The organism is Pseudoxanthomonas spadix, assembly GCF_003703395.1.
Classification (GTDB): Bacteria; Pseudomonadota; Gammaproteobacteria; order Xanthomonadales; family Xanthomonadaceae; genus Pseudoxanthomonas_A; species Pseudoxanthomonas_A spadix.
Genome location: NZ_RDQN01000002.1, coordinates 1 through 56037, shown reverse-complemented (window position 1 = coordinate 56037; position 56037 = coordinate 1). Strand labels below are relative to the sequence as shown.

At 69.2% G+C, this 56037-nt stretch carries 48 protein-coding genes (1 of these 48 only partly in view); 19 read left to right on the top strand and 29 right to left on the bottom strand.

Annotated elements, in window-relative coordinates; translation table 11 throughout:
* A protein-coding gene (locus D9R12_RS02890; protein WP_122227831.1) for an acyltransferase family protein crosses the window boundary here: on the bottom strand, nt 1-851 show its 5' portion. Its footprint begins 265 nt before the window's first position; the window shows 851 of its 1116 coding nt (coding positions 1-851); the start codon lies at nt 849-851; its stop codon lies beyond the left edge, outside the window.
* A gap of 393 nt (nt 852-1244) precedes the next feature.
* Between D9R12_RS02890 and D9R12_RS02885 the strand changes: the two genes are divergently transcribed.
* Both D9R12_RS02885 and D9R12_RS02880 read left to right on the top strand, forming a co-directional pair.
* Nucleotides 1245-2720, top strand: coding sequence for a SulP family inorganic anion transporter (locus D9R12_RS02885; protein WP_122227829.1), 1476 nt, complete (start codon nt 1245-1247; stop codon nt 2718-2720).
* A 98-nt stretch (nt 2721-2818) separates the two neighbouring features.
* On the top strand, nt 2819-3376 hold the full coding sequence (locus D9R12_RS02880) for a flavin reductase (protein ID WP_210538917.1): 558 nt from the start codon (nt 2819-2821) through the stop codon (nt 3374-3376).
* A 70-nt stretch (nt 3377-3446) separates the two neighbouring features.
* Here D9R12_RS02880 and D9R12_RS02875 read toward each other — a convergent pair whose 3' ends face one another.
* Genes D9R12_RS02875 through D9R12_RS02860 form a run of 4 tightly spaced genes read right to left on the bottom strand, consistent with a single transcriptional unit; the run spans nt 3447 to nt 7540 of the window.
* Nucleotides 3447-4103 (bottom strand): DUF2894 domain-containing protein, encoded by a 657-nt coding sequence (locus D9R12_RS02875; protein WP_170159118.1) that lies wholly within the window; start codon nt 4101-4103, stop codon nt 3447-3449.
* Nucleotides 4093-4740, bottom strand: coding sequence for an OmpA family protein (locus D9R12_RS02870; protein WP_122227823.1), 648 nt, complete (start codon nt 4738-4740; stop codon nt 4093-4095). The genes D9R12_RS02875 and D9R12_RS02870 overlap by 11 nt, the downstream gene beginning before the upstream one ends.
* Nucleotides 4737-6830: a DUF802 domain-containing protein gene (locus tag D9R12_RS02865; RefSeq protein ID WP_122227820.1), complete on the bottom strand. Its 2094-nt coding sequence runs from the start codon at nt 6828-6830 to the stop codon at nt 4737-4739. Before D9R12_RS02865 ends, D9R12_RS02870 begins: the two co-directional genes overlap by 4 nt.
* Nucleotides 6827-7540, bottom strand: a complete 714-nt coding sequence (locus D9R12_RS02860) for a DUF3348 domain-containing protein (protein ID WP_122227817.1) — start codon at nt 7538-7540, stop codon at nt 6827-6829. The genes D9R12_RS02865 and D9R12_RS02860 overlap by 4 nt, the downstream gene beginning before the upstream one ends.
* Nucleotides 7541-7853: 313 nt before the next feature.
* Here D9R12_RS02860 and D9R12_RS02855 point away from each other — a divergent pair, with 313 nt between their 5' ends.
* Complete coding sequence (locus D9R12_RS02855) at nt 7854-9158, top strand: D-amino acid dehydrogenase (protein WP_122227814.1); 1305 nt, start codon at nt 7854-7856, stop codon at nt 9156-9158.
* Nucleotides 9137-10264: an alanine racemase gene (gene alr / locus D9R12_RS02850; RefSeq protein WP_122227810.1), complete on the top strand. Its 1128-nt coding sequence runs from the start codon at nt 9137-9139 to the stop codon at nt 10262-10264. Before D9R12_RS02855 ends, alr begins: the two co-directional genes overlap by 22 nt.
* A gap of 40 nt (nt 10265-10304) precedes the next feature.
* Here the strand turns inward: alr and D9R12_RS02845 are convergent, their stop codons facing one another.
* Nucleotides 10305-10520 carry a hypothetical protein gene (locus tag D9R12_RS02845; RefSeq protein ID WP_122227807.1) on the bottom strand — a complete coding sequence of 72 codons (216 nt, stop codon included), beginning with the start codon at nt 10518-10520 and terminating at the stop codon, nt 10305-10307.
* A 649-nt stretch (nt 10521-11169) separates the two neighbouring features.
* On the opposite strand from D9R12_RS02845, the gene D9R12_RS02840 reads away from it, so the two are divergent.
* The 3 genes from D9R12_RS02840 to D9R12_RS02830 all read left to right on the top strand — a co-directional run bounded on the left by D9R12_RS02840 (nt 11170) and on the right by D9R12_RS02830 (nt 16987).
* A complete protein-coding gene (locus D9R12_RS02840; protein WP_122227804.1) occupies nt 11170-12186 on the top strand; it encodes a LacI family DNA-binding transcriptional regulator in 1017 nt (338 codons plus the stop codon).
* A 105-nt stretch (nt 12187-12291) separates the two neighbouring features.
* Nucleotides 12292-15327 carry a TonB-dependent receptor gene (locus D9R12_RS02835; protein WP_122227801.1) on the top strand — a complete coding sequence of 1012 codons (3036 nt, stop codon included), beginning with the start codon at nt 12292-12294 and terminating at the stop codon, nt 15325-15327.
* Nucleotides 15328-15454: 127 nt separating this feature from the next.
* The gene (locus tag D9R12_RS02830; RefSeq protein ID WP_122227799.1) at nt 15455-16987 is read left to right on the top strand and encodes a tryptophan halogenase family protein; all 1533 of its coding nucleotides are present in this window, start codon (nt 15455-15457) and stop codon (nt 16985-16987) included.
* A 184-nt stretch (nt 16988-17171) separates the two neighbouring features.
* On the opposite strand, the gene D9R12_RS02825 is transcribed toward D9R12_RS02830, so the two are convergent.
* Both D9R12_RS02825 and D9R12_RS02820 read right to left on the bottom strand, forming a co-directional pair.
* On the bottom strand, nt 17172-18665 hold the full coding sequence (locus D9R12_RS02825) for a GGDEF domain-containing protein (RefSeq protein WP_170159117.1): 1494 nt from the start codon (nt 18663-18665) through the stop codon (nt 17172-17174).
* A 91-nt stretch (nt 18666-18756) separates the two neighbouring features.
* Nucleotides 18757-19128 (bottom strand): response regulator, encoded by a 372-nt coding sequence (locus D9R12_RS02820; RefSeq protein WP_014161568.1) that lies wholly within the window; start codon nt 19126-19128, stop codon nt 18757-18759.
* A gap of 102 nt (nt 19129-19230) precedes the next feature.
* Here D9R12_RS02820 and D9R12_RS02815 point away from each other — a divergent pair, with 102 nt between their 5' ends.
* A complete protein-coding gene (locus tag D9R12_RS02815) occupies nt 19231-20589 on the top strand; it encodes a two-component system sensor histidine kinase NtrB (RefSeq protein ID WP_014161567.1) in 1359 nt (452 codons plus the stop codon).
* Between the two features lie 76 nt (nt 20590-20665).
* On the opposite strand, the gene D9R12_RS02810 is transcribed toward D9R12_RS02815, so the two are convergent.
* The 14 genes from D9R12_RS02810 to D9R12_RS02745 form a co-directional block, all read right to left on the bottom strand.
* Nucleotides 20666-22057, bottom strand: coding sequence for a TolC family outer membrane protein (locus D9R12_RS02810; RefSeq protein ID WP_014161566.1), 1392 nt, complete (start codon nt 22055-22057; stop codon nt 20666-20668).
* Between the two features lie 30 nt (nt 22058-22087).
* Nucleotides 22088-22744, bottom strand: coding sequence for a protein-L-isoaspartate O-methyltransferase family protein (locus tag D9R12_RS02805; RefSeq protein WP_122227795.1), 657 nt, complete (start codon nt 22742-22744; stop codon nt 22088-22090).
* Nucleotides 22745-22908: 164 nt separating this feature from the next.
* Nucleotides 22909-23583, bottom strand: a complete 675-nt coding sequence (locus D9R12_RS02800; RefSeq protein WP_122227791.1) for a TetR/AcrR family transcriptional regulator — start codon at nt 23581-23583, stop codon at nt 22909-22911.
* Nucleotides 23584-23702: 119 nt separating this feature from the next.
* On the bottom strand, nt 23703-24911 hold the full coding sequence (gene leuB, locus D9R12_RS02795; RefSeq protein WP_122227788.1) for a 3-isopropylmalate dehydrogenase: 1209 nt from the start codon (nt 24909-24911) through the stop codon (nt 23703-23705).
* Nucleotides 24901-25521, bottom strand: coding sequence for a 3-isopropylmalate dehydratase small subunit (gene leuD / locus D9R12_RS02790; RefSeq protein ID WP_122227785.1), 621 nt, complete (start codon nt 25519-25521; stop codon nt 24901-24903). Before leuD ends, leuB begins: the two co-directional genes overlap by 11 nt.
* A complete protein-coding gene (locus D9R12_RS02785; RefSeq protein WP_014161561.1) occupies nt 25521-25712 on the bottom strand; it encodes a hypothetical protein in 192 nt (63 codons plus the stop codon). The genes leuD and D9R12_RS02785 overlap by 1 nt, the downstream gene beginning before the upstream one ends.
* A complete protein-coding gene (gene leuC, locus D9R12_RS02780) occupies nt 25712-27148 on the bottom strand; it encodes a 3-isopropylmalate dehydratase large subunit (protein ID WP_122227782.1) in 1437 nt (478 codons plus the stop codon). The genes D9R12_RS02785 and leuC overlap by 1 nt, the downstream gene beginning before the upstream one ends.
* A 117-nt stretch (nt 27149-27265) precedes the next feature.
* The gene (locus D9R12_RS02775) at nt 27266-28813 is read right to left on the bottom strand and encodes a 2-isopropylmalate synthase (RefSeq protein ID WP_122227779.1); all 1548 of its coding nucleotides are present in this window, start codon (nt 28811-28813) and stop codon (nt 27266-27268) included.
* A 512-nt stretch (nt 28814-29325) separates the two neighbouring features.
* Nucleotides 29326-29589: an ACT domain-containing protein gene (locus tag D9R12_RS02770; RefSeq protein WP_014161557.1), complete on the bottom strand. Its 264-nt coding sequence runs from the start codon at nt 29587-29589 to the stop codon at nt 29326-29328.
* Nucleotides 29573-31297 carry an acetolactate synthase 2 catalytic subunit gene (ilvG, locus tag D9R12_RS02765; RefSeq protein WP_122227775.1) on the bottom strand — a complete coding sequence of 575 codons (1725 nt, stop codon included), beginning with the start codon at nt 31295-31297 and terminating at the stop codon, nt 29573-29575. The genes D9R12_RS02770 and ilvG overlap by 17 nt, the downstream gene beginning before the upstream one ends.
* On the bottom strand, nt 31294-32304 hold the full coding sequence (gene ilvC / locus D9R12_RS02760; protein WP_122227772.1) for a ketol-acid reductoisomerase: 1011 nt from the start codon (nt 32302-32304) through the stop codon (nt 31294-31296). Before ilvC ends, ilvG begins: the two co-directional genes overlap by 4 nt.
* A 474-nt stretch (nt 32305-32778) precedes the next feature.
* Nucleotides 32779-33318, bottom strand: coding sequence for an inorganic diphosphatase (ppa, locus tag D9R12_RS02755; protein ID WP_014161553.1), 540 nt, complete (start codon nt 33316-33318; stop codon nt 32779-32781).
* A 230-nt stretch (nt 33319-33548) separates the two neighbouring features.
* The gene (locus D9R12_RS02750) at nt 33549-35591 is read right to left on the bottom strand and encodes a sodium-translocating pyrophosphatase (RefSeq protein WP_122227769.1); all 2043 of its coding nucleotides are present in this window, start codon (nt 35589-35591) and stop codon (nt 33549-33551) included.
* Between the two features lie 235 nt (nt 35592-35826).
* Nucleotides 35827-37008, bottom strand: coding sequence for a GumK N-terminal domain-containing glycosyltransferase (locus tag D9R12_RS02745; protein WP_147475041.1), 1182 nt, complete (start codon nt 37006-37008; stop codon nt 35827-35829).
* A 241-nt stretch (nt 37009-37249) separates the two neighbouring features.
* On the opposite strand from D9R12_RS02745, the gene D9R12_RS02740 reads away from it, so the two are divergent.
* A complete protein-coding gene (locus D9R12_RS02740; RefSeq protein ID WP_244671923.1) occupies nt 37250-37762 on the top strand; it encodes a hypothetical protein in 513 nt (170 codons plus the stop codon).
* A gap of 56 nt (nt 37763-37818) precedes the next feature.
* Here D9R12_RS02740 and D9R12_RS02735 read toward each other — a convergent pair whose 3' ends face one another.
* Nucleotides 37819-39075, bottom strand: coding sequence for a 6-phosphofructokinase (locus D9R12_RS02735; protein ID WP_122227762.1), 1257 nt, complete (start codon nt 39073-39075; stop codon nt 37819-37821).
* Between the two features lie 134 nt (nt 39076-39209).
* Here D9R12_RS02735 and D9R12_RS02730 point away from each other — a divergent pair, with 134 nt between their 5' ends.
* The 3 genes from D9R12_RS02730 to D9R12_RS02720 all read left to right on the top strand — a co-directional run bounded on the left by D9R12_RS02730 (nt 39210) and on the right by D9R12_RS02720 (nt 41880).
* The gene (locus D9R12_RS02730) at nt 39210-39782 is read left to right on the top strand and encodes an adenylate kinase (RefSeq protein WP_014161548.1); all 573 of its coding nucleotides are present in this window, start codon (nt 39210-39212) and stop codon (nt 39780-39782) included.
* 98 nt (nt 39783-39880) lie between these two features.
* On the top strand, nt 39881-41242 hold the full coding sequence (mpl, locus tag D9R12_RS02725; RefSeq protein ID WP_122227759.1) for a UDP-N-acetylmuramate:L-alanyl-gamma-D-glutamyl-meso-diaminopimelate ligase: 1362 nt from the start codon (nt 39881-39883) through the stop codon (nt 41240-41242).
* A 59-nt stretch (nt 41243-41301) separates the two neighbouring features.
* Complete coding sequence (locus D9R12_RS02720) at nt 41302-41880, top strand: LON peptidase substrate-binding domain-containing protein (protein WP_014161546.1); 579 nt, start codon at nt 41302-41304, stop codon at nt 41878-41880.
* A 113-nt stretch (nt 41881-41993) separates the two neighbouring features.
* Here the strand turns inward: D9R12_RS02720 and D9R12_RS02715 are convergent, their stop codons facing one another.
* Entirely contained in the window at nt 41994-44048 is a 2055-nt protein-coding gene (locus D9R12_RS02715) for a bifunctional DedA family/phosphatase PAP2 family protein (RefSeq protein ID WP_122227756.1), read from the bottom strand.
* Between the two features lie 90 nt (nt 44049-44138).
* On the opposite strand from D9R12_RS02715, the gene D9R12_RS02710 reads away from it, so the two are divergent.
* Complete coding sequence (locus D9R12_RS02710; protein ID WP_122227753.1) at nt 44139-44957, top strand: SDR family oxidoreductase; 819 nt, start codon at nt 44139-44141, stop codon at nt 44955-44957.
* Between the two features lie 275 nt (nt 44958-45232).
* Here the strand turns inward: D9R12_RS02710 and D9R12_RS02705 are convergent, their stop codons facing one another.
* Nucleotides 45233-46096, bottom strand: coding sequence for an ion transporter (locus D9R12_RS02705; RefSeq protein WP_014161543.1), 864 nt, complete (start codon nt 46094-46096; stop codon nt 45233-45235).
* A 198-nt stretch (nt 46097-46294) separates the two neighbouring features.
* Here D9R12_RS02705 and D9R12_RS02700 point away from each other — a divergent pair, with 198 nt between their 5' ends.
* The 5 genes from D9R12_RS02700 to D9R12_RS02680 all read left to right on the top strand — a co-directional run bounded on the left by D9R12_RS02700 (nt 46295) and on the right by D9R12_RS02680 (nt 51240).
* Nucleotides 46295-47521 carry an acetylornithine transaminase gene (locus D9R12_RS02700; protein ID WP_122227750.1) on the top strand — a complete coding sequence of 409 codons (1227 nt, stop codon included), beginning with the start codon at nt 46295-46297 and terminating at the stop codon, nt 47519-47521.
* Between the two features lie 187 nt (nt 47522-47708).
* Entirely contained in the window at nt 47709-47906 is a 198-nt protein-coding gene (locus D9R12_RS02695; protein WP_014161541.1) for a zinc-finger domain-containing protein, read from the top strand.
* Between the two features lie 13 nt (nt 47907-47919).
* Nucleotides 47920-49038, top strand: a complete 1119-nt coding sequence (locus D9R12_RS02690; protein ID WP_014161540.1) for a glycosyltransferase — start codon at nt 47920-47922, stop codon at nt 49036-49038.
* Nucleotides 49035-50357: an O-antigen ligase family protein gene (locus D9R12_RS02685; protein WP_122227747.1), complete on the top strand. Its 1323-nt coding sequence runs from the start codon at nt 49035-49037 to the stop codon at nt 50355-50357. Before D9R12_RS02690 ends, D9R12_RS02685 begins: the two co-directional genes overlap by 4 nt.
* Nucleotides 50341-51240, top strand: a complete 900-nt coding sequence (locus tag D9R12_RS02680; RefSeq protein WP_122227743.1) for a lysophospholipid acyltransferase family protein — start codon at nt 50341-50343, stop codon at nt 51238-51240. Before D9R12_RS02685 ends, D9R12_RS02680 begins: the two co-directional genes overlap by 17 nt.
* Nucleotides 51241-51324: 84 nt before the next feature.
* Here D9R12_RS02680 and lpxL read toward each other — a convergent pair whose 3' ends face one another.
* Nucleotides 51325-52275 (bottom strand): LpxL/LpxP family Kdo(2)-lipid IV(A) lauroyl/palmitoleoyl acyltransferase, encoded by a 951-nt coding sequence (lpxL, locus tag D9R12_RS02675; RefSeq protein WP_122227740.1) that lies wholly within the window; start codon nt 52273-52275, stop codon nt 51325-51327.
* 126 nt (nt 52276-52401) lie between these two features.
* Between lpxL and waaA the strand changes: the two genes are divergently transcribed.
* Nucleotides 52402-53715 (top strand): lipid IV(A) 3-deoxy-D-manno-octulosonic acid transferase, encoded by a 1314-nt coding sequence (gene waaA, locus D9R12_RS02670; RefSeq protein ID WP_122227738.1) that lies wholly within the window; start codon nt 52402-52404, stop codon nt 53713-53715.
* A gap of 3 nt (nt 53716-53718) precedes the next feature.
* On the opposite strand, the gene D9R12_RS02665 is transcribed toward waaA, so the two are convergent.
* The 3 genes from D9R12_RS02665 to rpiA are packed head-to-tail and all read right to left on the bottom strand — an operon-like array spanning nt 53719 to nt 55763.
* Nucleotides 53719-54564 carry a SirB1 family protein gene (locus D9R12_RS02665; protein WP_043290646.1) on the bottom strand — a complete coding sequence of 282 codons (846 nt, stop codon included), beginning with the start codon at nt 54562-54564 and terminating at the stop codon, nt 53719-53721.
* A 46-nt stretch (nt 54565-54610) separates the two neighbouring features.
* Nucleotides 54611-55066: a DUF192 domain-containing protein gene (locus D9R12_RS02660; protein WP_122227736.1), complete on the bottom strand. Its 456-nt coding sequence runs from the start codon at nt 55064-55066 to the stop codon at nt 54611-54613.
* Between the two features lie 43 nt (nt 55067-55109).
* Nucleotides 55110-55763, bottom strand: coding sequence for a ribose-5-phosphate isomerase RpiA (gene rpiA / locus D9R12_RS02655; RefSeq protein WP_122228757.1), 654 nt, complete (start codon nt 55761-55763; stop codon nt 55110-55112).
* Nucleotides 55764-56037 lie beyond the last annotated feature (274 nt).

The window sequence follows — 56037 nt, the reverse complement described above, 5'->3', positions numbered from 1 at the left end:
GCCATCAGCCAGCGCCCCACCCGCACATGGCCGCTCCACTCGGCCCGGATCATCGGCACCAGGGCCAAGGCCAGTGCCAGGCCGAACAGCGGTGAATAGACCCGGTCGAATTCCAGCGCCGCCGCGCCGGCCAAGCAGGTCAGCGCGCCGAGCCACAGCCATGCATTGCGGCCTCGCCCGTGCAGCGCCAGGTGCGCGGCGAACATGCCGAAGACGAACTCCAGGTTGATCGGGTTCAGCAGGATGGACGCAGGCGAAAGATCAAACGGCGTCTCGAAGGCCGGCTGGGTCAGCTGCCGCACCACGATCAGGCAGGCCCACAGGAACGCACACAGCAGCGGCCGTCCGGATCGCAGGAACAGCATTGCCAACGCGTAGAAGCACAGTTCGAAGGACAGGCTCCAGGCGACGCCGAGCGTGGAGTGCGGCCCGTTGGGCAGCAGGGTCAGCGTGCTCCACCAGGACCAGGGCACGCCCGCATTGCCGACTCCCGGCGCCAGCGTGTAGAACACCCCCAGCGCCACCGCCACCGGCAGGTACGGCAGGTAGATGCGGGTGACGCGGCTTTCCACATAGGTCCCCAGCCAGCCGCGTTTGCCGATGATGTCCTGGTTGATGTAGTAGATGATGAAGCCGGACAGTACGAAGAAGAAATCAACGCCCAGGTATCCCTTCGCAAGCACCGCCCGGAGTGGGCCGGGCACCTGCGCAACGAAGGTGTCGGTGGCCGGCAGGGTGTGGCTTGCCACCACGGCGAGTGCCGCGATGGCGCGTCCTGCTTGAAGGATGCGGATGGTGGATCGCGAGTGCGGCACGGCAGTTGCCGCGCGTGGGTGCGGTGAAACGTTCATGGCGTGAGCTCCTTGCGGGCACGGCAACCCCCGGCGAGGCCGGGCATGGGCACGATCGCGGGTTGCTATCAGGGTGGCGTGGCCAGTCCCATGTGCCTTGTCCTGTAAAAGAAAGACCGAATCGACGCAGGAAGCGATGCGTGCCTTGACGGCGTGTCCTGGTACCAACGCAGGTGTCCGGGAAAACCGGACGAAGCCGAATCCGGGCTGGGAAGGCGCTTGCTTCTCGGCTAAAATCCGAGCAAGCCGCCATCTTTGGTCTCTCCTTGGTCACTCTCCCACCCTGAACCTGCACCCTGGGCCGCATCGCGCGATGTGGTCAGGTTCTGTCCTTGCGTTTTTCTCTGTGATCGCGCCAGCCAGGTCGTGTGCTGGGCCCAGGAGTTCCTCCCTATGCAGTTCGATACGCCGCTACGTCAGCAGTGGCTCGGCAACGTGCGTGCCGACATCCTCTCAGGCGTTGTCGTGGCACTTGCCCTCATTCCTGAAGCCATCGCTTTTTCCCTCATCGCCGGCGTAGACCCGAAGGTCGGGCTGTACGCTTCCTTTTGCATCTGCATGGTCATTGCCTTTGCGGGCGGGCGCCCGGCGATGATCTCGGCGGCCACCGGTGCCATGGCGCTGCTGATGGTCGATCTGGTCCGCGACCACGGCCTCCAGTACCTGTTGGCGGCAACGCTTTTGACTGGCGTGCTCCAGATCTTCGCGGGCCTGCTGAAACTGGGCTCGCTCATGCGGTTCGTGTCCCGGTCAGTGATCACCGGCTTCGTGAACGCCTTGGCCATCCTGATCTTTCTCGCACAGCTGCCCGAACTGATCCATGTGCCTTGGGCGGTGTATCCGCTGTTCCTGGGGGCCCTGGCCATCATTTACGGCCTGCCACGGGTCACCAAGGTGGTTCCGGCGCCGTTGGTGGCCATTGCCGTCATCACCGCAATGGCCATGTGGCTGCGGATCGACGTGCCGACGGTGGGCGACAAGGGACAGCTTCCGGACAGCCTGCCGAGGTTCCTGTTTCCCGAGGTCCCGTTGACCTGGGACACCTTGCGCTTGCTCCTGCCGGTCTCGGCGACCCTGGCCGTGGTCGGACTGCTCGAGACTCTATTGACCACCCAGATCGTGGAAGACATGACGGACACCCCGAGCCAGCGCAACCGCGAATGCGCCGGCCAGGGGCTTGCAAACATCGCCTCGGGTCTGGTCGGTGGGATGGCAGGCTGCGCGATGATCGGGCAGTCGGTGATCAACGTGAAGTCCGGCGGGCGCGGGCGATTGTCCACCCTGGTCGCCGGCATGGTCCTGCTGCTGCTGGTCGTCTACGGCGCAGCGCTGGTCAGGCAGATTCCGATGGCGGCGCTGGTGGCGGTGATGGTCATGGTGTCGATCGGCACGTTCAGCTGGGCCTCGATCGCCAACCTGCGCGTTCACCCGAAGAGCTCTTCGGTGGTCATGATTGGCACGGTGGTGGTGACCGTGGCCAGCCATGACCTGGCCAAGGGCGTTCTGACCGGCGTGCTGCTCTCGGCGGTCTTCTTCACCAGAAAGGTGGGGCGCATGCTGCAGGTGGAGATCATCGAACGCGACGGCACCCGCTTTTACCTGGTCTCCGGACAGGTCTTCTTTGCCTCGGCCGCGCAGTTTTTCAGCGGCTTCGATTTCGCCCACGCACCAGGGCGGGTCGTGATCGACGTTTCCGCCGCTCACTTCTGGGACATCAGCGCGGTCGCTGCCCTGGACCGGGTGGTGCTCAAACTCAGGGCACATGGCAGTTCAGTGGAGGTTCGCGGGCTCAATGCCGCGAGCGCGACGATCGTCGACGCGCATGGCACCCATCAGGAAGGACGGATCGCCGCCTCGGGTGGTCACTGAGTCATCACCGGGTGGGGCTTTGCCCGCCGCATCAACTTGTCCGGCGCTGCGCTGCGCAGGCCGCGCTGCACAGCGGCCAGGGCAGGGCATGCCGCAGCTTGCGGCAAAAGTACCGGGAACCCGGCCCGCCACTGGACCTGCGTGGGCATCGCGGCGACCATAGACGCATCGACACCATCACCAACGAACAATTCCGCAACGCCATGTCGCGCCTGGCCGCAGCGGTGAATGTGATCACCACCGACGGCCCTGCCGGGCGGCATGGCATGACCGCCACGGCGGTATGCAGCGTCACCGACAGCCCGCCGACGCTGCTGGTGTGCATGAACCGGCGTTCTGGCTCGCATCAGCGCTTCCGCGACAACGGCGTGTTGTGCGTGAACGTGCTCGCAGGTCACCACCAGGCGCTGTCCAGGCGATTTGCGACCTCGACCGATGCGGCCACGCGCTTCGGCCACGATGCCTGGACCACCCTGGTGACCGGCGCGCCGGTGCTGGCCGATGCCAGCGCGGCACTGGATTGCCGCATCACCCAGGTCAGCGATGTGGGCACGCACAGCGTGTTCTTCTGCGAAGTGGTCGGCGCGTCGATGGCCGCCCAGGCCGGTGGCCTGGTGTGGTTCGACCGCAGCTATCACGTCCTGGGCGCAGGCTGAAACCCCAGGTGGGGCCCGGCGCCCGGCGGGGCCGGCGCCGACAAACACGTGCACGGGCTGACCGCGCCGGTCAGGGTGGCCTCTGCCTGCCCTTGCGCGGTGCACGGCGTGCGGGCTTGCGCGCGCGCGTGGCCGGCGGCGCGTCCTGCGTGGCCAGGATGCCCTGGTGCTGCAGCTGTTCCATCCACGCCAGCGCATCGACATAGGCCAGAAAGTGCTGCAGGTAGCCCGGTGCGGCCTGGGCCATCAGCTGGATCGCCCGGTGCACCAGCACGCTGGAGTGGAGCGGACCGGCCTGTTCGGGGACAGCGGCCGGCCACTGGCGCAGCTGGCTGTCGGTGCGCACCCTGGCCCAGATCCGGCGAAACTGCTCCAGTGCCGGCAGCACCGGGAACGCGGCTGGCTGCGAGGCGGTGGCGAGCGGGCCGGCCTTGGCCAGGCCGTGCCCGGCCAGTTGCTGCAGCAGGCCGCCCAGCGGCCAGTGCGCCGGGGTCTGCGGCCTGGCGCGGCGGTGCCCGCCGCGTTCGGTGGGCGTGGCTGCAGGTGACTGCGCAGCAAGGAGCGCGGCCAGGCGCGCCTCCAGCAGCGCGCGGGTCTGGCCGGCATGCGCATCGGTGCGCGTGGCCAGTGCGTCGATCACGTGCAATCCAATCGGCAGCGGCTGTCCGGCGTGCCGGGTGCGCCAGGCTGCCAGCAGCGCGCGTGCGCGCAGGACCTCATCGGGCATGCGTGGCACCGGACGGCTGCGGCCGTGGGATCGGCGCGATCTCCACGCGCCGGTTCCTGGCCCGGCCTGCGCCATCGGCATTGGAACTGACCGGCTGCTGGGAACCGAACGCGGCGGCGAACACCGACGGCGCCGGCACGCCCTCGGCGATCAGGGTGCGGGTCACGGTCAGCGCGCGCTGGGCCGAAAGTTCCCAGTTGTCGGAAAACCGGCCGTTGCCCTCGCGCACCTGGCGATCGTCGGTGAAGCCGCTGACCATCAGGATCTCCTGGCGCGCGTGCAGGTATTGCGCCAGCGGCGCGGCCAGGCTCTTGAGCACCTGGCGCCCCTCCGGCTGCAGTTGGTCCGAGGCCGGCGCGAACAGCACGCTGCCGCGGATGCCGATGCGGCCGTCGACCAGGGTGATGCGCCCTGCGGCCAGCGGCGCGGCCAGGGCCTGCTCGAGCGTCCTGCGGCGCTGGGCTTCGACCTGCTGTTGCCTGAGCGCCTCGTCGAGCCTGCTCGACAGCTGCAGCTGCACGCCGATCACCCCGACCAGGATCAGCACGAACGCGCCCAGCAGCACCGACATCAGGTCGCCGAACGCGGCCCAGATCGAGGTGCTGGCGTCGTTTTCGAACTCGACCTGGTCGCTCATGTCGCGGCGCTGCCGGTGCTGGCCTGGCGGCCGGCGAGCTGGTGCAGCTCCTCGATGATCTGCTTCTGCGACAGCACGCTCAGGTCGACCACCTCGCGGGCTTGGGCCACGTAGTAGGCCAGCTGCTGGTCACTGCGCGAAAGCGAGCTGTCCAGCGCGCCGGCGATCTGCTGCAGGCGCTCGATCAGCACTTGGTTGGAGTTGCCGTACTGCTGCACGGCCGCGCCGAAGGCATCGCCCAGGCTGGCCACTTCCACCGCGCTGGCGCTGACCTGCGCGGCCACGGTTTCCAGCTTGCCGGTCTGGGCCTGGACCTGGGTGGTGAAGCGGGTGCCGACCCGCTCGAGCAGGTCGGCCGAGGTGCTCACCAGGGCATCGACCGCGCTGCGCTGCTGGCTGGAGGCGTGGTTGACCGCCTCGAGCAGGGTGTCCAGCGTGGCCAGCAGGCGGCTGCGTTCTTCCAGCATGGCGGTGTCGCGGACCATGCTGTCGGAGAGCTTCTGGCGCAGCTCGGCCATCACTTCGGCCGCGGCGCTGGGGGCTTGGCAGGCCACCTGCACCAGGCGCGAGAGCTCGGCGATGGTGTCGCCGGCGTGGCGCTGGGCCTGCGCGGTGATGTCGTTGGCGGTGCGCGCCAGGGTGTCGCAGATCTGCTGCTGGCCGCTGGCCACCTCATCGCCGATCCGTTGCCACTGCGCGTGCAGGGCCTCGGTCACGCGGGCAAGGTGCGCGCTCCACAGGGTCAGGCGCTGCTCGTCGCGCGTCTCCAGCGCGCTCTGCAGGTCGGCGTGCGACTGCTGCAGCGTGCCGACCAGGGCGCCTGCGTGCGACCGGAAGGTGGCCGCGGCTGCTTCCAGCGCCTGCTGGTGGTGGCCGGCCAGCCGGACGTGGGCGTCATGCTGGTGCGCCAGGGCCTGGTTCCAGGCGCCGGCGGTGGCCGCGGCGCTGGCCTCCAGGCGGGCGGCGATCGCATCGACCAGTTCGGCCGAACGCTGGTCGTAGCGGGCGGCAAAGCCTTCCAGCGTGCCGCGCAGGTCCCGGGTGAGCGCATCGTTGGCTTGCTGCTGGCTGGCCAGCGCGGTGTCCCAGCTCCGTGCGGTGCGGGCGCTGAGCGTGTCCAGGCCGGCCGCCAGGCCTTCGAGCTGACCCTGCAGGGCCTGCTGGATGCGCGCGTGCAGCGCGCTGGTTTGGTCCGCGATGCCGGCCATGGTCGCTTCCACGATCGGCTGCAGGGTCGCCCCGAGGGTGCGTGCGCTGGCGGCCACGCCGGCGGCGAGGGACTGCTCCAGCGAGGCGGCCAGGCGCGTGTAGGCCGCTTCGGTGCGGGCGTGGAAGTGCTCCTGCCGCGCGGCCAGCTGGGTCTCGGCGCTGGCGCTGCGGGTTTCCAGGGTGGCCATCATCGCCTGCAGGCGCTCGACCAGGGTCGGCATCAAGGCGGTCTGCTGCTGCAGCAGCCTGAAGGCTTCGGCGCGCTGGTGCGCGGCCGAATGGGCATGCAGGCTGGTGGCGATCTGCGCGTCGAGCCGTTGCACCGCCTCGAGCCGCTCGCGCCGGCACAGCGCCGAAAGCAGGCCGAGCATCGCTGAGCTTGCCACCCCGGCGATCGAGGTGCCGAAGGCGAAGGCCAGGCCCTTGACCGGCGCGGCCAGCGCGCCGCGGATCGCCTGCAGGTCGCTGGCGCTTTCCAGGGCCAGGCCGGTGCCGCGCAGGGTGGCCATCATGCCCAGCAGGGTGCCGAGCATCCCCAGCAGCACCAGCAGGCCGACCAGGTACGGCGTCAGCGCCGGCGCCGGCAGGGCGACGCGCTCGCCTTCGATGCGCAGGCGCACCGCGTTGCGCAGGCCCGGATGCACGCCGCCCAGCCACGCGCCCAGGTCGGACCGGGCCGGCGCCAGGTCGGCCAGGGCGCGCTCGAGCGTGGCGGTGGCCTGGCGATAGCGGTACAGCTCCAGCGCGCCGGCCAGGTAGCAGGCGCCGATCAGCAGCGCGATCGCCGCGCCCAGCGGGTTTGAGCCGAGGGAGCCGATGCCGACCCAGCACACGGCCACCAGGCCCAGGAGGAAGACGACGGGGTTGAGCAGGCTCTTCATGAAGTCCCAGTTGGCGGGGGCGGCAGCGCCGCAAGCAGGGCGTCGATGGGGTGGAAGCGCACGTCCAGTTCGGCCAGCAGCAGTTGCTGCATGTCGTGGCCGAACAGGTCCAGCCAGGCGTTGCCCGCAGGCGCGGCCTCGCCCTGCGCCGGCGGCGCGGCCTGGCGCAGGCGCTGGAAATGTTCGCCCAGCAGGGTGGGCACGGCGGCCAGTAGCGTGTGTTCGCGCGGGCCCAGGGTCAGTTCCATGACCGCGTCGATCTCGGCCAGGCGGGCCAGGGCGGGCGAGCGGGTCGCCAGCTGTTCGCGCAGGCGTCCGCGCAGCATGCCGGTGGCGGCGAGCATGGCCTGCTGGCGGGCCAGGTAGCGCTTGTGGAACAGCGCATAGTCCGGCGGTGCAGGGCGCGGCTCTTCGATATCGGCGCAGGTGGCGGCCAGTTCCGGCATGTCCACGATGGCCCGGGTCAGCGCGCCGCGCAGGCGCGCGGCCTCGGCGGCTTCGGCCTGTGGGTCCGAGGTGGCGGCGACCGGGCCGGCGGGGCTGGCGTCCAGTGCCCGGGACAGCGCCACGGCGCGGTTCCAGTCCAGCCACTGGCTCAGCCGTTCAGGCAGGCTGTGTGGCGAGGGCGGCACCTCAACGTCGGTCAGCCGGGCAAGCAGGCGGATGAACGCCGGGCCCGGCAGAGGCGTCCGTTGAGGGGGTGTGCGCATGGGGAAGGCTAAAACGCGTCATTTTACACGGCATCGCCGCCGGCCTCGTGCCCGGCCCATGGAGGGCAGGCCGATGCCGGCCAGGACGGGGGAATGCTCCGGGGAGGCAGGTGTGCCTTGAGGCGCACAAGGCCGGTTCTTTTCGACCATCGGCGCGGCTTTGCCCCGCCCGCTGCCGTCGCAGCGCCCGGCGGCCAATCCACGCCAGACCTGAAGGTTTCAATCCGGTCGGCGAAAAATTCCGCCAATCCATCAGGGCGGATCGGGTAAGGTTTTGCAGGGCCGCGGTGGCCTTTGGCAGTCAGGTGAGACAGTGCGCGTTCTGGTCATGGGCAGCGGTGTGATCGGCACCACCACGGCGTGGTACCTGGCCAGGGCAGGATTCGAGGTCACGGTGGTGGACCGCCAGCCGGGACCGGCGCTGGAGACCAGCTTTGCCAATGCCGGCCAGGTCTCGCCGGGCTACGCCTCGCCATGGGCCGCGCCGGGGGTGCCGCTGAAGGCGTTCAAGTGGCTGTTCCAGCAGCACGCGCCGCTGGCGATCAGGCCGGGCCTGGACCCACGCCAGTACACCTGGCTGCTGCGGATGCTGGCCAACTGCACCAGCGCGCGCTACGCACGCAACAAGGCGCGCATGGTGCGCCTGTCCGAGTACAGCCGCGACTGCCTGGACGAACTGGTCCAGGCCACCGGCATCGCCTATGAAGGCCGCCGGCTGGGCACGGTCCAATTGTTCCGCAGCCAGGCCCAGCTCGACGGCGCGGCCAAGGACGTGGCGGTGCTGGATCAATACGGCGTGCCCTACGAATTGCTCGATCCGGCCGGTATCGCCCGCTACGAGCCGGCGCTGGCCCAGGCGCCGGTGCAGCTGGTCGGCGCGCTGCGCCTGCCCAACGACCAGACCGGCGACTGCAACCTGTTCACCCAGCGCCTGGAAGCGATGGCACGCCAGGCCGGCGTCGAGTTCCGCTACAACACCCGCGTAGAGGCAATCCATGGCGATGACCACCGCGTCACCGGTGTGCGCCTGAATGGCAAGGTCGAGAAGGCCGACCGCTACGTGCTGGCCCTGGGCAGCCATTCGCCGCAGCTGGTCGCACCGCTGGGCCTGGACCTGCCGGTGTATCCGCTCAAGGGCTATTCGCTGACCTTGCCGATCACCGATGCGGCGATGGCGCCGGTGTCCACGGTCCTGGACGAAAGCTACAAGGTCGCCATCACCCGCTTCGATGCGCGCATCCGGGTCGGCGGCATGGCCGAAGTGGCCGGCTACGACCTGTCGCTCAACCCGCGCCGGCGCAAGACCCTGGAACGGGTGGTGGGCGACCTGTATCCGGAGGGCGGCGCGCTGGAGGCGGCCCATTTCTGGACCGGCTTGCGCCCGGCCACGCCCGATGGCACGCCCATCGTCGGCGCCACCCCGCTGTCCAACCTCTACACCAACACCGGCCACGGCACGCTGGGCTGGACCATGGCCTGCGGCTCGGGCCGCTACCTGGCCGACCTGATGGCGGGCCAGGCGCCGGCGATCGATCCTGAAGGGCTGGACATGTTCCGCTACCGGGGCGCTGCAGCGGCCGGACAGGAGGCCACGCGATGCGCCCAGCCCGCGCGCTGATCGACCTGGGCGCGCTGCAGGACAACTACCTGCTGGCGCGGCGCCTGGGCGGTGGCAAGGCCGTGGCGGTGATCAAGGCCGACGCCTACGGCCACGGCGCGGTCCGTTGCGCACGTGCGCTGGAGCCGATCGCCGACGCCTTCGGGGTGGCCTGCATCGAGGAAGCGCTCGAACTGCGCCAGGCCGGCATCCGCGCCCCGATCCTGCTGCTGGAAGGTTTCCTGGAAGCCGACGAACTGCCGCTGATCGACCGTCACCGGCTGTGGACCGTGCTGGCCTCGCCCTGGCAGCTGGACGCGCTGGCGCGCTACCGGCCGGCCGCGCCGTTGCAGGTGTGGCTGAAGCTGGACAGCGGCATGCATCGGCTGGGCCTGTCGCCGGACGATTTCGCCCGCGCGCTGCAGCAGCTGTCGGCCGACCCGAGGATCGCTTCGATCGTGGCGATGAGCCACCTGGCCCGCGCCGACGAGCTGGACAGCGACTTCACCGACATCCAGCGCGCCGTGTTCGAAGCGGCCACGCGCGATTTCCATGGCCCGACCAGCTTGGGCAACTCGCCGGCGCTGCTGGGCTGGCCGGGCATCGGCAGCGACTGGGTGCGCCCGGGGCTGATGCTGTACGGGGCAAGCCCTTTTCCGCTGGAGGCGCCGATCCGGCATGTGCTGCGGCCAGTGATGCAGCTGGAGTCCAGGCTGATCGCGGTGCGCGCGCTGGCGGCCGGCGAGGCGGTCGGCTATGGCGCCCGCTTCACCGCGCCGGTGCCGATGCGGATCGGGGTGGTGGCGCTGGGCTATGCCGACGGCTATCCGCAGCTGGCGCCCAACGGCACGCCGGTGGTGGTCGATGGCGTGACCACGCGCCTGGTCGGCCGGGTGTCGATGGACATGCTGACGGTGGATATCACCGACCTGCCGCAGGCCGGCGTCGGCAGCCAGGTCGTGCTCTGGGGCCCTCAACCCCTGCCGACACCGTCGCAGATCGCCCAGGCCTGCGGCACCAGCGGCTATGCGCTGCTGTGCGGGATCAAGCGCGTGCGGCGTGAATACCTCGGCGCTGCGGGCGCTGCGACCATCGGGCAGACCGCCTCGGCCTCATTGCCGGGCTGATGGCCAAGGGCGTGAGCCGCGGCAGGCGTGCCGCGCAGCTTCAATCCATCCAGCTCGGCTCGAACATCTCCAGCACATCGTGCACGCCGCGGCGTACGGCCGAGCGATCAGGCGGGGCCAGGTCGCGGGTGGCGGCCAGCAGCAGGGCGGCGGCCCAGGCCGTGCGATCGGCGTGGTTGTCGCTGGCGTGGCAGGCCAGGCGCACGGCCACGCCGGAAATACGTTCCTGGACGAGTTCCTTGTGGATGTGCGACATGTGGTCCCGGCCGCCTGACGGCGCCGCTCCCCCAGCGGCTTGACCTGCAAGCTTAGCTGTCTTCGGCGCCTGGCAGATCGCCGTACATCGGCTGCAAGCCGCCGAACTTCGCAAGCGCGGCATGAAAAAGCGAATTTGGTCGCACCCCGTGCACGCGCCGCCCTGGTGCCGCCGGTCGAGGCTGGCAAACGGCCCCGCGTCAGCATTGCGGCATGCGAGCGTGTGTGATGACTCGCCGGCGGCGGTCATCGGCTGTGCTGCACACGCTCGGTTTCGCGCAATGACATGGCGCAGCGCAGCGGACCAGAGCGGGCGTGCGACGCCATTGCGCCGCAGCCGTCCGCAGACGCGCGCCAGAACCTTCAGGAACCGTTATCTGGCCAACCCGACGGTCACCCGGGTTCGCTATCAGCAAGTGCGTGCACCGCGCACCTTGCGGCGCAGCATGTAAACGCTTGCAAGTCCTGCTACGGTGCCGCCCGCCAAAAGAGGCAGGGCGCCTTGGGAGGGGCTTTCCAGTGCCGCAAGCCGGACACCATTCGCCGATGTCGCGCAAGGCGGCACCGGTCCATCGCCGTACCGGCGACCAACAGCGCGTGCCGTTGGCAGCGGCGCTTCCTGTGCCCGGGCACGGCTCAAGGACCTCGCAATGAACGTCACGATCAAGGATGTCGCCCGCGTGGCCGAAGTGTCCGCGGCCACGGTGTCGCGCGCGCTCAATGGTCATCAATACGTGGCCGAAGAGGTGCGCGCGCGGATCGTCAGGGTCGCCAGCGAATTGCGCTACAGCCCGCACCACGCCGCGCGTGCGCTGAGCAGCCGCCGCACCCACACCATCGGCGTGGTGCTGCCGGACCTGCACGGCGAGTTCTTCTCCGAGCTGATGCGCGGCATCGACCATGCCGCCCGCGAGCGCGGCCTGCACCTGCTGGTGTCCAGCTGCCACGGCAGCCTGGCCGAACAGCGCGATGCGCTGCGCGCCACCCCCGGCCGCGTCGACGGCGTGCTGGTGATGTCGCCGTTCCTGGGCAGCGAGGAGGCGCTGGACCAGGTCCTGGCGCCCGAGGTGCCGGCGGTGCTGATGAACTGCGCCGGCAGCCCGCGCGCCACCGTGCTCAACGTGGACAACTACGGCGGCGCCCATGCCATGACCCGCCACCTGCTGGAGGTGGGCCACCGCCGGATTGCCTTTGTCTGCGGGCCGGCCGACAACTTCGATGCCTGCGAGCGCCTGCGCGGCTATCGCGACGCGCTGGCCACCGTGGCCGATGCCGGGCCGGAATGGACCATGGCAGGCGCCTTCGACGAGGCCTCCGGCTATGCGGTCGGGGAAACCTTCGCCACCGGCGAGCGCCCCGATGCGGTGTTCGCCGCCAACGACATGATGGCGCTGGGCTGCCTGTTCGCCCTGCGCAAGGCCGGCCTGCGCGTGCCCGAGGACATCGCCGTGGCCGGCTTCGACGACGTGCCGATGGCGCGCTACGTCAATCCGGCCCTGACCACCATGCGCGTGGACATCGCCAGCCTGGGTGCGCGCGCGCTGCAGCTGCTGCTCCAACACCCGGGACTTGGTGGCGATGCCGCCGCAGTCGTGGATACCACGGCCCTGGTGCCGCATCTGGTCGTGCGCGATTCCAGCGCCATGCCGGAGCGTCGCACCGGCTGAGCCTCCGCCTGCTGCCGGATCACGCAGTACCGCACTTTCGAAGTTCCCGATTTTCGCAACGACGTCCCAAGTCAGTGTTCCGACGGCCCCAAGGAGGGCAGAGTCATGAAGAGCAAGCGTTCATTCCGTCCCACCCCGTCGCGCAGCGTGCTGGCCATGGCCCTGGCTGGCTGCATGGCCGCTTCGGTGCCGAGCTTTGCCCAGACCTCCACCGCCATCCTGCGCGGCACCGTGACCTCGGCCGAGGCCGGCCAGGAAGTGACCGTCGCCAACAAGGCCACCGGTGCGGTGCGCCGCGCGATCATCAGCCAGAACGGCACCTACACCATCGTCGGCCTGCAGCCTGGCACCTACACGGTCCAGGCCGGTGGCGTGGCCCGCGATGTCACCCTGCAGGTGGCCTCCTCCTCGACCGTGGACCTGGAGGCGCCAACCTCCGCGCCGGCCGGCGATGCCACCACGCTGGGCGCGGTGCGCGTGACCGCGCCGCTGACCCGGGACGTCAAGACCTCGGAGGTCGGCAACATCGTCTCGCTGCGCCAGATCCAGCAGCTGCCGCAGGCCACGCGCAACTTCCTGGAGTTTGCCGACACCGTGCCGGGCATGGTGTTCAACGTCGACGCCCAGGGCCACACCACCCTGCGCGGTGGCGCCTCCAACTCCAGCGCCGGCAACCTGTACATCGACGGCGTCAGCCAGAAGAGCTACGTGGCCAAGGGTGGCATTGCCGGTCAGCAGGACAGCCAGGGCAATCCATTTCCGCAGCTGGCCATCGGCGAATACAAGGTCATCACCTCCAACTACAAGGCCGAGTTCGGCCAGGTCAGCGGCGCGGCCATCACCGCGGCAACCAAGTCGGGCACCAACGAGTTCCACGGCGAGCTGTTCTACCGCTACACCGATGAGTCGCTGCGCGAAGAGCGGCCCGACGAGGGCAATGGCAAGGTCGACTCGCAGGTCAAGGAATATGGGTTTGCCGTTGGCGGCCCGATCCTGCAGGACCGCATGCACTTCTTCTTTGCCTATGAAGGCAAGGACAACGTCGTGCCGCGCAGCATCCAGCCCAGCGCCGATGCCGCGCCCTACGTCGGCTTGCTGCCGTCCGACCTGGCATCGCAGTACGGTGCAGCCAACCTGCCGTTCACCGAGGACCTGTACTTCGGCAAGCTGGACTGGGAAATCACCGACAACGACCGCATCGAGCTGTCGGGCCAGTATCGCGATGAAACCCAGGTGGACAACGTGGGCGGGCAGAACGCCACCGACCACGGCACCGACAAGATCAACAAGGACAGGCGTGTCGCGTTGCGTTGGCAGCACAGCGCCGATGCCTGGTACAACGAGCTGATCGTGTCCAAGGAGAAGTCCGAGAACAACCCGCGACCGATGGGTATCGGCCCTGGCGCCATCTACAAGTATCTGAACTACCGGCCGGCGCCATCCACTGACATCGACGAGTGGACCTTCCTGGCGACCGGGCCTGCCGGTGGTTCCAGCCTGCAGCGCCGTAGCCAGGATGGATGGAGCCTGCAGGACGATCTGACCCTCACCAGCTTCGACTGGCATGGCGAGCACACCATCAAGATGGGGGTGAACTACAAGGACATCACCCTGACCGCACAGGATGCGGCCTCGTTGAATCCCCAGTTCAGCTACCAGGTCGATGCCAATGGCGTGGCGGCCACGCCCTATCGCGTGGACTTCTATTCGCCCTTTGCCACCCCGGGTCAAAAGGCGCTGGTGGAGACCGACGCCAAGCAGTACGGCATCTACATCCAGGATGACTGGGCGGTCACCGACAAGTTGCTGCTGAACATCGGCGTGCGCTGGGATTACGAGGACAACCCGGCCTACACCGACTTCGTCACCGCACCGGGCTTCGTCGCCGCGCTGAATGCGGATGACCCGGCCAATCCCGGCCAGCCCTGGGGCAATCGCCTGGCCGCCAGTGGCCTGGACTACCACGACTACATCTCCAACGGGCATAACCGCGAGAACTTCAAGGACGCCTGGCAGCCGCGCCTGGGCTTCGCCTATGACTTCTTCGGCGATGAGAGCATGGTGCTGCACGGCGGCGCCGGCCGTTCCTACGACCGCAATCTGTTCGAGCAGCTGGCCTATGAAACCAGCAAGGCCGCGCTGTCGCCGGTGGCAGTGTTCTTCAAGGGCAACTACGGAACCGCCAACGGCTGCTATCGCCAGGATCGGCTGTGCATCGACTACGACCCCAGGTACCAGAACATCGACGAGCTCAATGCCATCGCCGACGTCAAGGGCAGCGGTGAGTTGTTCGTCTTCAACAATCACCTCAAGACCCCCTATAGCGACCAGTACAGCATCGGCGTGAGCAATCTGGTCGGCGACTGGCTGACCGACGTGACCGTGCAGCGCAACCTGAGCTACGACGGCTTTGCGATGACCCTGATCAACCGCTACCCCAATGGCGATTACTTCCAGAATGGCAGCGCGCCGTGGGGCCATCCGGTGCCCGGCTACAACAACACCATCATGGGCAACAACGGCCTGGAGTCGCGCAGCACCCAGATCCTGATGTCGGCCGAAAAGCCCTACACCAGGGAGTCGGGCTGGGGCCTGACCCTGGCCTACACCCATACCAGCGCGCGTCAGAATCGCAACATCGACGAACCGTTCGCGTTCGACCAGGCCACCATCGAGGACTACCCGTTCGTCAAGTCCGATGCCGTGGCCGCGCACCGCTTCGTCGCCTCCGGTTCGATCGATGGTTTCTGGGGCATGACCTTCGGCGCCAAGCTGGTCCTGGCCACGCCCGAGCCGATCAACACCATCGCCTGCTACGGCTATACCGACAGCCACGGCGCGACCTGCCAGCAGGTGGGTGCCACGCCGCCCGGTGCGGGCAAGTTCCTGTTCGGTGGCGACATCTGGGGCTACCGCACGGTGGACTTCCAGGCCAGCAAGGACTTCACCGTCTACAAGGACTTCAAGCTGTCCGCGCGCATCAACCTGCTCAATGCGTTCGACTTCAAGAACTATTCGGCGTACTCGTACAACGGCTTTGGCAGCAACGGCCAGTTCGACCCGGACATCTCGATCAACAAGACCGGCGACATCAACTACTTCCCGCGCACGGTGACCTTCGAAATCGGTGCCAAGTTCTGATCCCACGAAGTACCGTGCGGGCCGGCGCTCCCGTCGGCCCGCGCGGGTCGATTCGGACGGGGTCCTGTGGCTCCGTTTCGTCTTTGAAGTGGCAAGCTGCGCGGCAGCGCCAGGCAAGGATTTCAGGATGAGCGTCTCTTCCATCCGCAGCATCGTCATCGTCGGCGGCGGCACCGCCGGCTGGATGGCCGCTGCCGCGCTCGCGCGCGTGCTCGGACCGACCTACAAGGTCACGCTGGTCGAGTCCGAGCAGATCGGCACGGTCGGCGTGGGCGAGGCTACCGTCCCGCACATCAAGGCCTTCAACAACCTGCTGGGTCTCAACGAGGCCGAGTTCGTCCGCCAGACCCAGGGCACCTTCAAGCTGGGCATCGAATTCGTCGACTGGCGCCGCAAGGGCGCCTCGTACCTGCATGGCTTCGGCACCGAGATCGGCCATCGGCTCGGGCTGCTGCCGTTCCACCAGTACTGGATCAAGGCTCACCGCGCCGGCTGGGCCAAGCCACTGGGCGCCTATACGCTCAATACCGTGGCCGCGCCGATGAACCGCTTCATGACCTCAGCCAGGGACGTGCCGGCGCAATCGCCGCTGGCCAACATCGCCTACGCCTACCACTTCGATGCGGCGCTGTATGCGCGCTTGCTGCGGACCTATTCCGAACAGCGCGGCGTGCGCCGGATCGAGGGCATCGTCGAGCAGGTCATCCAGCATCCCGAATCGGGGGATGTCCAGTCGCTGCGCCTGCAGGACGGCACGGTGATCGCCGGTGACCTGTTCATTGACTGCTCCGGCTTCCGGGGTCTGCTGATCGAGCAGACCCTGCACACCGGCTACCACGATTACACGCACTGGCTTCCGTGCGACCGCGCGCTGGCCGTGCCCTGCGAGAAGGTCGGTCCGCCCACGCCGTATACCCGCGCCACCGCGCGCCAGGCCGGTTGGCAGTGGCGCATCCCGCTGCAGCACCGCACCGGCAATGGCTATGTGTATTCCAGCGCGCACATCAGCGAGGACCAAGCCGCCGCCACGCTGCTGGCCAACCTGGATGGCAAGGCGCTGGGCGATCCGCGCCCGCTGCGCTTCACCACCGGCCGGCGCAAGCTGTGCTGGAACAAGAACGTGGTCGCGCTTGGCCTGGCCAGCGGCTTCATGGAGCCACTGGAATCGACCAGCATCCACCTGATCCAGTCCGGCATCTCCAAGCTGCTGGAGCTGTTCCCGCGCGAGGGCATCAGCCAGGTGCTGGTACAGCGCTACAACGACCGGCTGGCGTTCGAGTTCGAACGCATCCGCGACTTTCTGGTGCTGCATTACCACGCCACCGAGCGCGAGGACACCGGCTTCTGGCGGCAATGCCGCGACATGGCGATCCCGGCCGAGCTGCAGTCCACGCTGGAGCTGTTCGGCGACAGCGGGCGCTTCTATCGCAATGGCGAAGAGATGTTCGCCGAGATCAGCTGGGTGCAGGTGATGGTGGGGCAGGGGATCATGCCGGCCAGTTACCACCCGCTGGTCGACCAGGTGCCCGAAGCCGACCTGAAGGCGTTCCTGGCCAGTGTCGAGAAGACGATCGACCATTGCGCCCAGGCCATGCCCGGCCACCAGCAGTTCATCGACCGCTACTGCGCCGCGCCGCCGTTGGGCACGGCCGCCGCCTGAGCGCCAGCACAGCCTGTACCGCGGCTTGCGTGCATGGGCAGCACGAGGGGCTGTTCAATCGAACGACCAGCGCCCACCGGCATCGCGCGCCAGCACCTGGATCGGCGTGGCGGTGCAGATTGTCGAAGTGCCGCGCGATTCCGGATCCAGCGCGGCGTACCCTCCAGCGAGCGCGAGCCTGCGCTCAGCTCCGCACTGCGGCACGGTTGCGGCCGCCGGCCTTGGCGTCGTAGAGCGCCAGGTCGGCCAGTTTGACCAGGCTGGCCGGGCCTTCTTCGGCGCCCATGCGGGCCGGCCACAGCGAGGCGCCACCGACACTGATGGTGACCACCGGCGCGGTGTAGCTCTCCGCGTGTGGGATGCCCAGCGCGCGCACGTTGCGGCAGACCGCCTCGGCCAGCTCGCGCACGGTATTGCTGTCGCAGCCGGGCAGCACCAGGGCCAGTTCTTCGCCGCCATAGCGGGCGGCCATGTCGCCGTGCCGACGCGCGCAGTGCTTGACTGCCTCGGCCACCTGACGCAGGCAGGCATCGCCGGCCTGGTGGCCGTAGGTGTCGTTGAACGCCTTGAAGTGGTCGATGTCCACCAGCAGCAGGCCCAGCGGCGCGCTTTCGCGCAATGCCCGTGGCCAGGCGTCGGCCAGGTATTCATCCAGCGCACGGCGGTTGGCCAGGCCGGTCAGGCTGTCGGTCCGGGCCAAGGCTTCGAGCTGGTCCTGCACCGCCTGGCGTGCGAGCAGCTGCCGCCGCAGCCATTCGCCCAGCACCGCCAGCAGCGCGATGGTGACCAGGGTCAGGAGCGCGTGGGTGCGCATCGAGCGCCGCCAGGCGGCCAGCGCTTCGTATTCGGACAGCGCGGCCACGGCGATCAGGGGAAAGTGGTCGGCGTGGTGGAAGCCGCTGATCCGGCGCATCCTGTCCACCGGCGAGACATAGGTGAGCGTCCCGCTGCGCGCGGCCTTGATGTCGGCGAACAGCATCGTGTTGGACAGGTCGCGGCCAACGTTGGCTTCATCGTTTGGCGCCCGGGCACAGACGATGCCCGCCTCGTTGACCAGCGCCACGGCGCCTTCCCTGCCGAGTTCGAAGCCGCGGTAATAATCGGAAAAATAGCGCGAGCGGATGCTGGCCAGGACCACGCCGCTGAATCGGCCCCGGGCATCGTTGTAGCGGCGGGTGAGCGTGATGATCCAGCTGTTGTCGGTGCGACTGCGCACCGGTGGCCCCAGCCATGACAAGCCATCGTCCACCTCCCGATGATGGCGGAAGTAGGCGCGGTCACTGTTGTTCTTGCTCGCCGGTAGCGTCGCCAGCGAGGAGGCGATCCAGTTGCCGCTGGCGTCGTAGACGTACAGCGCGTGGATGCGTGGGGACCGCGCCGCTTCCCGGCGCATGTAGCGGCTCAGCGATTCCAGGTTGCCTGGCCCGGTGCCGTAGACGTGCAGCCGTTCGGCAATGCCCGACAAGGTGGCATCGGCCAGCTGGAAGGAGTCCTCGGCATGCTGGCTGACCGCGCGGGCCAGGTTGGCGGCATCGAGCTGGATCTGGGCGCGGGCTTCCGCGCGGGTCTCCAGGCCATGCCAGTATTCGGCACCGGCAAACACCAGGCACACCGTCAGCACAAAACCACGCAGCAGATTGGGCAGCAGCAGGCGCCGGCGCGCCGGGTCAACCGTCATCATCCAGATCATCCCCCTCCTGGCGCCGGGAGCGTAGACGTTTGCGCCGGCGCCGTCATGGGAGCCGGGCCTCGCCCTGCCTTGTTGCCTGTCAGGCCGACAGGTGCTGGCGCATCGCGCCCAGCAGTGCCTGACGGTTGTAGGGCTTGGCCAGGAATGCGGCGTTGGTGGGGAAGTCGCGGAAGCTGTTGAGCGAATGCCCCGAGGTCAGGACCACTGGGAGCTGGCCAGCCAGATCGGCGATGCGGCGCGCCAACTGGATGCCATCCATGCCACCGGGCATGTTGATGTCGCTGAAGATCAGGTCCACCTGTTCGCTGCCGGAGAGCAGGTCCAGGGCCTGCATGCCGCCATTGGCGGCCAGCACGCGGTAGCCCTCGGCTTCCAGGATCATGGCGGCGATCTCCCTGGCGCCCTGATCGTCCTCGACGACGAGGATCATGGGCATGGTGGCGGTGGACATGGGAGTACCGGAGACAAAGGACAGCCCGAGCCTGCCAGCGGCGGCGTGAAATCGGAGTGACCCGTGCGTGTCTGTCATCGCTTGCCCCTACAATGGCGTCAGATGTCACCGGGCGACCACTACCGCCAGATCATCGAGCTCTCCGAGGACTGCATCCTGGAGCTGGACGCGACCGGCCGGATTGCCTCGGTCAACCGCCATGGCCTGGACCTGCTGCAGGCCTTCGAGCGCAGCGATGTACTGCACCGGGCCTGGCAGGACTTCTGGCCACCGGCCCTGCATCCGGTGGTGCACCAGGCCCTGCGGCGCGGGCTGGAAGGCCAGTCCAGCCAATACACGGGAACCCTGACCACGCTGCGTGGGGCCCAGCGCCAGTGGTCGGTGTCCATCGCCCCGCTCAGCGACGCCGCCGGGCGGGTCGAGTCGCTGGTGGTGGTCGGTCGCGACATCACCGAAATGCGCCGTGTCGAGCAGGCCCTGCGCACGCTCAACGCCAGCCTGTCTTCGCAGCTGCAGGGTGCCGAAAGCCAGGTCATGGCCGCCAGCCAGCACAACCAATACCTGGAAGCCACCCTGACCCAGGCCCAGGTCATCAGCGAGCGCCGCCGTCACCTGGAGCTGGCCGCGCTGCAACAACGCGACATTGCCGAGGCCGCCCGGGCCATGGCCGAACACACCGCCATGCAGGCGCAGAAGGGCGAGGCGGTGGGCCAGCTGGTGGCCGGGATCGCCCACGATTTCAACAACATGCTGCAGACCGCGGTGGCCGCCATCAGCATGGTCACCGACGCTCCGGAGACCTTGACTCCGATCCAGCGCAAGCTGCTTGGGCGCGGCAACGAGGCGCTGGGGCATGCGACTGCGGTGGCCAAGCGGCTGCTCGGCTTCGCCCGCCAGCATCCAGTGCGCGCCGAGCCGATGGATCTGCAGGAGGTGGCGCTGGAAATGGCCGAGCTGATGCAGCAGAGCCTGGCGCCGGACCTGCAACTGGTGGTCGAACGGCAGTCGCAGCCATTCCCGGTGATCGCCGACCGGCACAGCGTCGGCCAGGCGGTGATGAACCTGTGCATCAACGCCCGCGACGCCTGCGGGGGCACTGGCCGCATCACCCTGCGCTGCGACCAGGGCCAGGTCAGCCAGGACTGGGCGACCCACCTGCGCGCGGCCGGCGACTATGTGACCCTGTCGGTGGCCGACACCGGCAGCGGCATGGACCAGGCCGCGATGTCGCGGCTGTTCGAGCCCTATTTCACCACCAAGCCCGAAGGCCGCGGTACCGGGCTGGGCCTGGCCCAGGTCTACGCACTGATGCGCCAGGCTGGCGGTTTCATCGATGTGGACAGCGCGGTGGGCGTGGGCACGGTGATGACCCTGTGGTTCCCGCGCGCCCATGTCAGCCTGGGCGAAGCCGAGGTTCCGCCGGCGCTTCCCGCAGCCAGTGGCAGCGACCTGTCGGCCTGACCTGTGCGCCCTGCGCGGGAGCGCAAAAAAACAGCTGCTTCAAGCGGGGTGCTTTCGTCTGCGGCTCGACGGCCCGCTACTGCGCGCGTGGGGTGCCGATGGCCTGCATGTCGGTGCTGTTCAGGCGGGCATTGGCATCGGCGCTGAGCAGGGCGTTGACGTCGCGCAGGTCGGCTGCGTCCAGGGTGCCGGCGGCGGCTTCCAGCAGCAGGCGGTTCTGCAGGAAGTTGTACTTGGCCAGCGAGTACTGCTGCTGGGCCGAGACCAGGTTGTTCTGGTTGGTCAGCACGTCCAGGACGGTGCGGGTCCCCACTTCCAGGCCAACCTGCGAGGCGTCGTAGGCGCTGCGGGCCGAGATCAGGGCGGAGCGGCGAGCCTCGATCTCGCTGATGCCCGCTTCCAGCACCTGGTAGGCGTTGCGGGTGTTGCGTACCACCGCGCGGCGCTGCTGCTCGTAGGCATCCTGGGCCGAATCGCGCTGGGCGATGGCCTGGCGCACCTGCGACTGGACCGCGCCGCCGGAGAAGATCGGCACGTTCAGCGACAGGCTCACCGCGCGCGAGTCATATTCGCCGCGGCGGTTGGTGCCGTCCAGACTGGTGTCGGTGTCGCCGCCCCAGCTGGCGCTGCGACCGTAGCTGCCGTTGAGGCTCAGGGTCGGCAGGTGACCGGCGCGGGCGCCGGCGACGCCGGCTTCGGCCGACTGGACCTGCAGCTGCAGGGACTTCAGCGATGGGTTCTGGGCGACGGCGGTATCGACCCAGCCGTCGGCGCCGTATTCGGACGGCAGCTGTGGCTTGAAGTCGTCCGGCAGGCCGCGCAGGTTGGCAACCGGCTGGCCGGTGATCTCGGCCAGCGCCTCGTAGGCGTCCTTGAGCGCGTTGCGCTGGGTGATGACCGTGGCGCGCGCGCTGTCGTAGGAGGCGCGGGCTTCGTGCACGTCGGTGATCGGGGCCAGGCCCACGTCCAGACGCTTTTGCGCGTAATCGAATTGCTTCTGGAAGGCCGCTTCGGCCGCTTCGGCCGAGGCCAGCGTTTCGATCGCGATCAGCACGTTGAAGTAGGCCGCCGAGGTGCGGGTGATCAGCGAGTCATTGGCCGATTCCAGATCGAAATCCGCCGACTGGCTCAGCGCGCGCTGGGCGCGGACGGTGGCGTAGGAGCCGAAGTTCACCAGGGTCTGGCTGACGCCGACGCTGTAGTCGCGCGAACGCGGGCTGTCGATCCAGTCGCCGCCATCGGTGACCTTGGCGCTGGAGCGCCCCAGCGAGGCGGTCCCGCTGACCTGCGGCAGCAGGGTGGCACGGGCCTGGACCACACCTTCCTTCTGCGCCAGCCGGCCGGCCTCTGCCTGGGCCAGGGTCGGGTCGCCGTTGCGGGCCATTTCGTAGGTCTGCATCAGGTCGGCCGCCGAGGCGGTCGATGGCAGCGCCAACGCGATTGCGAGAACGAGGGGAAGACGGATCATCTAGGGGCTTTCCTTGAAGGGTTGCAATGCTTAAAAAACGAATTTCGCGACCGGTTCGGCGCCGACCAGATAGGCCAGGTCGGTTTCGAACAGCGACTGGAAGTTCGGGCCGGACGCCTGGTTGTGCACCAGCATCGCTTCCATCACCGGCGAGCGGCCGCACACCATGAACAGGCGCCCGCCCGGGCGCAGCCACTGCAGGAAGCCGGGCGGCAGGCTGTCGACCGCGCCGGTGACGCAGACCACGTCGAACTGGCGCTGCGCCGTCCAGGTCATCGCATCGGCGGTCTCGATCCGCACGTTGCTGCCCAGGCCGGTGCTGTCCAGGTTGGCGCGCGCCTGCGCAGCCAGCTCCGGGTACAGCTCCAGGCTGACCACCTCGCGGCCCATCTCGGCCAGGCAGGCGGTCAGGAAGCCGCTGCCGGTGCCGATTTCCAGCACGTCCTCGCCTGGCTGCACTTCCAGCGCCTGCAGGGCGCGGCCTTCGACCACCGGCTTCATCATGTGCTGGCCATGGCCCAGCGGAAGCTCCAGGTCGGCATAGGCCAGCGCGCGGTAGGCGGCAGGCACGAACGCCTCGCGCGGCAGGGTCGCCAGGGTTTCCAGGACACGGTTGTCCAGCACGTCCCACGGGCGGATCTGCTGTTCGACCATGTTCTCGCGGGCTTGGGCGTAATCAATCGTCATGGGTGTGCTTCGAAGGGGGTGTTGGGAGCGCAGCGCCGGGCATTCTAGCCATGCCAGGCGGGTCGGGCATGGGCAGGATGGTGCCGCACCGCGCGACGGGCGCAGTGCCGGAAGTCATCGGACCGCAGGCCATGGCCAGGCCGAGGTTCAGGCACGCGGTCATGTCAGCGCGGGGCATAGGCGCGCAGGAACATCTCGACGGTGGCATCCAGGTGGGCGGACACTTCGTCGGCATCGGGCTGGTCGCAGACCCCGCACATCATCCGGCTGTACAGCTCGCCTTTGAGCAGGGTGAAGAACTGCTTGGCCGCGCAGTCGAGGTCGTCGATCTCCAGGTGCCCTTCATCCACGGCCGTGCGCAGGAACGCGACAAAACTGTCGTGGGTGCGCTTGGGGCCGGCTTCCCAGAAGATCCGGCGCAGGCTCTGGTCGGCCTGGCCCGGGGTCACCATGATCCGGTGGGTGCGGATGGCCTCATCGCTGACGATCAGGCCAAAAAAGCCTTCGGCGATGTGGCGCAGCTGGCCGCGCAGGGTGCCATCGGCCTGCACCTTGAAGAATTCGTCCGGCAGCATGTCCTCGCACAGGATGCGCACCGACTCGGAAAACAGCGATTCCTTGTCGCCGAAATGGCTGTAGACGGTCAGCTTGGACACCCCGGCCTCGGCGGCGATGCGGTCCATGCTGACCCCGGCAAAGCCTTCGCGGGCGAACAGGGCCTTGGCTGCCTGCAGGATGGCGGCGCGCTTGGCCAGATCCTTGGGACGGCCGGGGCCGGACGGCGCACGGGCGGTGCGGTCCGGATCGGCGGTCCTGGAATCGGGGGCGTGCTCAGCCATGGGTCAATACTAGACTAGGCGGTTCGATATTTACAGCCTCACGCCCCCGGCTGGCGCGCCCGTCATCGCCCTGTCAGCTTGTCCCCCAGGCGCCGGCGGCCTGGCCGCCGGCGGCCGGGTCAATCGCGCAGCTCGGCCACGAAGCAGGAAGTCTCCAGCTGTTCCAGCACGACCTCCACGGCCTGCGCGGTGGACAGGGCCTTGCCTGTGCCGGCCAGGTCGGCGGTGAAGGCGTGGGCATCCAGCGCGGCATCGACGGCGCGCTCGATGCACTGGGCCTCCGCTTCCAGCCCCAGCGAATGACGCAGCAGCATCGCCGCCGACAGGATGGTGGCGTAGGGGTTGGCAATGCCCTTGCCGGCGATGTCCGGGGCCGAACCATGGATCGGCTCGTAGATGCCCATCCGCAGTTTCCTGCTGCCGTCCGTGGCGCGGCTTGCGTCGCTTGAAGAGACCCCGGCCCGGCCATCCATGGCCGGGCGCCCGGCGGCACGCGCACCGTCGATAGGACGGTGCGCAAGCGTGCCATCGGGCCCCAGCGAGGCCGACGGCAGCAGGCCCAGCGAGCCGGCCAGCATCGAGGCCTCGTCGGTGAGGATGTCGCCGAACATGTTTTCGGTCACGATCACGTCGTACTCGCGCGGCTTGGCCAGCAGGTGCATGGCCATCGAGTCGACCAGCTGGTGTTCCAGTTCGACCTCGGCAAATTCCTCGCGGCCGATGCGCGTGGCCACCTCGCGCCACAGGCGCGAGGTTTCCAGCACGTTGGCCTTGTCCACCGAAGTGAGCTTGCCGCGGCGGGCCCTGGCCAGGGCGAAGGCGCTGCGCAGCACGCGCTCGATCTCGGCCACCGAGTAGCTGCACAGGTCGCTGGCCGCCTCGGCGGTGCGGGTTTTTTCGCCGAAGTAGATGCCGCCGGTGAGCTCGCGCACCACCATGATGTCCACCCCGGTCAGCAGGTGCGGCTTGATCGGCGAGGCATCCAGCGCGGCGGCGTGCGGACGCACCGGGCGCAGGTTGGCGAACAGCCCCAGCGCCTTGCGGATCGCCAGCAGGCCCTGCTCGGGCCGCACCCTGGCGCCTGGATCGGACCACTTGGGCCCGCCGACCGCGCCCAGCAGCACCGCGTCGGCCTGCTGACAGGCGGCGGTGGTGGACTCGGGCAGCGGCACGCCATGGCGATCAATGGCGATGCCGCCGATGTCGTGCTCGGTAAAGGTGAAGCTGTGGCCGTAGCGGCTGGCCACGGCCTTGAGGACGGTGACCGCGGCGGCGGCCACCTCCGGGCCGATGCCGTCACCGGGCAGGACGACGATGTCAGCGTGCATGGGTTGCCTCGTAGCGTGCGATGTCGGGGGCGCGGGCCAGCAGGTAGCCGAGCTGGTCGACGCCTTCCAGCAGGCAGGTCTGCGAAAACCCGTCCAGCGGGAAGGTGTAGATGCGGCCATCGGGCGTGCGCAGCTCGCGTGCGGCCACGTCGATGGTCAGTTCATCGTCCGGTCGCTGCATCAGTGTCTGCACGTCGGCCTCGTCCAGGACCACTGGCAGCAGGCCGTTCTTGAGGCTGTTGCCGCGGAAGATGTCGGCGATCTCGCTGGAGACCACCGCCTTGAGGCCCAGGTCGGTCAGCGCCCAAGGCGCGTGTTCGCGCGAGGAACCGCAGCCGAAATTGCGCCCGGCCAGCAGGATCTGGCGGCCGGCGTTTTCCGGCCGGTTGAAGGCAAATTCCGGGTTCGGCACGCCCTCGGAGATCCAGCGCCAGTCGTTGAACGCAAACCGGCCCAGGCCGGCGCGCTCGGTGGTGGACAGAAAGCGCGCCGGGATGATCTGGTCGGTATCGATGTTGGTCGAGCGCAGGACCACCGACCGCGAGCTGATCTGAACGGTCCGGGCCTGGATGGCCGGGTTCTGCGACAGGGGTGGCGACAGGGTGGTCATCACGCCGCCTCCTCGCCGTCGTCCAGCGCGAACTCGGCCGGGACGTCGGTGACTTCCGCAGTGGGCAGCGCCTGGGGCGCGCACTCGGCGCGCGGACGCAGCGGGGTGTCGCGGATGCTGCGGGCCAGGGCGCTGGCCACGGTGGCGGTGAAGGCCATGCTGGCGGCCTGGCTGGTTTCGGGGCTGGGCATCAGGCCACTTCCTTCTGCGGGGTTGCTGCAAAGAATTCACGGACATCGGCCACCCGGCCCTGGACCGCCGACCACGCCGCGCTCAGCGGCGAGGCCAGCACGGTGCGCGAGCCCGGGCCCTGGCGGCCTTCGAAATTGCGGTTGGAGGTGGACACGGCCAGCTCGCCCGGCGCGACCAGATCGCCGTTCATGGCGATGCACATCGAGCAGCCGGGCTCGCGCCACTGCGCACCGGCGGCGCGCACGATGGCATCGATGCCCTCGGCCTCGGCCTGGCGCTTGACGATTTCCGACCCTGGCACCACCAGCATGCGCACGCCGTCGGCGACCTTGCGTCCGGCCAGCACGCGCGCGACATCGCGCATGTCGCGCAGGCGGCCGTTGGTGCAGGAGCCGACAAAGACCACATCGACCCTGGCGCCGGCCACGGGGTGGCCTGCATCGAAGCCCATGTAGGCAAGGCCCTTGCGCGCGGCGGCATCGTGGGCGGCCGGGATCGGCGCGTCGATGGCGATCGCCGTGCCCGGATGGGTGCCCCAGGTCAGGGTCGGGCGGATGTCGCTGGCATCGATCGCCACCTGCGCATCGAAGTGCGCGCCGTCATCGCTGCGCAGGGTCTTCCAGTAGGCGACCGCGGCATCGAAGTCGGCGCCCTTGGGCCCGCGCGGGGTGGCCGCCATGTAGTCGAAGGTCACCTGGTCCGGGGCCACCATGCCGGCGCGCGCGCCGGCTTCGATGGACATGTTGCACAGGGTCATGCGCTGCTCCATGTCCATCGCCTCGATGGTGGAGCCGCGGAATTCCAGCACGTGGCCGGTGCCGCCGTTGACCCCGATCGTGCCGATGATGTGCAGCGCCACGTCCTTGGCGCCCACGCCGGGGGCCAGCGGCCCCTCGACGGTGATCGACATGGTCCTGGGCTTGCGCTGCAGCAGGCACTGGGTGGCCAGTACATGGCCGACTTCGCTGGTGCCGATGCCGAAGGCCAGCGCGCCGAACGCGCCATGGGTGGAGGTGTGGCTGTCGCCGCAGACGATGGTCATGCCCGGCTGGGTGAAGCCCTGTTCCGGCGCGATCACGTGGACGATGCCGCGGTTGTCCGAGCCCATGTCGAACAGCTCGATGCCGTACTGGGCGCAGTTGGCTTCCAGTGTCTGGACCTGCTTCTCGGCGGCGGCGCTGGAGTAGGGCAGGCGGCCATCGGCGTCGCGCGGCAGGGTCGGGGTGGAATGGTCCATCGTCGCCTTGGTCCGGTCCGGACGGCGCGGCGCGATGCCGCGCGCGCGCAGTTCGGTGAAGGCCTGCGGCGAGGTGACTTCGTGGATCAGGTGCAGGTCGATGTACAGCACCGCAGGTGCGCTGTCGCTTTCGGGCACGACGACGTGCGCGTCCCACAGTTTGTCAAAAAGTGTACGGGGAGCTGGGGCTGGGCTCATTGCGGATGGCCTTGCTTGGAATCGGAAATGGCCGGGCGCGCGACCAGGCGCACGCTCGGGGACTGGCTGGCACTGAACGTGGTCGATCCGGCGCGGGCGGTCATGCGCGTGGCGGGCTCAGGCGGCGGCGGTTTCGGACCGCGCGGGGCTGGCCTGGCGCTGGCGCAGCAGGCGGTTGGCCACGTCCAGCCAGGCCAGCGCGCTGGCTTCGATGATGTCCGCCGCGGTGCCGGTGCCCTCGTACTCCACGCCTTCGGCGCGCACCGACAGGCTGGCTTCGCCGCGCGCATCGGTGCCGATGCCCACGCTGTGCACCTGGTAGCTGTCCAGGGTCATCTGCACGCCGGTGGCCGAGGACAGCGCGCCGAACAGGGCGTCGACCGGGCCGTTGCCCTGCGCGGTTTCTGACACGCGCTTGCCTTCCGGATCGGACAGCTCCACCAAGGCGTTGGCGCGGCCGCCGACATCGGAAATGGTCATCGACGCCAGCCGATAGCCCTGGCTCACGCTGGCATCCTGCATCAGGGTCTGCAGGTCCGAATCGTTGACCACGCGCTGCTTTTCGCACAGTGCCTTGAACTGCTCGAACACCAGCTTCAGCTCGTCTTCCTCCAGCAGGTAGCCCAGCGCGCGCAGGCGTGCCTCGACCGCGGCACGGCCGCTGTGACGGCCCAGCACCATCTGCGTGTCCGGCCAGCCCACGTCCTGCGGACGCATGATCTCGTAGGTACCGCTGTGGCGCAGCATGCCGTGCTGGTGGATGCCGGACTCGTGCGCGAACGCGTTGGCGCCGACGATCGCCTTATTGCGCTGGACCGGCATGCCGACCAGGCGCTGCAGCAGCTGCGAGGTGGGCACGATGCGGCGCGTATCCACGCGCGTGTCCAGCCGGTAGAACGCGTTGCGTACCTTCAGCGCCATCACCAGTTCCTCGATGGCGCAGTTGCCGGCGCGCTCGCCGATGCCGTTGATCGAGCCTTCCACCTGGCGCGCGCCGCCCTCGATGGCGGCCAGCGAGTTGGCCACGGCCAGCCCCAGGTCGTTGTGGCAGTGGGTGCTGAAGATCACGTCCCTGGCGCCCGGGACGGTGGCGATCAGGCGCGAGAACATGCCGCGGATCTCCTCCGGCGTGGTGAAGCCCACCGTGTCGGGCAGGTTGATCGTGGTGGCGCCGGCGGCGATGGCGACCTTGACCACTTCGGCCAGGAAGTCCTCCTCGGTGCGGGTGGCGTCCTCGGGCGAGAACTCGACATCGTCAACGCTGGCCCGGCCCAGGCGCACGTGCCGGTCCACCGATTCCAGCACCTGCTCGCGGGTCATGCGCAGCTTGTGGTCGCGATGCAGCGGGCTGGTGGACAGGAACAGGTGCAGGCGCGGCCGGGCGGCGGCCTCCAGCGTGCGCAGCGAGGCCTCGATGTCGCCAGGCAGGCAGCGCGAGAGCACCGCCAGGGTCGGGCTGCGGATTTCGCGCGCGATCAGGGCCATGGCTTCGCGGTCGGACTGCGAGCTGGCCGGGAAGCCGGTCTCGATGATGTCCACGCCCAGCTCGGCCAGGGCGCGGGCCATGACCAGCTTCTGCTGCGGCGACATGCTGCAACCGGGGGACTGCTCGCCGTCGCGCAGGGTGGTGTCGAAAATGCGTACGTTGTCTGTGTTGGTGCTCATGCGATGGATTCCTCTACGGCTTCGGCCGTCCTGGCGGCGGCGGGGCGGCGTGGTGTCTGGTGCGGGGCGGTGATGTCGGGAGGACGCCGGGTGCATGCCTGGCGGGGGCCGTGGCGGGCGATGATGCCGCATCGCGACCGATGTGTCGGCGCTGGCCACGGCATGGCGGGCCGCGGCGCGGTCACGGCCGCATCGGTGCGATCTCGGTGCAACCGGGTGTCGGCGGCGCGGCGCGCGCATGCCGGTGCGGCCGGCATGGCGGCCACGGCCACCGGGAGGGCACCGGCTACGTCCGGTTCCTGCGCGGGGCGCGGCGCGTCAGACACGACGGCCGGACCGGCGAGCGGGAACGGGAGCGCCACGGCAGAGGCGGACGAGCACCCTGCGCGCGTTGCGGGACCGGCTGCGCCGGGATGGCGCCGCTGTGGGTCGAAGAAGACGCCTCCGACGCGACGTGAGCGCTTTTACGGGTCCCGGGTCCCGAGTCCCCCCCGGTCCCGGCTTGACCGCGTTCATGCCGCCGCCCCGGTGACCGCCTGCTCCGGCGCATCCACGCCGACGCTGACCGATTCGCAGTCGTAGACCTTTTCCAGCTGGTGGCGCAGGGTTTCGATCGAGCGCGGGCTTTCCACCAGCAGCTGCAGGCGCCAGCGTCCATCGGCGTGCGGCACGGCCTGCACGCCGCGCGGGACGAAGCCGCGACGCTCGACCATGCCGATCACGCGCACCAGGGCGCCTTCGGCCGGTTTCACGATCAGGTCAAGCCGGTATTGCATGGGACGTGGGCTCCGTGACGGCCTTGGCCGGATTGGCTTCCAGCATCGCGCTGTTGGCGTGGTTGGGCGGGACCAGCGGCCAGACGTTGGCCTTGATGTCGATGGCCACGTGCAGCAGCGCCGGGCCGGGCGTGGCCAGCAGTTCGGCCAGGGCGTCATCGACCTGGTCGCGCAGCTCGATGCGGCGTGCGGGAATGCCGAACACCTTGGCCAGCGCGGCAAAGTCCGGGTTGTCGGACAGGTCGATCTCGCTGTAGCGCTCGGCGAAGAACAGCTCCTGCCACTGACGGACCATGCCCAGCGCCGAGTTGTCCAGCAGCACGATCTTCACCGGCATGCGGGTGCGGGCGATGGTCGTCAGCTCCTGCACGTTCATCATGAAACTGCCGTCGCCGGAGACCAGCACCACGGTGCGGTCCGGGCAGGCGAACTGCGCGCCCATCGCCGCCGGCAGGCCGAAGCCCATCGTGCCCAGCGCGCCGCTGGTCAGGTGGTTGCGCGGATGGTTGAACTTGCAGTGCTGGGCCACCCACATCTGATGCTGGCCGACATCGCAGGCGATGATGGTGTCGGCCGGCGCCACCTCGCTCAGGCGCTTGAGCAGGGCCGGGGCGTAGATGTCGGTGCCCGGGGCGTCGTAGCGAAAGCCGAACCGCTCGCGGTTGCTGGCGCAGCGCGCCTTCCAGGCGTAGCAGGTGCTGCGCGCGCCGGTCAGGGCCTGCAGGCCGGTGGCCACATCGCCGGGGATGGCGATGTCGGCCGTGCGCAGCTTGGAGATCTCGTAGGCGTCGGCATCCAGGTGGATGACCCGGGCGAACGGGGCGAATTCGGCCAGCTTGCCGGTGGCGCGGTCGTCGAAACGCGCGCCGACCACGATCAGCAGGTCGCTGTCCTGCACCGCCATGTTGGCCGCGCGGGTGCCGTGCATGCCCAGCATGCCCAGGTAGTTGCCGTGGTTGGCAGGCAGCGCGCCCAGCCCGCGCAGGGTCAGCACGGTCGGGATGCCGCTGGCCTCCACGAACTGGCGGAACGCGTCCACCGCACCGGCCAGGGCGATGCCGCCGCCGCCGTAGACCACCGGCTTTTCGGCGCCGGCGATGGCGGCCAGGGCCTCGGCGATGGCTGCCGCGGCCGGAGCCGGTGGCGGCTGCACCGCGGCCGGCACGTGATCGGGCAGGTGCGAGGCATCGTTGACCTGCACGTCCTTGGGCAGGTCGATCAGGACCGGGCCGGGACGGCCTTCGCGGGCAATGCGGAAGGCCTCGGACAGCACGTGCGGCAGGTCTTCGACCCTGCGCACCAGGAAACTGTGCTTGACGATCGGCATGGTCATGCCGAACACGTCCAGCTCCTGGAAGGCATCGGTGCCGATCAGGGACGTGGCGACCTGGCCGGTCAGGCACACCATCGGCACCGAATCGAGCATCGCATCGGCGATGCCGGTGACCAGGTTCGACGCGCCCGGGCCGGAGGTGGCCACGCACACCCCGACCTTGCCCGACGCACGCGCATAGCCGTTGGCGGCCAGCGCGGCACCCTGTTCGTGGCGCACCAGGATGTGTTTGAGTTTTGAATCCACCAGCGCGTCGTAGAACGGCATGATGGTGCCGCCCGGGTAGCCGAAGATCGTCTGGACCCCTTCGGCTTCCAGGGCGTGGGCGATCCAGCGGGCGCCATTGCGTGGGGCAGTGGCGGTGGTGGCGTTCATGCGGCGGCGGCCTGTTGGGAGGTGGGCTTGGGTGCGTTTTCGGCCAGCCACACCATCTTGGATCGCAGCTGCTTGCCGACCACTTCGATCGGGTGCTCCATGTCGGCCTGCTTGAACTTCTTGTAGTTCGGCAGGCCCGCTTCGTATTCGGCGACCCAGTTCTTGGTGAAGGTGCCGTCCTGGATGTCGGTCAGGATGTCCTTCATGCGTGCCTTGGTGGCCGCGTCGATCACGCGCGGGCCGCTGACGTAGTCGCCGTACTGGGCGGTCTCGGAGATGAATTCCAGCATCCGGGTGATGCCGCCTTCGTAGAACAGGTCCACGATCAGCTTCAGCTCGTGCAGCACTTCGTAATAGGCGATTTCCGGCTGGTAACCGGCCTCGACCAGGGTTTCGAAGCCGGCCTGGACCAGCGAGGAGGCGCCGCCGCACAGCACCGCCTGCTCGCCGAACAGGTCGGTCTCGGTCTCTTCCTTGAAAGTGGTCTTGATGAGGTTGGCGCGGGCCCCGCCCAGGCCGGCGGCGTAGCTCAGTGCGAACTGCTCGGCCTTGCCGCTGCGGTCCTGGTAGACCGCATAGATGCACGGCACGCCGCGGCCGATCTCGTATTCGCGACGCACCAGCGCGCCAGGACCCTTGGGCGCGACCAGGACCACGTCCAGGTCTTCGCGCGGCTCGATCAGGCCGAAATGCACGTTCAGGCCGTGGGCGAACAGCAACACCGCGCCCTGTTTCATGTTCGGCGCCAGCACGTCGTAGTACAGGGTCTTCTGGACCATGTCCGGGGTCAGCACCGCGACCAGGTCGGCGTCCTTGACCGCCTCGGCCGGCGACTTGACCAGGAAGCCATCGGCCTTGGCCTTGGCTTCGGTCGGGCCGCCCGGACGCAGGCCGACCGTCACATCAAAGCCCGACTCGCGCAGGTTCAGCGCGTGCGCGCGACCCTGGCTGCCGTAACCGACGATGGTGATGGTGGGCTGGGGGAGATTGGGGGTCGAAGCAGTCATCTGTGGCAGTCCTGTGGATTTGAAGGTTGGGGGTGAAACTTTTCGCAGGGGCTGAAAGCACGAAACCCCGCACTTCGCAGTGCGGGGTTTCGTAGGATTCTCGTGTGGTTGCTGCTTACACGGCCGTACGTCCCGCACCTGCTGGCGAGGTGATAAGTACGAGCACAAGCGCGGCGGCCGCGTGCGGCGCGGTCTGCAGTCGGGTGGTCGAGGGACGGGAGGTATCCATGAGGCCGGCAGGAAAACACGCCCGCGCACGCCGTGTCAAGCACGGATTTTGTTTCTTTGGCAAGCATCGTCCTGTGCCGGCGCAGCGTTGCCATCGGGCCGTTCCCGATGCTGGATCGCGGGCGTGCCGGTGCCGGCGATCCTGAAGCCGTGCCGCGCACGTGAGCGGCGAGCCCTGCTGCAGCAATGAGCAGGCGCAAAAAAGGCGCCGCAATGGGCGCCTGTTCTTCCACGTCCTGCGCAAACCTACTGCTGACTCTGCTGCGCGTCGCGCTCGATGGCTTCCAGCAGGAGCTTCTTGGCCTCCTCGGCGCCGCCCCAGCCATCGAGCTTGACCCACTTTCCCTTCTCCAGGTCCTTGTAGTGCTCGAAGAAATGGCCGATGCGCTCCAGCCAGTGGCCGCTGACCTGGGCGATGTCATTGATGTGGGCGTAGCCGCTGAAGACCTTGTCCACCGGCACGGCCAGCAGCTTCTCGTCGCTGCCGGCTTCGTCGCTCATGCGCAGCACCCCGACCGGGCGGCAGCGGATGACCGAACCGGGCACCAGCGGCAGCGGCAGTACCACCAGCACGTCGGCCGGGTCGCCATCGCCGCACAGGGTGTGCGGCACGTAGCCGTAATTGCAGGGATAGCGCATGGGCGTGGACAGGATGCGGTCGACGAAGATCGCGCCGGACTGCTTGTCCACTTCGTACTTCACCGGCTCGGAATCCTTCGGGATTTCGATGACCACGTTGATTTCTTCCGGCGGATTCTTGCCGGTGGGGACGCTGCCAAGGCCCATGTACTGCTCCAGTGTCGATGCGTGAAAGTGGCCGGCATTCTAGCCCAGGGCTGTTGCGGGGCAGCAGTGGAGGCCGCCGGGAACCGGTCAGGAAACCGGTTCCCGCGCGGTCCTGCGCGCACCCGGCCGCCGGCAGCACCAGCGGCAGGGCGATCAATGCTCATGATCTTGATCATCTGCCGGACTGGCGGGGTCATCGCGAATCGGGAATGGGGCATGACAGGTTGCGGTCAGCCGGCCGCCGGCAGCAGCGGCACCAGCAGCAGGGCCACGATGTTGATGATCTTGATCAGCGGGTTGATCGCAGGCCCGGCCGTGTCCTTGTACGGGTCGCCGACCGTATCGCCGGTGACCGCGGCCTTGTGCGCCTCGCTGCCCTTGCCGCCGAAATGCCCGTCTTCGATGTACTTCTTGGCGTTGTCCCAGGCGCCGCCGCCGGTGGTCATCGAGATGGCCACGAACAATCCGGTGACGATCGTGCCGATCAACAGCCCGCCCAGCGCCTGCGCGCCCAGCACCAGGCCAACCACCACCGGCACCACCACCGGCAGCAGCGAGGGCACGACCATTTCGCGGATCGCCGCGCGGGTCAGCAGGTCCACCGCGGTGTGGTACTGCGGCTTGCCGCTGCCGTCCATGATGCCGGGGATCTCGCGGAACTGGCGGCGCACTTCCTCGACCACGCTGCCGGCCGCGCGCCCGACCGCTTCCATGGCCATCGCCCCGAACAGGTACGGGATCAGGCCGCCGATCAGCAGGCCGATGATCACCCGGTGGTCGGACAGGTCGAAGGTATAGACCGAACCCGGATGGGCGGCGGCCAGGTTGTGGGTGTAGTCGGCAAACAGCACCAGCGCGGCCAGCGCGGCCGAGCCGATCGCATAGCCCTTGGTCACCGCCTTGGTGGTATTGCCGACCGCGTCCAGCGGATCGGTGACCGCACGCACTTCCGGCGGCAGCTCGGCCATCTCGGCAATGCCACCGGCGTTGTCGGTGATCGGCCCATAGGCGTCCAGGGCCACGATCATGCCGGCCATCGACAGCATCGCCGTGGCGGCGATGGCGATGCCGTACAGCCCGCCCAGCGCCTGCGCGCCCCAGATCGCGGCGCAGACCGCGATCACCGGCATGGCGGTGGATTTCATCGACACACCCAGGCCGGCGATGATGTTGGTGCCGTGGCCGGTGGTCGAGGCCGAGGCCACATGCTGCACCGGCTTGTACTGGGTGCCGGTGTAGTACTCGGTGATCCACACGATCGCGCCGGTGAGCAGCAGCCCGATCAGCGCGCAGCCATAGAGCCGGAGCGCGCCGATGGCCGAGTCGCCCATCAGCGCGGTGGTGACCGGATAGAAGGCGATGGCCGCCAGCACCGCCGAGACGATCACGCCCTTGTACAGCGCGCCCATGATCGAGCCGCCCGGCTTCACCTTGACGAACAGTGCGCCGATGATCGAGGCGATGATCGACACCCCGCCCAGTACCAGCGGATAGAGGATCGCGTTCGGGCCGGCCTGGCTGGCCATCAGTGCGCCCAGCAGCATCGTGGCGATCACGGTGACCGCGTAGGTCTCGAACAGGTCGGCGGCCATGCCGGCGCAGTCGCCCACGTTGTCACCGACGTTGTCGGCGATCACCGCCGGATTGCGCGGGTCGTCCTCGGGAATGCCGGCCTCGACCTTGCCGACCAGGTCGGCGCCGACATCGGCGCCCTTGGTGAAGATGCCGCCGCCCAGGCGGGCGAAGATCGAGATCAGCGACGCGCCGAACGCCAGCCCGACCAGCGCGTGCAGCGCCGATTCGCGGGCCACGCCCAGGTGGTAGGTCAGCACCGCCCAGTACCCGGCCACGCCGAACAGTCCCAGCCCGACCACCAGCATCCCGGTGATCGCCCCGCCACGGAAGGCCACGTCCATCGCCGCGCTGATGCCGTGGCGCGCGGCCTCGGCGGTGCGCACGTTGGCGCGTACCGAAACATTCATGCCGATGTAGCCGGCCGCGCCGGACAGCACCGCGCCCAGCGCGAAGCCGATCGCCGTCAGCCAGCTCAGGAACACCCCGACCAGCACGAACAGCACCGCGCCGACGATGGCGATGGTCAGGTATTGCCGGTTGAGGTAGGCGCGCGCGCCTTCCTGCACTGCGGCGGCGATTTCCTGCATGCGTGCGTTGCCCGCCGGGCGCGAGAGCACCCAGCGCGCCGACACGATCCCGTACACGATGGCAATGGCCGCGCACGCCAGTGCCAGCGCAAGTCCGTAATGTTGCAGCATGACCCCTCCCAAGGCTGATGAATGTGGCCGGTGCGGATGAAGATCCGCACCGCGCGATCGGCATCCATCGCCAGGCCCGCGGGACGTCTGCCGGCCCTGAGTGTAGGCCGATGCCGGCCATGTGCATGACGCAGTGCCGCGCGCGGCCACGCCCCGGGGCGGGGGAGCAGGCAAACGCAGATGGACCGGCATCAGGGGGCCGGTCCATCTGCCACTGCCTTCGACGTTGCCCGGATCAGGCGCCGGCGGTCATGCCCAGTTCCGGCGCAAGCGACGGCGTCGATAGCGCAGGTGCGGGCAGCCCGACCCCGCTGGTCGCCGGCGACGCCATCGCAAGGGCCAGCATCTTCTGGGTCACGCCCTGCCAGCTGAGCACATCGCTGTTGTCGATGCTGGTGCGGTCGTACTGCAGTGCACGGTCCACGGCGGCCGCGATGGTGTGTGCCGCCCCGGGCGTGTAGACCGACACGTGATCGCCGTTGGCGGCGAATGCCGGCGCCACGATCGGCAGGCGGCTGTAGGTGTACTGCATCATCTTCATGCTCGACTGGCTTAGGTAATCGGCATTGGGCGCGGGGCGGTAGGGGGCCACGCCGGCGTCGGCGTGCTGGATGTACGGCACGATCGTCGCGAACGGCCGTTCGCCATGGGTTACCACGTTGGGCAGCGCCGTCTCCAGGCAGGCCTTGCGGCCGAACAAGTGGAAGGTCGCTGCAGGCGAGGACTGGGCCATGCAGGTGACGGCGTGGGCGTCGAACAGCATGTCGCCGACGCTGACCACGTTGCACGTATTGGGCGGGTAGGGCGATACGCTGGCTCCATCGAACAGTGCCTTGTCCAGCCCGTGCGCGATGTACTGCACGTTGCGAGCGTCGGGATAGTCGGCCACCATCACCTCGGCCGGGACGCGGACCAGGTCGAAGAACGGCATCGCCGCCCGTTCGGCCTCCAGGATGATCGGGTGATAGTGGAGCGTGGCGATGCGGTCGCACACGCTGTAGATGAAACGCGCCCTGGGAAACTTGTGCGCCAGGGTCGGCACCAGGCACAGGCCGGCGCCGTTCTCGACGATGAACATGTCCACGTCCGATATTCCGTCGAGCAGGTTGTGCGACAGCAGCGACGGATACAGCGCGAACAACGGTTTGGTCAGTGCATCGATCGCGGCCTTGCCCAGCGAAAGCGGGTGGAACAGCGGCCGCCACAGGTACTTGCGCACCCGCGGCGCGACTTCGGTCCAGGTATTGAACGGCCCCTGGAACTGGCGGGCCTGGGGCTTGAGCCGGGTCAGCGGGCTCATGCCGATGGTGACGAAGTCGACCTGGTTCCCCGCTTGGGCCAGCACCTCGGCCCAGAAATGGAAGTCCACCTTGCGGGCCGATGTGGCCTCGTGCACCGTCAACATTACGATCTTCACTGCGCACCGCCTGCCTGGAGTCTTGAGGGATTCAACCGGGCTCGGCTCCGGCAGCGTTTGCGCGCCGGGGCCGCCCTGTTTGTCCCTGTTACGCAGGATTCATCTGCAACCGGTCACAAAAAAAACGGCAGTACAGCGTGATTTTCGCGTTCCCGGCTTGCGCGCTGACCAACGGCGCAGGCGGCCGGTTCAGCAAGAAAGTGGCACCCTCCCGCCCGTCTTCAGCCGCCAGGAAATCGCCATGTGCGTCAATGTCGCCCATCTTGCCCTCGCCTGCCTGGTCTGGTTGCCGTTGGCGGCGCTGGCCCAGCAACAGCCCGAGATCCAGCGCCCGGTGGGCATCGCCCAGGCAGTGGGCGTGGTGCACACGCTGCGGCAGATTCCCGAGGCCTGCACCCGGCTGGAAGGCACCTTCACCGGCGATCGGGCCAGGCCCTATGACATGAAGCCGGTGCGGACCAGCCCCAGCTGCCAGGCGCGGGCGGTGTTCATGGCTGACGCCAAAATCCAGCCGAGCGCGGCGATGGGCTGGAAGCTCAACGACATCATCCGCGTGCCTTCGGCCAGCTGCAGTGGCCAGCAGGCGGTCGTGCATGTGTGGCGCAAGCCGGCCGGAGCGGCCCTGCAGCGCGATGGCCAGGACCGGGCCCGCATCTATCTGGAAGATGCCAGGCAGCAGGCCGCCGCCGGCAGGCTGGCGGCACTGCCGGCCTATGCGGCGGTGCTGGAAGTGGAAGGCAACGCCTGCCGCTGAGCTGACGCTCCAAGGGCGCAAGCACGATCACGCTTGCGCCCTTGGCGTGAAACTGTTCAGTCTTCCCAGGCCGGAAGCTTCTGCTTGACCGCCACGTTCTTGAGCGTCACATATCTGGGCAGGCCGTCGGCGCCGTAGGGCAGCGGCGCTTCGCCCTTGATCAACGGGGCCAGGTACTTGCGTGCACTGGCGGTGATGCCGAAGCCGTCCTTGCGGATGAAGCTGGCCGGCATGGTCTTCTCGTGGTTGGCGACCTTGGACAGCGGCGCCGGTGCGATCTTCCAGCGGTACGGCGCGTCGGCGCTGCGCACGATCACCGGCATCACCGCGTTCATGCCCTTCAGCGCGTACTGCACCGCGGCCTTGCCCACGGCCTGGGCCTGGGCCCAGTCGGTGTTGGAGGCGATGTGCCGCGCCGAGCGCTGCAGGTAGTCCGGCAGCGCCCAGTGCACCTTGTAGCCCAGCGAAGCCTTGACCGTGCCCGCCAGATACGACGCCACGCCGCCCAACTGGGCATGGCCGAAGGCGTCGGCGGCGCCCCCGGCATCGGCCACGAAAGTGCCATCGGCGTTGCGGATGCCTTCGCTGGCGACCACCACGCAGTAGCCGACCTGCTTGACCACCTTGTCGACCTGGGCCAGGAACGCGGCCTGGTCATAGGCACGCTCGGGAAACAGGATGATGTGCGGGGCCTCATCGGCCGCTGTGCCCGCCAGGCCGGCGGCAGCGGCCAGCCAGCCGGCGTGGCGGCCCATGGCCTCGTAGACGAACACCTTGGTCGAGGTCTGCGCCATCGCCGCCACGTCCAGCGCGCATTCGCGCACCGACACGGCCGTGTACTTGGCCGCCGAACCGAAGCCCGGACAGGTATCGGTCACCGCCAGGTCGTTGTCGATGGTCTTGGGCACGCCCACGCAGGTCAGCGGATAGTCGAAGGCCTGGGCCAGCTGCGAGACCTTCCAGGCCGTGTCGGCCGAATCGTTGCCGCCGTTGTAGAGGAACCAGCGCACGTTGTGCGCCTTGAAGACCTCCAGCAGGCGCGCATAGCGGTCGCGATCGGCGTCCAGCGACTTGAGCTTGACCCGGCACGAACCAAACGCACCGCCCGGGGTGTGGGCCAGCGCCCTGATCGCGGAGATGGACTCCCTGGAGGTATCGATCAGTTCCTCGCGCAGCGCGCCGAGGATGCCGTTGCGGGCGGCCAGGACCTTGACCTTGCGGCGCCTCGCCTCGCTGATCACGGCAGAAGCGGTGGCATTGATCACGGCGGTGACGCCGCCGGACTGGGCATACAGAAGCGTGGATTGCACCATCGTCTCGCCTTGGGGTCTGGACCGGATGGGGTAAGCTTCCCATATCGATGCGATGGCCGCGTCGGCGCCGCCGCCAGGCTGGCAGCCCGGCCCGCTCCCCACGGTTTCCTCATTGAATGCTTTGGAGTGACACGATGCGACTGGTACTTCTGGGACCGCCCGGCTCGGGCAAGGGCACGCAGGCCACCCGGCTGAAGGACTTCCTCAAGGTCCCGCACATCTCCACCGGCGACCTGCTGCGTGGCGAAGTGGCCGCCGGCACGGAGCTGGGCAAGCAGGCCAAGGCGGTGATGGATGCCGGTAACCTGGTGTCCGATGAAATCCTGCTGGGCATGCTGGAATCGCGCCTGGCGCAGGCCGATGTCGCCAATGGCTTCATCCTGGACGGCTATCCGCGCAACCTGGCCCAGGCCGACGCGCTGGGCCAGCTGCTGCAGCGCATTGGCCAGCCGATGGACGCGGCCGTGCAGCTGGAGGTGCCGACCGAGCTGCTGGTTGAACGCATCGCCGGCCGGGCCAAGGCCGAGGGCCGCGCCGACGACAATCCCGAGTCGGTGCGCAAGCGCCTGCAGGTGTACGAAGACAGCACCGCGCCGGTGATCAACTTCTACAAGCAGCAGGGCCGCCTGACCGTGGTCGACGGGGTGGGCGAGTTGGATGAGGTCACCGATCGCCTGATCAAGGCCCTGGCCCCAGCCAAGGCCTGAGCTGCCGTGCCAGGCGGTGACCGAGCAAGGCGCCCGCGGGCGCCTTGCTCGTGTCTGCCGGTCGTGTGCGGCGGCGTGATCGGCGACAATCTGCGCCCATGAGCAAACTGCATATCCTGGGCATCGCCGGCACCTTCATGGGCGGGGTGGCCGCCCTGGCCCGCGAGCTGGGCCACACCGTCGAAGGCAGCGACCAGGCCATCTATCCGCCGATGTCCACCCAGCTTGAGCAGCTGGGCATCGCCCTGGCGCAGGGCTACCTGCCGCAGAATGTTTCGCCCGACTGCGATGCGGTGATCATCGGCAACGCGCTCTCGCGCGGCAACGCGGCGGTGGAAGCGGTCCTGAGCGACGGCCGCCGCTATACCTCCGGCGCGCAGTGGCTGAGCGATGCCGTGCTGCCCGGGCGGACCACGCTGGCCGTGGCCGGCACCCACGGCAAGACCACCACCACCACGATCCTGACCTATCTGCTGCAAGCCGCTGGCCGTGCGCCAGGCTTCCTGATCGGCGGGGTGGCCGAGGATTTCGGCGTCTCGGCGCGGCTGGGACAGGGTGCCGAGTTCGTGGTCGAGGCCGACGAATACGACACCGCGTTCTTCGACAAGCGCAGCAAGTTCGTGCACTACCGCCCGCGCGTGGCGATCCTCAACAACCTTGAATACGACCACGCCGACATCTTTCCGGACGTGGCCGCGATCCAGCGCCAGTTCCATCATCTGGTGCGCACCGTGCCGGGCAATGGCCGGCTGATCGTCAACGGTGCCGATGCGCACCTGGACCAGGTGCTGGCGATGGGCTGCTGGACGCCGGTGGAGCGCTTTGGCTTCGATGCGTCGCTGGACTGGAGTGCGCGCCTGCTCAGCGCCGATGGCAGTGCATTTGCAGTGCTGAAGAACGGGGTCGAGCTGGGTCAAGTGCACTGGCCACTGGTCGGCCGGCACAACGTGCTCAACGGCCTGGCCGCACTGGCCGCGGCCAGTGCGGTCGGCGTGGAGATCGCCAGCGTGATGCCCGCGCTTGCGCACTTTCGCAGCGTCAAGCGCCGGCTGGAAGTGATCGGCACCCATGGGGGGGTCACGGTGTACGACGACTTCGCCCATCATCCCACCGCAATCGCGGCCACGCTGGAAGGCTTGCGCGCCAAGCTGGGCGATGCGCGGATCGTGGTGGCGATGGAGCCGCGCAGCAATTCGATGCGCCTGGGCGCGCACGCCGACGCGCTGGCGCCGTCGCTGGCCGGCGCCGATGCGGTGGTGTTCCTGCATCGCCCGGAACTGGCCTGGGATGCGGGCAAGGTGATCGCGCAGGTGCGTGGCGATGCGCGCGCGGTGGCCGACACCGATGCGCTGATCGCGGCGCTGCGGGCGCTGGTGCGCAGCGGCGACCAGGTGGTCTTCATGTCCAACGGCGGCTTCGACGGCGCGCCGCGGCGCTTCCTGGCGGCGCTGCAGGACTGACCGCAAGACGTGTAAATCGTGTGCAGGCCCGCCCGCACGGCCGTGTTTACACTGCCGCCATGCCCGCTTCCGAAACCCTGCCGCTGTTCCCGCTGCACACCGTGCTGTTGCCCGGTGCCGGCCTGGGCCTGCGTGTATTCGAACGCCGTTACCTGGACCTGATCCGCGAATGCGGCCGCAGCGGCGGCGGCTTCGGCGTGTGCCTGATCCTGGAAGGCGAGGAAAGCGGCCGGCCGGCCACGCCCGCGGCCTACGGCACCGAGGCGACCATCGAGGATTTCGCCACCGGCGAGGACGGCCTGCTCAACCTGCGCCTGCGCGGCGGTCGCCGCTTCCACGTGCAGCGCACGCGCGTGCGCGACAACGGCGTGGTGATGGGCGAGGTGGACTGGTGCCCACCCGAGCAAGACGACGAACTGCGCCCCGAGCACAGCCTGCTGGCCACGGTGCTGGAGAAGATCTTCGAGAAGGCCGGTGCGACCCCGCCCGGCATGCGCAGCAGTGACCTGGACAGTGCGTCCTGGGTTGGCTGGCGCCTGGCCGAACTGCTGCCGCTCAGCGACGCCCAGCGCCTGGCGGTGCTGCAGGAAGACGACCCGCATGCGCGCCTGGATCGCCTGCTGGCCATGATGGCCTGACCTCGGGCCTGCGCGCCGGCCGCAGCGGCGGCTTGCCTGCGGGGGCCATGCAGCCCCACTCGATTCGGCGCAGTGCCCACCGGCGACTTCGCCCAACGCCTGGACGTCGCCGATCAGGGCGAGGGCGGCGAAGACGGCGGCCTCACCGGCATCACGCGCTGCGGTTCCGGCGCCAGCACGCCCTGGTCGGTGCGCAGGCGCAGCACCGGCAGGCCGGTGGCTGGATGCGGACTCAGCGCCTGCGGCAGGTCGCCCGCGCCGGCCCGGACCACGTCGAGCGAGGCGTCGGCATCGGCAAGCGGTCGCCAGATCCCGATCAGGCCAAACAGGCTCTGGTGGCGCAGGGTCTGCGCACCGCCGATCCACAGTGGCGTCTGGTTGGGCTGCAGCAGCAGCGGGGTGGCCCACAGGCGCAAGGCGTACTGCTGGTCGGGGCGGGGTCCGGGCTTGAGCATCAACAGGCTCTCGGCGCGCGTGTCCAGGGTGGCCGGCAGCACCGGATGTTGCTGCGGCGGCACCCCCGCATCGAGCAGCCGCAGGGCGCGTTCCCAGCCGGCCTGGGGCTGCAGGCGCCAGCCATCGGCCTGGAGCCTGCGGACCAGCGGCTGCAGCGGGCCGGCCAGCTGCACATCCAGCGGCCAGCGCTGTTTGTCGTCGAATTCGTTGCGGGTGGCCGGCAGCAGGCGCCAGGTTTCGTTCCACCACGCGTCCAGAGGTTGCGAGGCGCTGGAAATGGGCGCCTCGAACTGCGACAGCATGCGGTCCACTGCGCGCGGCCCATGCCACAGCGCGGCCAGGGCAAACACGCCATAGAACATCCATCCCAGCGGCTTGACCCACATCGAGCGCGCGCTGCGCCGGCGATAGGCCACGCCCAGGATCAACAGCCAGACCACGCCCAGCAAGGTCCCGCCGACCACATCGCTCAGCCAGTGCGCGCCCAGGTAGACGCGGGCAAAGCCGATCACCGCCACTACCGCGCCGGCCACCAGGTATGGCCAGGCCCGGTCGCGTCCCGGCAGCTCGCGCGCGATCAGCACCGCGAAGAAGCCGAAGATGATCGTGGTCATGGTCACCGCGATCGAGGGAAAGCCGAAGCCGCTTGCGACCGTGGGCGGCTTGGGAATGTCGATCACCGCGCCCAGCCAGGCGGTCAGGGCCAGGCCGAAGGCGATCGCCGCCAGCCAGTGGCCGGCGGCCAGCCAGCGCCTGCGCCAGGCCAGGTAGCCCAGCACCGCCAGTGTGGCCGGGGTGAGCACCTGGGCGTCGCCGATCGCGGCCAGCGCGGCCAGCGGGCGATCGGCCAGCGGGTTGCGCAGGCTGTGCATCACTTCGAACAGCCACAGGTCCAGCGCCAGCGGCTGGCCATGACCCACCACCAGCGCCAGGAAGCCGAACAGCACCCAGGCCAACACCAGCAAGACCGCCGCCAGCAGGGCAAGCGGGACGGTTTCCCGGCGGTTGGGGTCGAAGATGGCCACCGAATGCCGGCCAAGCACCGGATGCGCACGCGACCAGGCCAGCGCGCGGGCCAGCAGCGCATCGGCATGGGCGGCGAACCAGCGGTAGCTGTACAGCACCACCGCCCAGATCAGCGCCAGCACCAGCAGCAGCAGTGCCAGCACGATCAACAGGCGCCCGGCCACCGCGGCCACCGCGTCATAGGCCTGGCCCAGCGCCCAGCCCGGCAGCAGGAACAGCACCGCCCAGGACAGGGCCGCTGCGGCGCTGGCCGGCAGGTAGCGCCGCAGCGGCATGTGCAACATCCCGGCCACGGCCGGCACGAACGGCCGGATCGGCCCGACGTAGCGGGCCACGAAGATGGCCTTTACGCTGTCGCGCCGGAACAGCCGCTCGCCGCGCTCCAGCAGTTGCGGATAACGGCTGAAGGGCCAGTGCCCGCGCAGCTGGCTGCCCCAGCGCCGGCCGACCCAGAAGCTCACCCCGTCACCGATGAAGGCCCCCAGCGCCGCGCAGGCGACTGCGTAGGGGCCGGACAGTTGGCCCAGGCCGATCAGCACGCCCACGCCGATCAGTAGCGGCAGCGCCGGCACGATTGCCCCGACCAGGATCAACGCGTCGGACAATGCGATCAGGAACACCACCGCGCCGGCGGCAACCGGATGGGCGGTGAACCAGTCCAGCAGGCCATCGAACCAGGAATTCATCGCCGGCATTATAGGAACCGGCGCCTGTCTGGCCGTTAGACTTCCAGCCCCTGCGGCCAAACCCCGCGCCCGCGCTACCAGGCACGCCCCATGACGACCTTGTCAGGCAAGACCCTCTTCATCACTGGCGCCTCGCGCGGCATCGGCCTGGCCATCGCCCTGCGGGCGGCGCGCGACGGCGCCAACGTGGCCATCGCCGCCAAGTCGGCCGTGCCCAACCCCAAGCTGCCGGGGACCATCCACACCGCCGCCCGCGCGGTGACCGAGGCCGGTGGCCAGGGCCTGGCCCTGCAATGCGACATTCGCGAGGAAGACCAGGTGCGTGCCGCCGTGGCCGCCACCGTGGACACCTTTGGCGGCATCGACATCCTGGTCAACAACGCCAGCGCGATCTGGCTGCGCGGCACCCTGGACACGCCGATCAAGCGCTTCGACCTGATGCAGCAGGTCAACGCCCGCGGCAGCTTCCTGTGCGCGCAGGCCTGCCTGCCGCACCTGCTGCAGGCGCCCAACCCGCACATCCTCACCCTGTGCCCGCCGCCGTCGCTGGACCCCAAGTGGTGGGGTCCGCACCTGGGCTACACACTGGCCAAGATGGGGATGAGCCTGGTGACACTGGGGCTGGCGGCCGAGTTCGGCGCGCAGGGCGTGGCGGTCAACGGGCTGTGGCCGCGCACCCTGATCGCCACCGACGCCCTGAACATGATCCCCGGCGTGTCCATGGCCAACGGCCGCAAGCCGGAGGTGATGGCCGATGCGGCGCACGCGGTGCTGGTGCGCCAGGCGGCCGGCTTCAGTGGACAGTTCCTGATCGATGACCAGGTCCTGGCGCAGGCCGGCATCACCGACCTGTCCGGCTATGCCGTCGAGCCTTCGCAGCCGCTGCTGCCGGACCTGTTCCTGGACTGAGAGGCTGAGAAAAAATCGCCCGCCTACTGCGACCGTCGCCAAACGCCCGTGCCGGCGGCGCGCGGCGGGCAAATCCGGGTCATTTGGCTCACCAAACTCCCCGGATTTGCCCCCAACGCACCTTGTCACGAACGCTTGGCGGCGCTCTCGCTACGGCGGTCGAATTTTTCTCAGCCTCTGAGCGCAGCCGGCGCGCGTATGCAATGTCCGATCCGGCGCGCCCGCATCGCGCCTGCAATCGGCACCGGCAGCAGGTGAAGCTGGCGCGGCTGCCGTCAGGGTATCGGTGCGTGCAGGACATGGCCGCAGCCGCGGCAGTGGCTGGCGTCGGGTTCGTGGCCTTCCAGGCGGCATTGCGGACAGGCGCGCTGGTCGTGGGGGTTGCCGGCCTCGCGCAGGCCGGCAGCCAGCTCGGCGGTATAGATGCCGGTGGGCACGGCGATGATGCTGTAGCCGATCAGGATCAGCAGCGAGGTGATGGCGCGTCCCAGCGTGGTTTGCGGGGCGATGTCGCCAAAGCCGACAGTGGCCATGGTGACGATGGCCCAGTACATGCTGGTGGGGATGCTGGTGAAGCCGTGCTCGGGGCCTTCCACCAAGTACATCAGCGCGCCGAAGATCACCACCAGGGTCAGCACCGTGGTGATGAACACCAGGACCTTGCGTCGGCTGCGCCACAGCGCGCTCATCAGCACCCCGGACTCTTCCACGTACCGGGTCAGCTTGAGGATGCGGAACAGACGCAGGATACGCAGCACCCGCACCACCAGCAGGCTCTGCGCCCCGGGCACCAGCAGCGAGACATAGCTGGGCAGGATCGACAGCAGGTCGATCACCCCCCAGATGCTCGTTGCATAGCGCAGCGGCCGGCGCACCACCGCCAGCCGCAGCAGGTATTCGGCGGTGAACAGCGCGGTAAACACCCACTCCATCACGTACAGCGTCTGGGCGTGGCGGCGATGCAGGTCCTGTACGCTGTCGAGCATGATCACCACCACGCTGGCGATGATGGCCACCACCAGCAGCAGGTCGAAGTTGCGCGAAGGCGCATCATCGTGGCGGTAGATGATGTCGAACCAGCGCCTGCGCCAGCCGGCGTCGCAGGCGGGATTGAGCTGGGGATTGGAGAGCAGTCGCATCCGGGCATTGTGGCGCGAGGGAAGTGGAGGCGTCACCTCACACCGGCTTGATCCATCCAGCCTGAAATCCCGGCACATGCCCGCCCGCCCTGGACGCGGGCCAAGGCCGGCGGCAGGACGCGGCCAGGGTGATGCCACCCACCGGCCGCGGCAATGGGCGACAATGCAAGGCTCGCCTGCCACCCAGGGTTTGCCCTCATGACCGCCGCTTCCGAGCTCATCGCCTGTGCCAAGCGCTACACATTGTCGGTGTACCGCCAGCGCGAACTGGTGCTGGAGCGAGGCCAGGGCGTGCGCGTGTGGGACACCGAAGGACGCCAGTACGTGGACCTGTCGGCCGGCATCGCCGTGTGCAGCCTGGGCCACAACGATCCGGACCTGGTCGCCGCGCTGGTCGAACAGGCCGGCAAGCTGTGGCACACCAGCAATATCTTCTACAGCGAACCGCCGCTGCGCCTGGCGCAGGAACTGGTGGACGCCTCGCGCTTTGCCAGCCGCGTGTTCCTGTGCAACTCCGGCGCCGAGGCCAACGAGGCGGCGATCAAGCTGGTGCGCAAATGGGCCGCCGACCAGGGCCGCAGCGCGGACAACCGCGTGATCGTCACCTTTCGCGGCAGCTTCCACGGCCGCACCCTGGCCACGGTCACCGCCACCGCCCAGCCCAAGTACCAGGAAGGCTATGAGCCGCTGCCCGGCGGTTTCCGCTACGTCGACTTCAACGACATTGCCGCGCTGGAAGCGGCGATGGCGGCCGGCGACGTGGCCGCGGTGATGATCGAGCCGGTGCAGGGCGAGGGCGGGGTGGTGCCGGCCGCGCCGGGGTACCTGCAGGCCATCCAGGCGCTGTGCCGCAAGCACGATGCGCTGCTGGTGCTGGACGAGATCCAGTGCGGCATGGGCCGCACCGGCACACTGTTTGCCCATTGGCAGGACGGGGTGACCCCGGACATCGTGACCCTGGCCAAGGCGCTGGGCGGTGGCATGCCGATCGGCGCGATGCTGGCCGGCCCGCGCGTGGCCGAGGTCATGCAGTTCGGCGCACACGGCACCACCTTCGGCGGCAATCCGCTGGCCGCGGCCGTGGCCCGCGTGGCCCTGGCCAAGCTGGGCTCGGAGGCGATCGCCGAAAACGTCCAGCGCCAGGCCGCGGCCCTGCGTGCGGCGCTGGCCCGGCTGGATGCCGAACTGGGCCTGTTTTCCGAGCTGCGCGGGCGCGGCCTGATGCTGGGCGCGGTGCTGCGTCCGCAATACGCCGGCCAGGCCGGCGCGATCCTGGACCAGTGCGCCGCCCATGGCCTGCTGCTGCTGCAGGCCGGCCCGGACGTGCTGCGCTTCGTGCCGGCCCTGAACATCACCGGCGAGGAGCTGGCCGAAGGCCTCTGGCGCCTAGAGCAGGCCCTGCGCGCCTGGCTGGCCGCGCGCTGATCGGCAAGGCGGGAGCCGCCACGGCGGCCAAGGGCGTTTTCGTGGCGTGCCACATCGACATCGCCGCCATGGCGGCGCCCACGTGCCCCGGGGTCGGGACGCGTGGACACAGGCGCGTGGATGCTTAGAACGGGCGGGTCTGGCTGTTAGACTTGCGCGCTCCCACGGTCTGCGTGCATCCACCGCCATGAGCCAAATCGCCACCGCGCCGGCCAATGCCGAAAAGCGCTACACCGTCACCCGCGCCGACCTGCCGCTGAGCTGCCCGCTGCCGTCGATGGCGCTGTGGAACTCGCATCCGCGGGTCTACCTGCCCATCGAAGACGAGCCCAACGGCGAGGCCGACTGCCCGTACTGCGGCGCGCACTTCGTCCTTGCCGACTGAGCAGTCCGCGGCAGTGCATCGCCGGCTGACGGTGGTGCAACTGCTGCCGGCGCTGCAGTCCGGCGGCGTCGAGCGTTCCACCCTGGAGATCGCCGCGGCGCTGGTCGCGGCCGGACACCGGGCCATCGTGGTCTCGGCCGGTGGGCGGCTGGTGCCGACCCTGGAAGCCTGCGGCGCGGTCCATGTGACCCTGGACATCGGCCGCAAGTCGCCGCGCACGCTCGGCCAGCTGCTGCCGCTGCGCCGGCTGTTGCAACGCGAGCGGCCGGACATCGTCCATGCGCGTTCGCGGCTGCCGGCCTGGCTGGGCTGGGCCGCGCTGCGCAGCCTGCCCGCGCAGGCGCGGCCGCACTGGGTCACCACCGTGCACGGGCTCAATTCGCCCGGGCGCTACAGCGCCATCATGACCGGCGGCGAGCGGGTGATCTGCGTGTCCGAGACCGTGCGCCGGCATGTGCTCGAGCATTATCCCGGGACCGATCCGGCACGCCTGCGGGTGATTGCGCGCGGGCTGGATCCCACCCAATTCCCACGCAGGCCGTGGCCTGATCCGGGCATGCGCAGCCAGGTTGCCGAACGATTCCCGCAACTCGATGGCGCCGGCCCGCTGCTGCTGCTGCCGGGCCGCGGCACGCGCCTGAAAGGCCATGCCGATGGCCTGCGCTTGCTTGCGGCCCTGCGCGGCGATGGCCTGGATGCGCGCCTGTGGCTGCCCGGCGCACGCCAGCCCGGGCGCGAAGCCTACATCGCCGAGCTCCAGGCGCTGGCCGCCGGGCTGGGCATCGCCGATGCGGTGGCCTTCACCGCGCCGACCGCGCAGATGGTCCAGGCCTATGCCGCCAGCGATCTGGTCCTGCAGCTCTCGCGCAAGCCCGAGTCGTTCGGCCGCACCGTGATCGAGGCCTTGTCGGTGGGCCGGCCGGTGCTGGGCTGGGCCCATGGCGGGGTCGGCGAACTGCTGGCGCAGCTGCAGCCGTGCGGCGCGGTGGCCCCGTTCGATGAAGTCGCGCTGGCCGGCACCGCCCGCGCGCTGCTGGCCGCCCCGCCCGCCCCGCCGGCTACCATGCCCTACACGCTGGCGGCCATGCAGGCCGCCACGCTGTCGCTCTACCAGGAACTTGCCCGCCCATGAGCCTGCCTGCTGCCGAATTCCGCCCTGCACCGCGCGCCGAAGGCTGGCGCTGGGCACCGGCGTGGATCCTGCTGTTCGTGGCGCTGTGGCCGGCGCCGGGCTATGCCGAAGGGGTGCTGGCGCTGGGCGCGCTGGCGGCGTTGTTCCAGCTGGTCCTGCGCCGGTTCCGCGGTGGCGAGCAGCTGCTCAGCAACCAGGCCTGGGCCCTGACCAGCGTGATGTTCTTCGCCTACTGGATGCCGGAACTGATCTCGGCCTTCGATGCGCTCGACCATGGCCGGGCCTGGGGCGAGGCCGCCACCGACCTGCGCTACCTGCCGTTCCTGTGGCTGGTCGCCTCGGCGGTAGCCAACGAACGCGGCCGCCGGATCACCTTCGGCGGCCTGGCGATCATCGTGGCGGTGTGGACGGCCGACGCCCTGGCCCAGGTGGTGTCAGGCACCAGCCCGCTGTTCTTCGGCATCGACATGCTCAAGCAGGCCATCAGCGGCCACTCGATGTGTTCGGCCGCAGAAGCGGCCTCGGTCGATCGGCTCAGCGGCTTTCTGGGGCCGTGCAACCTCAAGCTCGGCCTGGTGCTGGCGAGCCTGTCGCCGTTCGGGTTGTTCTCGGCCGGGCGCCGCTTCGGCCTGGTCGGCTGGCTGCTCGCCGCCGCTGCGATCGGCATCGTGATCCTGCTGGCCGGCGCGCGCGCGGCCTGGCTCACCTATGCGCTGGTGCTGGTGTTTTCCGGCTGGCGCCTGCTGGGCTGGAAACAGCTGTTGGGCGTGTTCGCCAGCGCCGCGATCCTGCTGGTCGGCTTGGCGCTGGCCTCGCCGCAGCTGGCCAGGCGGGTGCAGCTGACCACCGCGGCGATGGCCGCCGACGAGGCCGGCCTGGATGTCGCCCTGTCCGGGCGCGCGCGCATCTGGCAGGCCGCCGGCTGCATGATCGGCGAGCACCCCATCAACGGGGTGGGGGCGCGCAATTTCCGCGACGTGTTTCCCCAGTGCGATCCCACCCCGGCCGTCGCTCCGGCCTGGGGCCACGGCCCGGCGCTGCATGCGCACCAGATCGTGCTGGAGATCCTGGCCGAGACCGGCGTGGTCGGCCTGCTGCTGTGGCTGGCCGGCGCGGCGCTGGCCTGGCGCGCCTGGCGCTATGCGCCGCCGCAGGCACGCGAGCGTGCGCGGCCGGCGATGCTGGCGCTGGCAGTGACGGTGTTCCCGTTCAACACCCATCTGGCCTTCTATTCCACGTTCTGGGGCGGGCTGACCCTGCTGCTGGCCGCGCTCTATTCCGGCAGCCTGCTGGCCCGCCACGATGCCCTCGCCCCCTGAGCCAGGCTGCTGGTTGGCCGCGCCGCTGCGCTGGGCCTGTGGGCGCATCGCCCGGCTGCCGCAGCGACGGTTGCTGGCATTGGGCGCGGCGCTGGCCTGGCTGCTGACGCCGCTGCTGGCCAGTCGCCGGCGCATCGCCCGCATCAACCTGGCGCTGTGCTTCCCGGAACTGGACGCTACCGCGCGCCAGGCCCTGGTCCGCGCCAACACCCGTGCCAGCGTCGTTGGCCTGCTGGAGATGGCCCGGGCCTGGTACGCACCTTCATCGGCGCTGGCCGGGCTGGCCGAGATCGAAGGCCTGGACCATCTGCGCGCAGCCCAGGCGCAGGGCCGGGGCGTGCTGCTGCTCACCGCGCACTTTCCGCACATGGACCTGGGCGCGCGCCTGCTGGGCCAGGCGCTGGGCCAGCCGCTGTCGTGCATGGTCCGGCGCGTGGGCGGCAACTGCGGCGAGCGGTTCATGCAGGCCGGCCGGCGGCAGGTGTTCGCCGAGGTGATCGGCAAGAAGGACGTGCGCGGCCTGCTGCGCGCGCTGTCGCGCGGCCGCCTGGTGGTCTACCTGGCCGACCAGAACTTCACCTACAACAGCGCCTTCGTGCCGTTCTTCGGGGTCCAGGCAGCCACCCTGACCACGCCGCCGGAGCTGGCGCGCCGGGCCGGCGTGGCGATCGTGCCGTACTGGTGCCAGCGCCTGGCCGATGGCCGTTACCGCGTGCGCGTGGAGGCGCCGTGGCCGGAGTCCAGTGGCCAGGACCCGGCCGCCTTCGCCGCGCGCTACATGCGCGAACTGGAAGCGGCGATCCGCCAGGCGCCCGCGCAGTACCTGTGGTGGCACCGGCGCTTCAAGACCCGCCCTGAAGGCGAGGTTTCGCCCTACCTGTAGGAGCGCACCTTGGGGCGCGATGGGCTTTCCCGGTGAAGCCTCTCGCGGCCCTGCGGTCCGCTCCTACCAGCGGCCCCACGATGATTATCTGTACAGCTGTCCTCGCCCCTCGGGCTGGCGTTTGAAGCGCCGGTGGATCCACAGGTACTGCGCCGGGACCGCGCGCACCATCGCCTCGATCGCCGCCATCACCCGCGCGGTGTCGGCGGTGGCGTCATTGGACGGGAAATCCTCCAGCGCCGGCGACAGCCGCAGGGTGTAGCCGCCATCGGGTCGGCGCTCGTGGGCGAAGGTGACCACCGCCGCGCCGGACAACCGCGCCAGCTGGTGGGTGGAGGTCAGGCTGTAGGCGGGCCGGCCGAAGAACGGCACGAACACGCTCTCCCCGCGGCGCGTGTCCTGGTCGGGTGCGAACCACAGCAGCCCGCCCTGCTTGAGGTGCTTGAGCGCCGGGCGCAGTTCGTCGCGGCCGAACATCGCCGTGGCATAGCGCAGCCGGCCGCGCTTGACCGCCCATTCCATCGCGCTGGTCGCATGCGGGCGGTACATGCCGGCCAGCGGCGCGTAATCGCACATCAGCCGCGCCGACAGCTCCAGGGTGGTGAAGTGGCCGGAGATCACGATCACCCCGCGTCCGCCCGCCTGCGCCGCTTTCAGGTGCTCCAGGCCTTCCACGCGCAGGCCCTTGCGCATCGGCGCCACATCGCCCCACCAGGCGCGGGCGAACTCGAACAGCCCCACCCCCAGCGCGGTGAAGGCCTGGTCCAGCAGGCGTGCACGCTCGGCGGTGGACATGTCCGGGAAACACAGCGCCAGGTTGCGCGCAGCCACCTTGCGGCGCGTGCCCAGCACCACTTTGAGCACCGCGCCAAGTGGCCGGCCCAGCGCGCGCTGGGCCGGCCACGGCAGGCGCGCGGCCAGCGCGGCAACGCCCACGCCCAACCAGACCGGCCAGGTCGAGGGCTGGATCGGCGCAGGGCCGGGATCGAAGGGCGTGGCCTGGCGCGCAGCGGCCTGTGCGGGGCGATCGGTCATGCCGGCATTGTAGGGCGTGTCACCACATCACCGGCCGCTCGCATCAGGCCTTCAGGTCCAACCCGCGACCCTGCCGGGAGCGATGCCATGCCCTTGGCAGCCGCCTTTTTCGTATCCTTGCGCGCAATGCGTCGTGACCTGACTGAAACCTGGTTGCGTGCCCTGTATTCGGCCGTGCTCTACGTGCTGACGCCGGCCACGGTCTACCACCTGATCTGGCGCGGCTTCCGCGTACCGGGCTATTTCCAGCGTTGGGGCGAGCGCTACGCGGCCTGGCGCGGTGCGCCGCACCAGGTGGATGTGTGGGTGCATGCGGTGTCGGTGGGCGAGGTCAATGCCGCCGCGCCGGTGGTCGATGCGCTGCGCCGCGACCATCCGCACCTGCAGCTGCTGATCACCACCATCACCCCCACCGGTTCGGACCGCGTGCGCGCGCTGTGGGGTGATTCGCTGCTGCATGTGTACGCGCCCTATGACCTGCCTGGCGCGGTCGGGCGATTCCTGGACCATTTCCGCCCCGGGGTGGCGCTGGTGATGGAAACCGAGCTGTGGCCCAACCTGCTGCTGGGCTGCAAGGCGCGCGGCATCCGCAGCTATATCCTCAACGCGCGGCTGTCGGCGCGCTCGCTGCGCGGCTATCGGGTGCTGGCGCCGCTGATCCGGCGCGTGGTGGCCAGCGTGCACCGGATCGGCGCCCAGTCGGTGGCCGACGGCGAGCGCTTCGTGCAACTGGGGGCGGCGCCGGAGGCGATCGTGGACACCGGCAACCTGAAGTTCGACATCGCCGTGCCCGCCGGACTGGAGGCGCTGGTCGCACAGTTTCGCCAACACGTCGGCTCGCGCCCGGTGTGGATCGCGGCCAGCACCCATCCGGACGAGGAAGCGCTGGTGGTGGAGATCCACCAGCGGCTGCTGGCGCGCTTTCCCGACCTGCTGATGGTGTGGGCGCCGCGCCACCCCGAGCGCTTCGGCCGCGTGGTGGAACTGGCCAGGTCCACCGGCTGGCAGGTGGGACGGCGCAGCAGCGCCGGCTGGCCGCAAGCCGGCGATGCGGTGTTCGTGCTCGATACGCTGGGCGAGCTGATGCCCTTCTACGCCTGCGCGGAGGTGGCCTTCGTCGGCGGCAGCCTGCAGGCCATCGGCGGACACAACCTGCTCGAGCCGGCCGCGGTGGGCACGGCGATGGTCACCGGTCCGCACCTGCACAATTTCGTCGAAATCGCGCGCCGCCTGCGCGAGGCCGGGGCGCTGGAGATCGGCCGCAACGCCGAGGAGGTGGGCACGATGATCCAGGCGCTGCTGGCCGACCGCGCGCGCCGCGCGCACATGGCCGCAGAAGGCCGGCTGCTGGTCGAACGCGGCCGTGGTGCGCTGGCCCGCACGATGGCGATGCTGGCGCAGGACCTGCGGCCGGCAACGCAGGGCCCGGCCAGGCGCTGAAGTTCAGTGCGTGTGGGTGCGGCCCAGGTTGAGCCCGATCAGGGACTGGCGCATGGCTTCGGCGTCGGCGGCCCTGGGCGCCAGGTGCAGGTAGCGCGACAGGTCGGCCAGCGCGCCCCGGCGGTAGTCGATCTTCAGGTAGGCCAGGCCGCGGTCGCGCAGCGCATCGGGCTGGTCGGGCACCAGCTTGAGCACCCGGTCGGCGCTGCGTGCGGCACGGTCCCATTCCTCGCGCTCGGCGTAGACGCCGTACAGGTTGCGCAGCACGCGCACCAGGATCGCGCGGTGCGGGGCCGGATCGAGGATCTGCAGCAGGGCGTTGTCGTCGGGCACATCGCCACCCAGGTGCGGCTTGACCCGTTCGCGCAGTTCGTCGGCACCCAGCGGGCGACCGCCGTTGAACGGATCCATCACCAGGATCCCGTCATCCACCGGCAGGCGCACCAGGAAGTGTCCGGGAAAAGACACCCCGTCCAGCGGAACGCCCAGCCGGCGCGCGACTTCGATCTGCACCACCGCCAGCGAAATGGGATTGCCCAGGCGCCGCTCGAAGACCTCGTTGAGGTAGCTGTTGCGCGGATCGTAGTACTGGTCGTGGTCGCCGGCGTAGCCCAGCTCCTCGAACAGATGCCGGTTGATGGCCGCCATCTTCAGCGGCCAGGCGTCGATCCGGTCGGTCTCCTGGCGCAGGTGCTCGACATGACCCTGCACCAGCGCCTCGTACAGGTCCGCATCCAGCTCGGGATACTCATCGCGCGCGATCAGCAACGCGGTGCCCAGCAGCGGCACGGCCTCGTCGGCCTGGCTGGCCAACTCGCTCCACGCCGGCAATGTCAGTCGCGCCCCCATGACCCAAGACTGCAGGGATTCGGGCGCCCGATCAAGCCCTGGCGTGCTACGGCGCCTTGGCCTTCAACGCGACCTTGGGATCCACCTCCAGCGTATCGCCGGTTTCCACGCCGAGCGCGGCCGCCTGGCCGGCGTTGAGTTCCAGCACGTACAGCGCCGGGGCGTTGCTGGGGTAGCTGGGACAGGCATCACCGGCAGTGCACGGCGGCACGTTGCGCTGCTGCGAGACCAGCTTCAGGTCGTGGTCGAAATACAGGATGTCCAGCGGGATGCGGGTGTTCTTCATCCAGTACGCCAGCGGTTCTTCCTGCTCGTGGATGAACAGCATGCCGTGGTCGGCGGCCATCTGCTCGCGGAACATCAGCCCGCGCTGGCGCTCGGCTTGCTCGTCGGCGATCTCGATGCTGTAGCGGTGGCCGTCCAGCTCCACCCACGGCGTGCGTGCGCAGGCGCTGGCACTGACCAGCAGCAGGGCGGTGAGGGCAAGGCAGCGTGCGGACATGGGCGTTTCCTTCAATGGCGGCGCGTGGAGGGACCGAAGCCGGTTACAGCACCTGGATCGTGTCGCCGCCGACGATCACCACGTCGGCCGGGCGACGGGCGAACAGGCCCACGGTGACCACGCCGGGGATCTGGTTGAGCGCGGTTTCCATCGCCACCGGATCGGTGATGGTCAGGTTGTGCACGTCCAGGATCAGGTTGCCGTTGTCGGTGGTCACCCCGTCGCGCCAGACCGGCTGCCCGCCGGTCAGCGTCAGGATCTCGCGCGCCACCAGGCTGCGCGCCATCGGAATCACTTCCACCGGCAGCGGGAACTTGCCCAGCACCGGCACCTGCTTGCTGGCATCGATGATGCACACGAACTGCCGGCTGGCCTGGGCGATGATCTTCTCGCGGGTGAGCGCCGCGCCACCGCCCTTGATCAGGCGCTTGTGCGGGTCGCACTCATCGGCCCCGTCCACATACAGCGACAGGGTGCCGGCGTAGTTGAGGTCCAGCACCTCGATGCCATGCGACTTCAGCCGCTGGGTGCTCTGCTCGGAGCTGGACACCGCGCCCTTGATGCGGCCCGGTTCGCGGCCCAGTGCATCGATGAACCAGGCCACGGTCGAGCCGGTGCCCACCCCGACGATCATGCCGTCTTGGAGGTAATCCATGGCTTTCTCGGCGGCCAGGCGCTTGTGTTCGTTCTGGGGCATGGACATCTTTCTCGGGTTGGGTAGGAGCGCACCGCAAGGGGCGCGAGGGGCTTTCCTGGCAGAGCCCCATCGCGCCCCTGCGGTGCGCTTGTGTCTGCGCGAAGGTCTAGAGTTTGGGTGGAGAGCGATGTGCGGCAGGCCGATGGGGCGCAGTGTTGCCAAGCACGTGTAGGAGCCCGGGCCGCCGCACATCGACCTCGTCCCTAGCCCGAACAGTTGAACGAGCTCAAGCTCGAACTTCACAAGCGTGGGCAGGATCGAGGCGGCTCTCTCC

Excerpts from the sequence above, each read along its gene's own strand:
- D9R12_RS02885 (WP_122227829.1), top strand. The coding sequence starts at position 1,245 with ATGCAGTTCGATACGCCGCTACGTCAGCAGTGGCTCGGCAACGTGCGT.
- D9R12_RS02875 (WP_170159118.1), bottom strand. The coding sequence starts at position 4,103 with ATGCCCGATGAGGTCCTGCGCGCACGCGCGCTGCTGGCAGCCTGGCGC.
- D9R12_RS02870 (WP_122227823.1), bottom strand. The coding sequence starts at position 4,740 with ATGAGCGACCAGGTCGAGTTCGAAAACGACGCCAGCACCTCGATCTGG.
- D9R12_RS02865 (WP_122227820.1), bottom strand. The coding sequence starts at position 6,830 with ATGAAGAGCCTGCTCAACCCCGTCGTCTTCCTCCTGGGCCTGGTGGCC.
- D9R12_RS02860 (WP_122227817.1), bottom strand. The coding sequence starts at position 7,540 with ATGCGCACACCCCCTCAACGGACGCCTCTGCCGGGCCCGGCGTTCATC.
- alr (WP_122227810.1), top strand. The coding sequence starts at position 9,137 with ATGCGCCCAGCCCGCGCGCTGATCGACCTGGGCGCGCTGCAGGACAAC.
- D9R12_RS02845 (WP_122227807.1), bottom strand. The coding sequence starts at position 10,520 with ATGTCGCACATCCACAAGGAACTCGTCCAGGAACGTATTTCCGGCGTG.
- D9R12_RS02840 (WP_122227804.1), top strand. The coding sequence starts at position 11,170 with ATGAACGTCACGATCAAGGATGTCGCCCGCGTGGCCGAAGTGTCCGCG.
- D9R12_RS02835 (WP_122227801.1), top strand. The coding sequence starts at position 12,292 with ATGAAGAGCAAGCGTTCATTCCGTCCCACCCCGTCGCGCAGCGTGCTG.
- D9R12_RS02830 (WP_122227799.1), top strand. The coding sequence starts at position 15,455 with ATGAGCGTCTCTTCCATCCGCAGCATCGTCATCGTCGGCGGCGGCACC.
- D9R12_RS02825 (WP_170159117.1), bottom strand. The coding sequence starts at position 18,665 with ATGACGGTTGACCCGGCGCGCCGGCGCCTGCTGCTGCCCAATCTGCTG.
- D9R12_RS02820 (WP_014161568.1), bottom strand. The coding sequence starts at position 19,128 with ATGTCCACCGCCACCATGCCCATGATCCTCGTCGTCGAGGACGATCAG.
- D9R12_RS02815 (WP_014161567.1), top strand. The coding sequence starts at position 19,231 with ATGTCACCGGGCGACCACTACCGCCAGATCATCGAGCTCTCCGAGGAC.
- D9R12_RS02810 (WP_014161566.1), bottom strand. The coding sequence starts at position 22,057 with ATGATCCGTCTTCCCCTCGTTCTCGCAATCGCGTTGGCGCTGCCATCG.
- D9R12_RS02805 (WP_122227795.1), bottom strand. The coding sequence starts at position 22,744 with ATGACGATTGATTACGCCCAAGCCCGCGAGAACATGGTCGAACAGCAG.
- D9R12_RS02800 (WP_122227791.1), bottom strand. The coding sequence starts at position 23,583 with ATGGCTGAGCACGCCCCCGATTCCAGGACCGCCGATCCGGACCGCACC.
- leuB (WP_122227788.1), bottom strand. The coding sequence starts at position 24,911 with ATGCACGCTGACATCGTCGTCCTGCCCGGTGACGGCATCGGCCCGGAG.
- leuD (WP_122227785.1), bottom strand. The coding sequence starts at position 25,521 with ATGACCACCCTGTCGCCACCCCTGTCGCAGAACCCGGCCATCCAGGCC.
- D9R12_RS02785 (WP_014161561.1), bottom strand. The coding sequence starts at position 25,712 with ATGCCCAGCCCCGAAACCAGCCAGGCCGCCAGCATGGCCTTCACCGCC.
- leuC (WP_122227782.1), bottom strand. The coding sequence starts at position 27,148 with ATGAGCCCAGCCCCAGCTCCCCGTACACTTTTTGACAAACTGTGGGAC.
- D9R12_RS02775 (WP_122227779.1), bottom strand. The coding sequence starts at position 28,813 with ATGAGCACCAACACAGACAACGTACGCATTTTCGACACCACCCTGCGC.
- D9R12_RS02770 (WP_014161557.1), bottom strand. The coding sequence starts at position 29,589 with ATGCAATACCGGCTTGACCTGATCGTGAAACCGGCCGAAGGCGCCCTG.
- ilvG (WP_122227775.1), bottom strand. The coding sequence starts at position 31,297 with ATGAACGCCACCACCGCCACTGCCCCACGCAATGGCGCCCGCTGGATC.
- ilvC (WP_122227772.1), bottom strand. The coding sequence starts at position 32,304 with ATGACTGCTTCGACCCCCAATCTCCCCCAGCCCACCATCACCATCGTC.
- ppa (WP_014161553.1), bottom strand. The coding sequence starts at position 33,318 with ATGGGCCTTGGCAGCGTCCCCACCGGCAAGAATCCGCCGGAAGAAATC.
- D9R12_RS02750 (WP_122227769.1), bottom strand. The coding sequence starts at position 35,591 with ATGCTGCAACATTACGGACTTGCGCTGGCACTGGCGTGCGCGGCCATT.
- D9R12_RS02740 (WP_244671923.1), top strand. The coding sequence starts at position 37,250 with ATGTGCGTCAATGTCGCCCATCTTGCCCTCGCCTGCCTGGTCTGGTTG.
- D9R12_RS02735 (WP_122227762.1), bottom strand. The coding sequence starts at position 39,075 with ATGGTGCAATCCACGCTTCTGTATGCCCAGTCCGGCGGCGTCACCGCC.
- D9R12_RS02730 (WP_014161548.1), top strand. The coding sequence starts at position 39,210 with ATGCGACTGGTACTTCTGGGACCGCCCGGCTCGGGCAAGGGCACGCAG.
- mpl (WP_122227759.1), top strand. The coding sequence starts at position 39,881 with ATGAGCAAACTGCATATCCTGGGCATCGCCGGCACCTTCATGGGCGGG.
- D9R12_RS02720 (WP_014161546.1), top strand. The coding sequence starts at position 41,302 with ATGCCCGCTTCCGAAACCCTGCCGCTGTTCCCGCTGCACACCGTGCTG.
- D9R12_RS02715 (WP_122227756.1), bottom strand. The coding sequence starts at position 44,048 with ATGAATTCCTGGTTCGATGGCCTGCTGGACTGGTTCACCGCCCATCCG.
- D9R12_RS02710 (WP_122227753.1), top strand. The coding sequence starts at position 44,139 with ATGACGACCTTGTCAGGCAAGACCCTCTTCATCACTGGCGCCTCGCGC.
- D9R12_RS02705 (WP_014161543.1), bottom strand. The coding sequence starts at position 46,096 with ATGCGACTGCTCTCCAATCCCCAGCTCAATCCCGCCTGCGACGCCGGC.
- D9R12_RS02700 (WP_122227750.1), top strand. The coding sequence starts at position 46,295 with ATGACCGCCGCTTCCGAGCTCATCGCCTGTGCCAAGCGCTACACATTG.
- D9R12_RS02695 (WP_014161541.1), top strand. The coding sequence starts at position 47,709 with ATGAGCCAAATCGCCACCGCGCCGGCCAATGCCGAAAAGCGCTACACC.
- D9R12_RS02685 (WP_122227747.1), top strand. The coding sequence starts at position 49,035 with ATGAGCCTGCCTGCTGCCGAATTCCGCCCTGCACCGCGCGCCGAAGGC.
- D9R12_RS02680 (WP_122227743.1), top strand. The coding sequence starts at position 50,341 with ATGCCCTCGCCCCCTGAGCCAGGCTGCTGGTTGGCCGCGCCGCTGCGC.
- lpxL (WP_122227740.1), bottom strand. The coding sequence starts at position 52,275 with ATGACCGATCGCCCCGCACAGGCCGCTGCGCGCCAGGCCACGCCCTTC.
- waaA (WP_122227738.1), top strand. The coding sequence starts at position 52,402 with ATGCGTCGTGACCTGACTGAAACCTGGTTGCGTGCCCTGTATTCGGCC.
- D9R12_RS02665 (WP_043290646.1), bottom strand. The coding sequence starts at position 54,564 with ATGGGGGCGCGACTGACATTGCCGGCGTGGAGCGAGTTGGCCAGCCAG.
- D9R12_RS02660 (WP_122227736.1), bottom strand. The coding sequence starts at position 55,066 with ATGTCCGCACGCTGCCTTGCCCTCACCGCCCTGCTGCTGGTCAGTGCC.
- rpiA (WP_122228757.1), bottom strand. The coding sequence starts at position 55,763 with ATGCCCCAGAACGAACACAAGCGCCTGGCCGCCGAGAAAGCCATGGAT.